The sequence below is a fragment of the Streptomyces sp. NPDC001985 genome, assembly GCF_040296845.1.
Classification (GTDB): domain Bacteria; phylum Actinomycetota; class Actinomycetes; order Streptomycetales; family Streptomycetaceae; genus Streptomyces.
On record NZ_JBEOYB010000005.1, the window covers coordinates 57186 to 114059 of the forward strand.

The following is a 56874-nucleotide window of genomic DNA, read 5'->3' on the forward strand; positions in this document are numbered from 1 at the left end:
CCGAATTCGGCCGCAGGGACGCCGACGACCTGCTGGTCGGCATGGTGTACGAGGCGATCGCGGCGCGCCGGCAGGCGTGAGCCGCGCGGCCCGGGGAAGCCCCCGGGCCCCAGCCGGAAGGAGACCGGAGCGTGGCCGGACCCACCACCGCCGAACGCGGTGCGCGCAGACCCTCACGTCGTCCCCGGGGGGCGTCCGGCCCGCCCCCCGGCGGCCCGGGACCGCGCCGCCGGCTGCGCCTGCCCGGCCGCAGGACCCTGCTCATCGCCCTGGCCGCCACCGCGCTCCTGGCCGGCGCCGGCTGGCTGCTGTACGGCTCCGAGTGGCTGCGCGTGGAGCGGGTGCGGCCCTCGGGCACCGAGGTGCTGACCCACCGCCAGGTGACCGGGGCCGCCGGGGTGCCGATGGGGTCCCCCCTGATCTCCGTGGACACGGACGGGATCGAGGACCGGCTGCGCGCCCGGCTGCCCCGGATCGACTCGGTGGAGGTCTCCCGGTCCTGGCCGAGCACCATCACCCTGGAGGTGACCGAGCGCCGGCCCGTTCTGCTCCTGCGCAAGGGCGGGCGCTTCGTCGAAGTCGACGCCGGCGGCTTCCGTTTCGCGACGGTCGACAAGGCCCCCCGGGGCGTACCCCTGCTCGAACTGAATGCCGGTGACGCGCCGAGTCTGCGCCGCTTCCCCGCGGCCCGGCTGACCGAGGAGGCGGTACGGGTCAGGGCCGAGCTGCCCGAGAAGGTGGCCGCCGACGCCCGTACCATCGCGGTGCGCTCATACGACTACTTCGCGGTCGAGTTGACCGGGGGCCGGACGGTCCTCTGGGGCAGCCCCGAGGACGGCGAGGCCAAGGCCCGGGCGCTCTCCGCGCTGATGAAAGCGGCCCCGAAGGCCCGTCACTTCGATGTCAGCGCCCCCACCGCCCCTGCCGCGTCCACCAGTTGACGCGCAAACGCACTGGCCAGGCCCCTGGCTGGTCAGCGCAATGGCTGATCACATAGGGTGAAAAGAAAAACGGGAGGTTCGGCGTGTTCATTGAACGCGCGCCACTTGTCGACTTAGTGTCCTGTTCGGAGAGTCCAACGAACAGACACACTGGTAACCCTAAACTTCAACGTTAGGGTTCGGGTCGGCGTTTCGGACCGTCCCATCGGCATCCGTCGTCGCAGCGCGTGAACCGCGCCGTGGACGACACGTATCTCGAGGCGAGAGGCCTTCGACGTGGCAGCACCGCAGAACTACCTCGCAGTCATCAAGGTCATCGGTGTCGGCGGCGGTGGTGTCAATGCCATCAACCGAATGATCGAGGTCGGCCTCAAGGGCGTCGAGTTCATCGCCATCAACACCGATGCCCAGGCACTGTTGATGAGCGACGCCGACGTCAAGCTCGACGTCGGCCGGGAACTCACCCGGGGCCTCGGCGCCGGCGCCAACCCGGCCGTGGGCCGGAAGGCGGCGGAGGACCACCGTGAGGAGATCGAGGAGGTCCTCAAGGGGGCCGACATGGTCTTCGTCACGGCGGGTGAAGGCGGCGGCACCGGCACCGGCGGCGCCCCCGTCGTGGCCAACATCGCACGCTCGCTCGGCGCCCTGACGATCGGTGTGGTCACCCGCCCGTTCACCTTCGAAGGGCGCCGCCGGGCCAATCAGGCGGAGGACGGCATCGCCGAACTCCGGGAAGAGGTCGACACCCTCATCGTCATCCCCAACGACCGGCTGCTGTCCATCTCGGACCGCCAGGTCAGCGTGCTCGACGCGTTCAAGTCCGCTGACCAGGTACTGCTCTCCGGCGTTCAGGGCATCACCGATCTGATCACCACACCGGGTCTGATCAACCTGGACTTCGCCGACGTCAAGTCGGTGATGTCCGAGGCCGGCTCGGCGCTCATGGGCATCGGCTCGGCCCGCGGCGACGACCGCGCGGTGGCCGCGGCCGAGATGGCGATCTCCTCGCCGCTGCTGGAGGCGTCGATCGACGGAGCGCGCGGAGTGCTGCTCTCCATCTCCGGCGGCTCCGACCTCGGTCTCTTCGAGATCAACGAGGCGGCCCAGCTGGTGAGCGAGGCCGCGCACCCCGAGGCCAACATCATCTTCGGCGCGGTCATCGACGACGCCCTCGGTGACGAGGTCCGGGTCACGGTCATCGCGGCCGGGTTCGACGGCGGCCAGCCGCCCGCCCGCCGGGACACCGTCCTCGGCTCGTCGGCCGGCAGCAAGCGCGAGGAGCCGCAGGCCCCTCCGGCCCGCACCGAGACCTCGCGCTCCACCGGCGGCCTCGGCACGGTCCCGCTCCGCGACGAGCCCGCCGCCGAGCCCGCGCCGCTCGCCACCGATCACCACACCTCCGCACCCCAGGTTCCCCCGGCCCGTCCCTACCCGGACACCTCGGTCGAAGAACTGGATGTTCCGGACTTCTTGAAGTGACCGTGGGGCACGACGCGATACACGCGAACGGCGCGCACTTCGCCTTCACCAGCCGGTGGGGCGGGGTGAGCGCCGTTCCGTACGAGGAGCTGAACCTCGGCGGCGCGGTCGGCGACGACCCCGGGGCCGTACGGGCCAACCGGTCCATCGCCGCCAAGGAGCTGGGGCTCGACCCGGACCGGGTGGTCTGGATGAACCAGGTCCACGGGCGGGATGTCGCCCGGGTCGACGGACCCTGGGGCGAGGGGCCGGTGCCCTGTGTGGACGGGGTGGTCACCGCCCGGCGCGGGCTGGCCCTCGCCGTGCTGACCGCCGACTGCACCCCCGTACTGCTGGCCGATCCGGTCGCCGGAGTGGTCGCCGCCGCCCACGCGGGCCGGCCGGGGCTGGTCGCCGGGATCGTGCCGGAGACCGTCCGGGCGATGGTCGCCGCCGGCGCGGCGACGGAGCGGATCGTCGCCCGCACCGGGCCCTCGGTCTGCGGTCGCTGCTACGAAGTGCCCGAGCGGATGCGGGACGAGGTGGCCGCGGTCGAACCGGCCGCCTGGTCCGAGACCAGCTGGGGAACCCCGGCCGTCGATGTCACCGCGGGGGTCCACGCCCAGCTGGCGGCGGCCGGAGTCCGGGACCGGGACGCGTCCCGGTTCTGCACCCTGGAATCGAACGACCATTATTCGTACCGACGGGACCGCGTCACCGGGCGGCTCGCCGGATATGTCTGGCTGGCACCGCTCTCCGGGGAGACGGACGCCGATTCCCCGGCAGGAGAGAGCGCATGATGACGGACCGCGACAGCACCACCGGCGCCGGGGGGCCGGAGGGCACGCCCCTGGGCGGCCGGCCCTCCGCCGGGGAGACCGGGACCACCGGGACCACCGAAGGCGCCGGGGCCCGGCGGGCCGAACTCGCCGCGAATCTGGCCCGCGTGGAGGAACGTATCGCCTCCGCCTGCGCCGCCGCCGGCCGGGAACGGTCGGATGTGACGCTCATCGTGGTCACCAAGACCTACCCCGCGAGCGATGTCCGGCTGCTCCATGAACTCGGTGTGAGGAATGTCGCCGAGAACCGCGACCAGGACGCCGCCCCGAAGGCCGCGGCCTGTGCGGATCTGGACCTCCGCTGGCACTTTGTCGGTCAACTCCAGACCAATAAAGTCCGCTCCGTCGCGAGTTATGCCGATGTGGTGCACTCGATCGACCGCATGAAACTGGTCACCTCTCTCTCCACCGCGGCCGGGAACGCCGGGCGGGAGCTGGGGTGCCTCCTCCAGGTGGCGCTGGACGCGGGCGCCGGCGCGCGCGGGGAGCGCGGTGGGGTCGCGCCGGAGGGAATCGAGGAGCTGGCCGCGGCGGTTGACGCCGCGTCAGGACTCCGTCTCGAAGGACTGATGACCGTCGCCCCGCTGACCGGTCCCTACGCGGGACGGCCGCGGGCGGCGTTCGAGCGGATGATGGAATTCTCATCCGGCCTGCGCGGGGGGCATCCTGCTGCGAACATGGTCTCGGCCGGGATGAGTGCGGACCTCGAAGAGGCCGTGGCGGCCGGGGCGACACATGTGCGCGTCGGCACTGCGGTACTCGGAGTCCGTCCTCGGCTCGGGTAACGTCGCCAAGAAGTCGGACCACAGCAGAAAATATGGTCATTCCCGTAACAAAGCGGGCAGACCTAGTGGATCGCGGGCACTTGGTGACACGAGGACATTCGTGGCGAGGGCGATCCACCACAGAGCGGAGGACTCAGAGCATGGCCGGCGCGATGCGCAAGATGGCGGTCTACCTCGGCCTCGTGGAGGACGATGGTTACGACGGCCGGGGCTTCGACCCCGACGACGACTTCGAACCCGAGCCGGAGCCCGAGCGGGACCACCGGCGGCACCAGCCCCCGCACCCCGTGGAACGCGAGGAGCCGGTACGGGCGGTGCAGCCCCCGGCGCAGCGCGAGCCGATGCCGATTCCCGTGTCGCTACCCGCAGAAAACGGGCGTCCGGCGCGAATCGCCCCCGTGGCGTCCATCACACCTGAACGTCCGAGCCTGGAGAAGAACGCACCGGTGATCATGCCCAAGGTCGTGTCCGAGCGGGAGCCGTACCGCATCACCACTCTGCACCCCCGGACCTACAACGAGGCCCGTACCATCGGGGAACACTTCCGCGAGGGGACTCCGGTGATCATGAATCTGACCGAGATGGACGACACCGATGCGAAGCGACTTGTCGACTTTGCCGCGGGACTTGTCTTCGGTCTCCATGGCAGCATTGAGCGGGTGACACAGAAGGTGTTCCTGTTGTCGCCTGCTAACGTCGATGTCACGGCGGAGGACAAGGCCCGTATCGCAGAGGGCGGTTTCTTCAACCAGAGCTGAGAAGCACCACACCGGGACGACCCGGCCGTACGGCCGGACCACGAGAGCACAGGGGAGAAGCGCGGGATGGGCGTCGCACTACAGGTGGTCTACATCGCGCTGTTGTGTTTCCTCGTCGTGCTGATTTTCCGGCTGGTCATGGACTACGTCTTCCAGTTCGCCCGTTCATGGCAACCCGGTAAGGCGATGGTGGTCGTCCTTGAGGCCACCTACACTGTCACCGATCCACCACTCAAGCTTCTTCGGCGGTTCATCCCGCCGTTGCGTCTCGGGGGCGTGGCACTCGACCTGTCCTTCTTCGTTCTGATGATCATCGTCTACATCCTGCTCAATATCGTGGGTCGCTTCGCGAGATGAGGGAGACAACCGTGGACGATACGGTCTTGCCGACTGCCGACGACTACGTAGAGGTGAAGAAGAGATGCCGCTGACCCCTGAGGACGTGCGGAACAAGCAGTTCACGACCGTCCGCCTCCGAGAAGGCTATGACGAGGACGAGGTCGATGCCTTCCTCGACGAGGTCGAGTCGGAACTGACCCGCCTGCTCCGTGAGAACGAGGACCTGCGGGCCAAGCTGGCCGCCGCGACTCGTGCGGCAGCGCAGAACCAGCAGCAGCAGGGAATGCGCAAGCCGCCGGAGCCGCAGGACGGCCGGCAGGGACCGGGTGCCCCGGTGCCCGCCGCCATATCCGGACCCCCCGTCCAGCAGCAGCAGCCCCCGCAGATGGGTCCCCCCCAGCTGCCCGGTGGAGCTCCTCAGCTGCCGGCCGGTCCCAGCCATGGCAACCCGATGCAGGGCGGCCCCGGCGGTCCCATGCAGGGCGGCCCGATGCAGGGCGGTCCCATGCAGGGCGGACCCATGCAGGGCTCGATGCAGGGGGGCCCGATGCAGGGCGGTCCCATGCAGGGCGGCCCGATGCAGGGTGGTCCCATGCAGGGCGGACCCATGGGCGGTCACGGCCAGCAGATGCAGCAGCCCGGTCAGGGCCCCGGCGGCGACAGCGCGGCACGGGTCCTCTCCCTGGCGCAGCAGACCGCCGACCAGGCGATCGCGGAGGCCCGTTCCGAGGCCAACAAGATTGTCGGCGAGGCGCGTTCGCGCGCCGAGGGCCTGGAGCGGGACGCCCGCGCCAAGGCCGACGCGCTGGAGCGGGACGCCCAGGAGAAGCACCGCGTCGCCATGGGCTCCCTGGAGTCGGCGCGCGCCACGCTGGAGCGGAAGGTCGAGGACCTCAGGGGCTTCGAGCGCGAGTACCGGACCCGGCTGAAGTCGTATCTGGAGAGCCAGCTGCGTCAGCTGGAGACCCAGGCCGACGACTCCCTGGCCCCGCCGCGCACCCCGTCGGCGGCCTCGCTGCCGCCGTCCCCGTCGATGGCGTCCGCGGGCGCCCCCTCGATGGGACACGCGATGGGTGGAGCCCCGTCGATGGGCCAGTCCATGGGCGGGAACCCGTCGATGGGCGGAGCCCCTTCGTACGGTGGCCAGCAGCAGATGTCGCCGGCGATGACCCAGCCGATGGCTCCGGTCCGGCCGCAGGCTCCGCAGCCGATGCAGCAGGCGCCGGCGCCGATGCGGGGATTCCTGATCGACGAGGACGACAACTGAGTGGCGGCAGCGCGCTGAGCGCGTAGCCGTCGGCAGATCATGGGGCCGGGCCCGGGACACTGTTCCGGGCCCGGCCCCATGTCGTGCCCGAATCCCCCCGGCCTCCGGGTCCCGAACCCCGGCTTCCGGCCCGCGAACCTCCGGCCCCCGAACCCCGGCTTCCGGCCCGCGAACCTCCGGCTTCCGGGTCCCGAGTCATGGGGGCCTTTCGGACCCACAGGACGCGGATACGCCCGAGGGCCGGGTCCTTGTCCAGGACCCGGCCCTCGGGGTGTGCCCGCCGGTGCGGCCGGCGCGGCTACACCTTGCGCAGATGGAAGGTGAGCGCCAGGGGCTCGTCCGTGAAGGCCGCGCCGAAGGAACCGTCCGGGTCCGACGCGGCGAAGCTCTCCGCCAGGACCTCATCGGCGATCAGCGGCGAGTGCGCGGTGAGCGCCTCCACCGTGGACGGGTCGGCGGACGACCAGACCACCGCGATCCGGTCGGCCACATCCAGCCCGCTGTTCTTCCGGGCCTCCTGGATCAGCCGGATCGCGTCCCGGGCCAGCCCCGCGAGCCGCAGCTCGGGGGTGATCTCCAGATCCAGCGCCACCGTCGCCCCGGAGTCCGACGCCACCGACCACCCCTCCCTCGGGGTCTCGGTGATGATCACCTCGTCGGGGGAGAGGATGACCGTCTCGCCGTCGGCCACCACGGAGGCCGTACCCTCGCGCAGCGCGAGCGACAGCGCGGCGGCGTCCGCCTCGGCGACGGCCTTCGCCACCGCCTGGACCCCCTTGCCGAACCGCTTGCCCAGCGCCCGGAAGTTCGCCTTCGCCGTGGTGTCGACCAGCGAGCCGCCGACCTCGGAGAGCGAGGCCAGCGAGGAGACATTCAGCTCCTCGGTGATCTGCGCCCGCAGCTCGGGCGGGAGCGCGTCGAAGCCGGCCGCCGCCACCAGCGCGCGGGAGAGCGGCTGACGGGTCTTCACTCCCGACTCGGCCCGGGTCGCCCGGCCCAGCTCCACCAGCCGGCGCACCAGCACCATCTGCCGGGACAGCTCGGGGTCGATCGCGTCCAGCTCCGCCACCGGCCAGGTGGAGAGGTGCACCGACTCCGGCGCGTCGGCGGTGACCGGGACCACCAGGTCCTGCCAGACCCGCTCGGTGATGAACGGGGTCAGCGGCGCCATCAGCCGGGTCACCGTCTCCAGCACGTCGTGCAGGGTCCGCAGCGCGGCCGGGTCGCCCTGCCAGAACCGGCGGCGCGACCGGCGCACGTACCAGTTCGACAGATCGTCCACGAAGGAGGAGAGCAGCTTGCCGGCACGCTGGGTGTCGAAGGTCTCCATCGCCTGGGTGACCTGGTCCACCAGCGCGTTCAGCTCGCTCAGCAGCCAGCGGTCCAGGACCGTGCGGCCGGCCGGGGCCGGGTCGGACGCGGAGGGCGCCCAGTTCGCCGTACGCGCGTACAGCGCCTGGAACGCCACGGTGTTCCAGTACGTCAGCAGGGTCTTGCGCACGACCTCCTGGATCGTGCTGTTGCCGACCCGGCGCGCGGACCACGGGGAGCCGCCGGCGGCCATGAACCAGCGCACCGCGTCCGCGCCGTGCTGGTCCATCAGCGGGATCGGCTGGAGGATGTTCCCCAGGTGCTTGGACATCTTGCGGCCGTCCTCGGCGAGGATGTGGCCGAGGCAGACGACGTTCTCGTACGAGGACTTGTCGAAGACCAGGGTGCCGACCGCCATCAGGGTGTAGAACCACCCGCGGGTCTGGTCGATCGCCTCCGAGATGAACTGCGCCGGATAGCGCTTCTCGAAGATGTCCTTGTTCTGGTAGGGGTAGCCCCACTGCGCGAAGGGCATCGACCCCGCGTCGTACCAGGCGTCGATCACCTCCGGCACCCGGGTCGCGGTCCCCTCGCACCGCGGGCAGGGGAAGGTGACCTCGTCGATGAAGGGCCGGTGCGGGTCCAGCTCCGTCTGGTCGGTGCCGGTCAGCCCGGTCAGCTCGGCGCGCGAGCCGACACAGGTGAGATGGTCCTCCTCGCAGCGCCAGATCGGCAGCGGGGTGCCCCAGTAGCGGTTGCGGGAGAGCGCCCAGTCGATGTTGTTGTTGAGCCAGTCGCCGAACCGGCCGTGCTTGACCGACTCCGGGAACCAGTTGGTGTTCTCGTTCTCCTCGATCAGCCGGTCCTTGACCGCGGTGGTACGGATGTACCAGGACGGCTGCGCGTAGTAGAGCAGCGCGGTGTGGCAGCGCCAGCAGTGCGGATAGCTGTGCTCGTACGGAGTGTGGCGGAAGAGCCGGCCGCGCTCCTGGAGGTCGGCGGTGAGCCGCTCGTCCGCCTTCTTGAAGAAGACCCCGCCGACCAGCGGTACGTCCTCCTCGAAGGTGCCGTCCGGGCGGACCGGGTTCACCACCGGCAGTCCGTAGGCGCGGCAGACCTTGAGGTCGTCCTCGCCGAACGCGGGGGACTGGTGGACCAGGCCCGTGCCGTCGGAGGTGGTGACGTACTCGGCGTTGACGACATAGTGCGCCTCGGCCGGGAAGTCGATCAGCTCGAAGGGACGCTCGTACGTCCAGCGCTCCATCTCGGCACCGGTGAACGACGCACCCGTGCGCTCCCAGCCCTCGCCGAGGGCCTTCTCCAGCAGCGGTTCGGCGACGACGAGCCGCTCCTCGCCGTCGGTCGCCACCACATAGGTGACCTCGGGGTGCGCGGCCACGGCGGTGTTCGACACCAGCGTCCACGGGGTGGTCGTCCAGACCAGCAGCGACGCCTCGCCCGCGAGCGGCCCCGAGGTCAGCGGGAAGCGGACGAAGACCGAGGGGTCCACGACCGTCTCGTACCCCTGGGCCAGCTCGTGGTCCGAGAGGCCGGTGCCGCAGCGGGGGCACCAGGGGGCGACCCGGTGGTCCTGGACCAGCAGTCCCTTGTTGAAGATCTCCTTCAGCGACCACCACACCGAGTCGATGTACTCGGGCTTCATGGTCCAGTAGGCGTCGTCGGTGTCGACCCAGTAGCCCATGCGCTCGGTCAGCTCGGCGAAGGCGTCCGTGTGCCGGGCGACCGACTCACGGCACTTGGCGTTGAACTCGGCGATGCCGTACGCCTCGATGTCCTTCTTGCCGGAGAAGCCCAGCTCCTTCTCCACGGCCAGCTCCACGGGCAGGCCGTGGCAGTCCCAGCCGGCCTTGCGGGCGACGTGGTAGCCGCTCATGGTGCGGAACCGGGGGAAGACGTCCTTGAAGACGCGGGCCTCGATGTGGTGGGCGCCGGGCATGCCGTTGGCGGTCGGCGGGCCCTCGTAGAAGACCCACTCGGGCCGGCCCTCGGACTGGGCCACACTCTTGGCGAAGACCTTGTTCTCGCGCCAGAAATCGAGCACGGCGTGCTCCAGCGCGGGCAGGTCGACCTGGGCGGGCACCTGACGGTACTGCGGGGGTGTCATCGAAACTCCTCCGGCGGACTGCGAACTCTTCCGTCGGAGGGACGAGAGCCGACAGCTCCCGCGGTACCACCCTCCTTGGCGGCGCGGACCCGCACCGCCCCCTCATTGGGGTCGCGACACCGGGTCTAGTCACCGGCGGGTCGTCCGACGGTTTTCTTCCGGTGGCTCCGGGGTGATCCTTCACCTCGCGCTCGCCCCCGGGCTCGCACCGTCCCCGGGTCGCTCATGGCTGCGTACGACGTTACTCGTCCCCATCCAAGCCTTTCGCTCCGCCCAGTGTAAGGGGCCGGGGGCCGGGCGTCGGACCGATTAATTCCGGGCCGGACACCGGGCTCGGCACCGGGCTGGATTCCGGGGCGGATTCCGGGGCGCGCTCCGGGTGGGGTGCGCCCCGGGCGGATGACCCGGATGGCGGGATGTGCGCCGGTGGGGACCGAGGCCCCGGCCCGGGGCGGATTACCGGGCGAGGGGCTGGGCACAACGGATGCAGGTCCGTTTCACCGAGGCCGGGGCGGGCCGCCGTGCGGTGTGCCCCGATTGCCGCGGAGCTGGGGTCGATTTATCGTCCCAGCACGATTCGCGAGCAATATCACAGTATGTGAAGGGGCCGCGGCCATGGTGGCGAAGAAGACCGCCGAGAGCGATCCGGCGTCCGTGAGTACCACCGCCGCCTCGGCTCCGGCCGAGGGCCGGGCGGGCCCGGCGTCTGCGAGAAGGACGGCGGGCACGACCCCGGCGGAGAAGGCCCCGGCCAAGAAGGCGGCGGCGAGGAAGGCGGTCGCCAAGAAGGCGGTCGCGAAGAAGGCCGTGGCCAAGAAGGCGGTCGCCAAGAAGGCGGCGGCGAGGAAGGCGGCGGCGAAGAAGAGTGCGGCGGGGACGGGCGCGGCCGGGAAGGCCGTGGCCGGGAGGACGGCGGCCGGTACGGCGCCCGACGGGAAGGCCGGGGCGCGGACCCCGGCCAGGACCGCGAAGAAGACCGCGCGGAAGACCGCGGCCCGGAAGGCGCCCACCGCAGCGGCGCCCGCGAGACAGACAGGAGCCCCTACGGTGCGAGCGAAGAAGACGGTGGCCGCCGGCACCGGCCCGGCGGCGGTGCCCACGGCCCGTGCGGCGGACGAGCCGGCTCCGGGAGAGCTGGCGGTCCGGCCGGGCGAGGAACCCTGGACCCCGGAGGAGGTCGCCGAGGCCAGGGCGCTCCTGGAGAGCGATGTCACCCGGCTGAACGCCGAGCTGACCGCGTCCGAGGCGGCCCTCGCCAATCTGATGCGCGACTCGGGCGGCGGCTCCGGCGGCGACGACGCCGACACCGGCACCAAGAACATCACCCGGGAGCACGAGCTGTCGCTCGCCGCCAACGCCCGCGAGGTGCTGGAGCAGACCGAGCGGGCGCTCCAGCGGCTGGAGGCGGGGACCTACGGCCTCTGCGAGAACTGCGGCAAACCCATCGGCAAGGCCCGTATGCAGGCGTTCCCGCGCGCCACGCTCTGTGTCGAGTGCAAGCAGAAGCAGGAACGCCGGGGCTGATCCCGTACGCGTGTGCCGTACCCTCGTGGTCAGTCAGGCACCTAGGTTGAGGGACTCACGTGGCAGAGGCGGAGCGCATCATCGGTACGCCGGATGTTGACGACGAGGCTGCGGCGCCCGCCGAGCAGCCCAAGGGCAGGCGCAGAGTCGCCGTACTGCTCTCGGTCGCGGTCGTCGCGTATCTGATCGATCTCACCACCAAGATGCTCGTGGTGGCGAAGCTGGAGCACCACGAGCCCATCGAGATCATCGGTGACTGGCTGCGGTTCGAGGCGGTACGGAACGCGGGTGCCGCCTTCGGCATCGGCGAGGCGTTCACGGTGATCTTCACCGCGATCGCCTCCATCGTGATCGTGGTGATCATCCGGCTGGCGCGCAAGCTCTACAGCCTGCCCTGGGCCATCGCGCTCGGTCTGCTGCTCGGCGGCGCGCTCGGCAACCTCACGGACCGGATCTTCCGGGCCCCCGGGGTCTTCAAGGGCGCGGTGGTCGACTTCATCGCCCCCGCGCACTTCGCCGTCTTCAATCTCGCGGACACCGCGATCGTCTGCGGCGGCGTTCTGATCGTGATCCTCTCCTTCCGCGGCCTGGACCCGGACGGGACTGTCCACAAGGACTGAGGACCCGGGGCCGGGGGTCCGGGCGGGGAAACCGGGACCGGGGGTCCGGGACCGGAAGCCGGACCGGGAGGCAGACCCGGGGCCGGACCGGGAGGCCGGGCTCTTCGGGGCCGGGCGGGCCCCGGGGCCCGCCCGCACCGGCCGCGGCTCCGGGCGTGTCCCCGGACAAGGCATACTCGACGGGTGAGTACCCTTCCCGAGATCCGCACCCTGCCCGTACCCGACGGCCTTGAGGGCGAGCGCGTCGACGCCGCCATCTCCCGTATGTTCGGGTTCTCCCGCACCAAGGCCGCCGAGCTGGCCGCCGCCGGGAAGGTGCTGGTCGACGGCGCTGCCGTGGGGAAGTCCGAGCGGGTGCACGGCGGTGCGTGGCTGGAGGTCGAGATGCCCCAGGCGCCCGCCCCGGTCCAGATCGTGGCCGAGCCGGTCGAGGGCATGGAGATCGTCCACGACGACGACGACATCGTCGTGATCATGAAGCCGGTGGGCGTGGCCGCGCACCCGAGCCCCGGATGGACCGGCACCACCGTGATCGGCGGCCTGGCCGCCGCCGGGTACCGCATCTCCACCTCCGGCGCCGCCGAGCGCCAGGGCATCGTGCACCGGCTGGACGTCGGCACCTCCGGTCTGATGGTGGTGGCCAAGTCGGAGCGCGCCTACACCCTGCTCAAGCAGCAGTTCCGCGAGCGCACGGTCGACAAGCGCTACCACGCGCTGGTGCAGGGCCACCCGGACCCGATGAGCGGGACGATCGACGCGCCGATCGGCCGTCACCCCACCCACGACTACAAGTGGGCCGTGACCGCCGAGGGCAAGCCGTCGGTGACCCACTACGACCTGATGGAGGCGTTCCGCGCCGCCTCGCTGCTGGACATCAAGCTGGAGACCGGGCGCACCCATCAGATCCGGGTGCACATGTCCGCCCACCGCCACCCGTGTGTCGGCGACCTCACCTACGGCGCCGATCCGACGATGGCCAAGCGGCTGGGTCTGACCCGGCAGTGGCTGCACGCGGTGCGCCTCGGCTTCGAGCACCCGGCGGACGGGCAGTGGGTCGAGTTCGAGAGCGGCTACCCGGACGATCTGCGCCAGGCGCTCGACCGCATCGCGGAGGAGAGTGCGTGACCGGGTCCGGCCGCTGGGAGGTCCGGGTCGCCGGGAGCGCCACCGACCGCGCGGCCTGCTTCGCCCTCCGTGAGGAGGTCTTCATCGCCGAGCAGCGGGTGCCCGCCGAGATCGAGTACGACACCTTCGACGAGGAGGGCGCCGACACGGTGCATGTGCTGGCGGTCCGCGCCGACGGCACCCCGCTCGGCACCGGGCGGCTGCTGCACGGCCCGGCCGCCGCCGGGCGGACCGGTGGTGACCCGGCGCTGGGTGTGCTGGGCCGGCTCGCGGTGACCGCGCGGGCGCGGGGTCTGGGCGTCGGGGTCGCGCTGGTCCGCGCGATCGAGGACGCGGCCCGTGCCCGGGGGCTCACGGCGGTGGATCTGCACGCCCAGACCGGGGCGCTCGGGTTCTACGAGCGGCTGGGGTACGTGGCGTACGGGGCGGAGTTCTCCGAGGGGAACATCGGCCACCGGGGGATGCGGCGGGAGCTGTAGCTCCCGGGAGCCGCCGGGCCGGGACCCGCCGGGCCGGGACCCGCCGGGCGGCACGGGCCCCGCGTGGCCGGAGCCGCGCACGGGGGCAGGGGCAGGGGCAGGGAGGCACAGGGCGCGGGCGCGCGGGTGCTGGATTCGCATTTCGGGCTTACCGGACCCTTCGCATGGCAGGCTGAGGCCCTGATCGTGGAGGTTCGCCACCCCGGAGGCCACCGACGTGGACCAAGTCGCCCTGCTGCTCGCGCTGCTGCTCGGCGCCGTGGTGACCGTACCGCTGGGGGAGCGGTTCGATCTGCCCCCGCCCGTGCTGATGACCCTCGCCGGCGCGGGCGTCGCCTTTCTGCCCTTCGCCCCGACCGTCGACATCCCGCCCGAGTTCATTCTCCCGCTGGTGCTGCCGCCCCTGCTCTACGCGGCGGTCCAGCGCACCTCCTGGCGGCAGTTCACCGCGCATCTGCGGCCCATTCTGCTGCTCGCCGTCGCCCTGGTCTTCGTCACCACCGCGGCCGTCGCCGCGGTCCTCCACTCCATCGTGCCCGGGCTGCCGCTGGCCGCCGCCGTCGCGCTCGGGGCGCTGATCGCGCCGCCCGACCCGGTCGCCGCCACGGCCGTGGCCGGCCGGCTGGGGCTGCCCCGGCGGCTGGTCTCCATCCTGGAGGGCGAGGGCCTCTTCAACGACGTCACCGCGATCGTGCTCTACCACGCGGCCATCGCCGCCGTCGTCAGCGGCACCTTCTCCTGGCCCGCCGCCGCCGGGCAGTTCGTCCTCTCCGCCGTGGTCGCCGTCGCCGTGGGGTTCGCCCTCGGCTGGGCCTGCAACAAGCTGATGGGCTTCCTCGGCGACGCCACCCTCCAGATCGGCCTCTCGCTGATGGTGCCGTTCGTCAGCTATGTCCTGGCCGAGGAACTGCACGGCTCCGGGGTCCTCGCGGTCCTCACCACCGCCCTCTACCTCGCCGAGCACACCGCCGACGCGGACGACGTGATGGGGCGGATCGCCGGAACCACCTTCTGGGAAGTGATCGACACCCTGGTCACCGGGGTCGCCTTCGGACTGATCGGCCTGGAGCTGCGCACGGTCTTCGGCACCGTGGACGGCCGGCTGCCGCTGCTGCTCGGCTGGGGTGCCCTGATCACCGCCGTGGTCGTCGGCGTACGGCTGCTGTGGCTGCTGCCCGCGACCTGGCTCGCCCAGCGGCTGCACACCCGCCGCGACATCGAGGAGGACATCCCCGTCAGCTGGCGCGAGACCGTCGTGGTGTGGTGGTCCGGGATGCGGGGCGTCGCCTCGGTCGCCCTGGCCCTCGCGATCCCGCTGACGACGGACGCCGGTGACCCCTTCCCGCACCGCGACGAGATCGTCTTCATCGCCTTCGTGGTGATCCTCGCCACCCTGCTGCTCCAGGGGCTCACCCTGCCCTGGCTGGTGCGCCGGCTCCATGTGCGGGCCGACGCGGGAGCCGAGCGCGAACTGGAGCACAGCCTCGCGCTCCGCGCGGCCCGCGCCGCCCGCCACCGGCTCCGGGAGATCGAGGAGGTCGAGGAGCTGCCCGAGGACATCAGCGAGCGGCTGCTGCGCGGCGCCTACGAGGTGGGGGCGAGGATCAGCCCCGACATCGTCGAGGAGGACCGGCGCGACTGGTATCTCCGGCGCACCGAGCGGGCCAGGACCGTCCGCCGCATCCAGCGGGAGATGATGTCGGCCGCCCGCCACGAGGTGCTCGCCGCCCGCAGCGAGCCGGGCGCCCACCCCGAGGTCGTGGACCGGGTGCTGCGGCATCTGGACGTCAGCGGACTGCACTGACCGCACGCCGGTCCGCCGTCCCCCGGTGGCGCCCGCCACCCGGGGAACGGCGGACCGGACCTGGACCGCTCCGGGCCGTTCCTTCCGGACCTTTCCGGTCCGGAAGGAACGGCCCGGAAAGGTCCGGAAGGAACTCCCTAGCCCCGGCCCGTCCGGGGGGTGTCCTCCTCCACCGGACGGTCCCCGTCGGCGGGCTTCTTCACCGAGACGCCCTCCACCTGCTGCGCCGGACGCTCCGCCGGCTCCACCGCGGGGCCGGTCGCGATCTTGGGCAGCGCGTACGGATGGTGCTCGTGCAGCCAGGCCACGAGCTGCTCGCGGACCGTGCACCGTACGGTCCAGATGTCGTCCGCGTCCTTCGCGGTGACCACCGCCCGTACCTGGATCGTGGTGGGAGTGGTGTCCGTGACGGCGAGCGACCAGTCCCGGCCGTCCCAGGCCGGGCACTCGCGCACGATGTCATGGAGCTTCTCCCGCATCAGGGTCACCGGAGTGGAGTGGTCCAGATGGAGGAAGACGGTCCCCGTCATCTGCACCCCGCCGCGCGACCAGTTCTCGAACGGCTTGCTGGTGAAGTACGAGACCGGCATGGTGATCCGGCGCTCGTCCCAGGTCCGTACGGCGAGGAAGGTGAGGGTGATCTCCTCGATCGTGCCCCACTCGCCGTCCACCACCACGGTGTCGCCGATGCGGACCATGTCGCCGAAGGCGATCTGGAGACCGGCGAAGAGATTCCCCAGCGTCGACTGGGCGGCCACACCGGCGACGATGCCCAGCACACCGGCGGAGGCCAGCATCGAGGTGCCCACCGTCCGCATGGCCGGGAAGGTCAGCAGCATCGCGGCGACCGCCACCACGCCGACCACCGCGATCACCACCCGCTGGATCAGGGTCACCTGGGTCCGCACCCGGCGCACCCGGGCCGGGTCGCGGGTCGCCGTCGCGTAGCGGGAGTAGACCGACTCCACCACGGCCGTGGCGATCTTGACGACCAGCCAGGCGGACGCGCCGATCAGCACCAGGCTCAGCAGCTGTCCGATGCCGCCGTGGTACTGCCGGATGGACTCGATCTGCGCCTGCCGGTAACTGCCTCTCAACAGCGCCGTCCCCAGCACCACCAGCAGCGGATTCCGGCAGTTGCGCAGCAGACCCCACAGCGGGGTCTCGGGGTGCCGGGCGTCGGCCCGGCGGAGCAGCAGGTCGACCAGCCATCCCACGAGAAGCGTGAGGACGGCCGACCCGCCGATGACGATCAAAGGGCGCAGCACGTTCTCCATGTCTTCGAACGTAACCTGAAGACATGCACATCATGCTTTTCCATTCCACTTACGGTCTCCGCCCCGCCGTGCACTCCGCCGCCGAGCGGCTGCGGGAAGCGGGCCACCAGGTGTGGACACCCGATCTCTTCGACGGTGCGACCTTCACCACGGTCGAGGAGGGGATGGCCTTCAAGGACGGCCTCGGCAAGGACGAGCTGCTGAAGCGCGCGGTCATGGCCGCCGCGCCCTACTCGGACCGGGGACTGGTGTACGCGGGGTTCTCGCTCGGCGCCTCCATCGCGCAGACCCTGGCGCTCGGCGACGAGAAGGCCCGGGGACTGCTGCTGATGCACGGCACATCGGACATCGCCCCCAGCGCCTCGGTGGACGAGCTGCCCGTACAGCTCCACATCGCCGACCCGGACCCCTTCGAGCCGCACGACTGGCTCACCGCGTGGTATCTCGGCATGGGCAGGGCGGGCGCCGACACGGAGGTCCACCACTATCCGGGCGCCGGGCATCTGTTCACCGACCCGGAGCTGCCGGACCACGACGCGGAGGCGGCGGAGGCGGCCTGGCGGGTGGCGCTCGACTTCCTCCGCTCGCTGGAGACCGACGGCGCCGGGGACGGCCCGAGGGTGTGAACCGCCTCCCCGGGAGCCCGGCCGGGCTCCCGGGGAGCGGCGGGGATCAGCCCTTCAGGGCCTTGTCCACCGACGCGCGGAACTGCTCGACCGTCATCGGCGGGTTCTGCGTGCCCTCGGCGGTGACCTTCTTGCCGTCCATCCGGAGCGTCGGAGTGCCCTTGACCCCGCTGTCGTCGAACGCCTTGGACATCTTCATCGCCCAGGCGTCGAAGGTGCCCTCCTCGACGTTCTTCTTGAAGGCGGCGTTGTTCTTGAGCGCCGGCACCGCCTCGGCGATCTCCAGCATGTAGGAGTCCTTGGCGAACGAGTCCGCGTTCTCCTCGGGGTGGAACTGCTTGGAGTAGAGCGCGGCCTTGTAGTCCATGAACGCGTCGGGGCTGACATCGAGCGCCGCGCCCAGGGCGCTCAGCGCGTTCCGGGAGCCCTCGCCCTGGGCCACGTCGTCGATGAAGGTGGCACCGACGTACTTGACCTTGTACTTGCCGGCGTCGACGTCCTTCTTCAGCGTCTCGCCCACCTCCTGCTCGAAGGCGGCGCACGACGGGCAGCGGGAGTCCTCGTACAGCTCCAGGGTCTTCTTCGCCGACTTCTCGCCGATCACCACGTCGGTGCCGTGGGTGCCCGAGGTGTTCTTCGGGGCGGTGACGGTCCTGGCGTCCTTCGCCTCGTCCCAGGCGGACGGCTGGTTGGCCTGCACCACGGCGTAGCCGATGCCGCCGGCGAGGGCGAGGACCGCGACCGTGGAGCCGATCACGACCAGCTGCCGGCGCGCCTTCGCCTTCTTCAGCTCGCGCTCGCGCTCCTGCCGGAGCCGCTCACGGGCGGCGGCCTTGTTGGCCTTGCTGTTACGTGCACTCATGCTGATGTCACTCCGGAAGATGACGTATCGGTGGGATACGGGACAAGTGGGGGAGCGGGGGCGCGCGGGTGGCGGGTCCCCGGGGCCGCGGAGGCGGTGGCCTCAGCCGCGGCGGGGTACGGCTCGGCTCAGCCGAGGGCCGGGGCCGGGCACGGGGGACCCCGCCGTCCGACGGAGTGCACCAGTGAACGGGTCCGCGAGACGGCGGGCCGGGCGAGGGCGCGCGCCCCGCGCCGTACCGGCGGGCGCACGGCCGTGACCACGGCGACGGCGATCAGCAGCGGGCGGAACGCGAGGGTGCCGACCGTCCGCAGCAGGGCGGCCAGCGCGGCCTCCCCGTGCCACAGCCAGGCGGCGGCGAGCAGCCCGACCGAGACATGCGCGGCGAGCAGCAGCCAGGGCAGCGCCGGGGCGGGGCTCTGCAGGAGAGCCGCCGTGCCGTGCTCGGCCGGGCTCACCCCGGCGAGCTGTCCGCCGACGCCGCCGCAGAGCACATCGAGCCCCAGCGCCCGCAGCGATCCGGTGACCGGGCCGCCCCCGGGGCCGTAACAGGCGTCCTGCCCGGCGGTGAAGACCGTGTCGGCGGCCAGTTCGAGCGGGACGAGCAGGCTCGCGATCCGCCAGTACCCCCGCTCACGGCCCGAGAGGGCGTAGGCGGCGGCGAAAACGCCCGCGGACAGCGCCGCCACCGTGGTCCACGGCAGCGGGGCCCGGGAGAGCAGCACATGGGACGCGGCGGACAGCGTCACGGCCAGTGCCGTGAAGATCGCCGCCCGCAGCGCTCTGAGCTGCACTCCCGATACGTCCATCGCCATCCGAGTGTGTCATGCCCGCCTGAGAGGAGCCTTAAGGGCTCCGGCCCAATCCGCCGGAGCCCCGGGCCCGGCCGGAGCCCCTGTCACCGCCCCGGCGCCCGCCCTGGTCACCGCTCGCTCACCCTCCGCTCACCGCCCCGCTCACAGTCCCGGGATGCGGCCGTTGCGGAAGAGATCGACGAAGATCTGGTGGTCGGCCCGCGCCCGCGCGCCGTACCCGTGCGCGAACTCCACCAGCAGCCGGGCGAAGCCCTCCTCGTCGGCCGCGATGGCCGCGTCGATGGCCCGCTCGGTCGAGAACGGGACCAGCGAGTGGCCGCTCTCGTCGTCGGCGGCGCCGTGCATGGTGGCCGCGGCCCGGCCCAGATCGGCGACGACCGCCGCGATCTCCCCGGCGTCGTCGATGTCCGACCAGTCCAGGTCCACCGCGTACGGGGAGACCTCGGCGACCAGCTGTCCCGCGCCGTCCAGCTCGGTCCAGCCCAGCCAGGGATCGGCGTGGTCCTGGAGCGCCCGCTGCGAGATCACCGTGCGGTGGCCCTCGTGGCGGAAGTACCCGCGCACGGCCGGATCGTCGATATGGCTGGAGACCGCCGGGGTCTGCGCCTGCTTCATATAGATCACGACATCGTTCTCCAGGGCGTCGCTGTTGCCCTCCAGGAGGATGTTGTACGAGGGCAGCCCGGCGGAGCCGATGCCGATGCCGCGCCTGCCGACCACGTCCTTCACGCGGTACGAGTCGGGGCGGGTGAGGCTGGACTCGGGCAGTGTCTCCAGATAGCCGTCGAAGGCCGCGAGGACCTTGTACCGGGTGGCGGCGTCGAGCTCGATCGCGCTGCCGCCGGGGGCGAAGCGCCGCTCGAAGTCCCGGATCTCGGTCATCGAGTCCAGCAGCGCGAACCGGGTCAGCGAGCGGGCGTCGCGGAGCGCGTCCAGCAGCGGGCCCTCGGCGGTGTCCAGGGTGAACGGCGGCAGCTCCTCCTCCTTGGCGCCGCTCGCCAGGGCGCGGATGCGTTCCCGGTAGGCGGTGGCGAAGGTGGACACCAGCGCGGTGATCTGGTCGTCGCTGAACGCCTTGGTGTAGCCGATCAGCGCCAGCGAGGCGGCCAGCCGCTTCAGATCCCAGGTGAAGGGGCCGACATAGGCCTCGTCGAAATCGTTGACATTGAAGATCAGCCGGCCGTTGGAGTCCATATAGGTGCCGAAGTTCTCCGCGTGGAGATCGCCGTGAATCCACACCCGGCTGGTGCGCTCGTCCAGATACGGACCGCTGTGGATGCCCTGGTCCCCGCGCGCCGCGTGCTCCCGCTCCAGATCGCTGTAGAACAGGCAGGCGGTGCCGCGGTAGAAGGCGAAGGCCGAGCCGGCCATCTTCCGGAACTTGACCCGGAAGGCGGCCGGGTCGGCGGCCAGGAGCTCGCCGAAGGCGCTCCCGATCACGGTGAGAATCTGCTCACCGCGCTCTTCGGCCGTGACCTCGGCGGGGTGCGGTACCGACATCGCTCTGTGCCTCCTGGGCAGGGACGAGAGGGCCCCGGCGCTGACCGGGGAGAAGGGTTCTTCCGACCTCTCCAACGCGCGGACCCGCACGGGAGTGCCCCCGCCCGGCTTCCTCCGGGCGAGCCTCGTCTGTCGGTCCCAAGTCGTAGACTTCCGAGCTGTCCCCCCAGACACTCCGCTGCCTGCCGTCGCCCGTTTCTCTGGAGGCCCCCGCCGTGACCAAACCGCCGTTCACGCATCTGCATGTGCACACCCAGTACTCGCTGCTGGACGGTGCGGCGCGGTTGAAGGACATGTTCGCGGCCTGCAATGAGATGGGCATGTCGCACATCGCGATGACGGACCACGGCAATCTCCACGGCGCCTACGACTTCTTCCACACGGCGAAGAAGGCCGGTGTGACACCGATCATCGGCATCGAGGCGTATGTGGCGCCCGAGTCGCGGCGGACGAAGCGGAAGATCCAGTGGGGACAGCCGCACCAGAAGCGGGACGATGTCTCCGGTTCCGGTGGTTATACGCATAAGACGATCTGGGCGGCGAACAAGACGGGGCTGCACAATCTCTTCCGGCTCTCCTCGGACGCGTACGCGGAGGGGTGGCTCCAGAAGTGGCCGCGGATGGACAAGGAGACGATCGCCCAGTGGTCGGAGGGCCTGATCGCCTCCACCGGGTGCCCCTCCGGTGAGCTCCAGACACGGCTGCGGCTGGGTCAGTTCGACGAGGCGCTGAAGGCGGCGTCGGAGTACCAGGACATCTTCGGGAAGGAGCGGTACTTCCTGGAGCTGATGGACCACGGGATCGAGATCGAGCGCCGGGTGCGGGACGGGCTGCTGGAGATCGGGCGGAAGCTGGACATCCCGCCCCTGGTGACCAATGACTCGCACTACACCTACGCGAGCGAGGCGACGGCGCACGACGCGCTGCTCTGCATCCAGACGGGCAAGAACCTCTCCGACCCGGACCGGTTCCGTTTCGACGGCACGGGCTACTACCTCAAGTCCACCGACGAGATGTACGCGGTGGACTCGTCGGACGCCTGGCAGGAGGGCTGCCGCAACACCCTGCTGGTGGCGCAGCAGATCGACACCGAGGGCATGTTCCAGGAGCGGAACCTGATGCCCAGGTTCGACATCCCCGAGGGATACACCGAGGTCTCCTGGTTCCGGGAGGAGGTCCGGGTCGGCATGGAGCGCCGCTTCCCCGGCGGCGTTCCGGAGGACCGCCAGAAGCAGGCGGAGTACGAGATGGACGTCATCATCAAGATGGGGTTCCCGGGGTACTTCCTGGTGGTCGCCGACTTCATCATGTGGGCGAAGAACCAGGGCATCGCGGTGGGCCCCGGCCGCGGCTCGGCCGCCGGCTCGATCGTCTCCTACGCGATGGGGATCACCGACCTCGACCCGATCGAGCACGGGCTGATCTTCGAGCGGTTCCTCAACCCCGAGCGTGTCTCCATGCCCGATGTCGACATCGACTTCGACGAGCGCCGGCGCGTGGAGGTCATCCGCTATGTGACCGAGAAGTACGGCGCCGACAAGGTCGCCATGATCGGCACCTACGGAAAGATCAAGGCGAAGAACGCGATCAAGGACTCGGCCCGGGTCCTCGGCTATCCGTACGCCATGGGCGACCGGCTCACCAAGGCCATGCCCGCCGATGTCCTCGGCAAGGGCATCGACCTCTCCGGCATCACCGACCCCTCGCACCCGCGCTACAGCGAGGCGGGCGAGATCCGCGCGATGTACGAGAACGAACCGGATGTGAAGAAGGTCATCGACACCGCCAAGGGCGTCGAGGGCCTGGTCCGGCAGATGGGTGTGCACGCGGCCGGCGTGATCATGTCCAGCGAGACCATCACGGACCACGCGCCGGTCTGGGTCCGCCACACCGACGGCGTCACCATCACCCAGTGGGACTATCCGCAGTGCGAGTCGCTCGGACTGCTGAAGATGGACTTCCTCGGTCTGCGCAACCTCACGATCATGGACGACGCCATCAAGATGGTGAAGGCCAACAAGGGCGTCGACCTGGAGATGCTCGCTCTCCCCCTCGACGACGCCCCCACCTTCGAACTGCTCTGCCGGGGCGACACCCTCGGCGTCTTCCAGTTCGACGGCGGGCCGATGCGCTCGCTGCTGCGGCTGATGAAACCCGACAACTTCGAGGACATCTCCGCCGTCTCGGCCCTCTACCGGCCGGGCCCGATGGGAATGAACTCCCACACCAACTACGCCCTGCGCAAGAACAAGCAGCAGGAGATCACCCCGATCCACCCGGAGCTGGAGGAGCCGCTCCGGGAGGTCCTGGACATCACCCACGGCCTGATCGTCTACCAGGAGCAGGTCCAGAAGGCCGCCCAGATCATCGCCGGGTACTCGCTCGGCGAGGCCGATATCCTCCGCCGCGTCATGGGCAAGAAGAAGCCCGAGGAGCTGGCGAAGAACTTCACGATCTTCCAGGCCGGCGCGCGCGAGAACAACTACTCCGACGAGGCGATCCAGGCCCTGTGGGACGTGCTGGTCCCCTTCGCCGGATACGCCTTCAACAAGGCCCACTCCTCGGCCTACGGCCTGGTCACCTACTGGACCGCCTATCTGAAGGCGAACTACCCGGCCGAGTACATGGCCGCGCTGCTGACCTCGGTGAAGGACGACAAGGACAAATCGGCGGTCTATCTCAATGAGTGCCGCCGCATGGGCATCAAGGTGCTGCCGCCCAATGTGAACGAATCCCAGTCGAACTTCGCCGCCCAGGGCGACGACGTGATCCTCTTCGGTCTCACAGCGGTACGGAATGTCGGCACGAATGTCGTCGATTCGATCATCCGCTGCCGCAAGGCCAAGGGGAAATACGCCTCGTTCCCCGACTTCCTGGACAAGGTGGAGGCCGTCGTCTGCAACAAGCGGACGGTGGAGTCGCTGATCAAGGCCGGCGCCTTCGACGAGATGGGCCACACCCGCAAGGGGCTGGTCGCCCACCACGAGCCGATGATCGACAACGTGGTGGCGGTGAAGCGCAAGGAGGCCGAGGGGCAGTTCGACCTCTTCGGCGGGATGGGCGACGCGGACGCGCCCGACGAGCCCGGTTTCGGCCTGGACATCGAATTCTCCGATGTGGAGTGGGACAAGTCCTATCTGCTGGCCCAGGAGCGGGAAATGCTCGGGCTGTATGTCTCCGACCACCCGCTCTTCGGCATCGAACACGTCCTCTCCGACAAGTCCGACGCCTCCATCTCCCAGCTCACCGGCGGTGAGCACGCGGACGGCGCGGTGGTGACCATCGGCGGGATCATCTCCGGCCTCCAGCGGAAGATGACCAAGCAGGGCAACGCCTGGGCGATCGCCACCGTGGAGGACCTCGCCGGGTCGCTGGAGTGCATGTTCTTCCCCGCGACCTACCAGCTCGTCTCCACCCAGCTCGTCGAGGACACCGTCGTCTTCGTCAAGGGGCGCCTCGACAAGCGCGAGGACGTGCCCCGTCTCGTCGCCATGGAGCTGATGGTCCCCGATCTCTCGTCGGCGGGCACCAACGCCCCGGTGGTCGTCACCATCCCCACCGTGAAGGTCACCCCGCCGATGGTGACCCGGCTCGGGGAGATCCTCAGCCACCACCGGGGCAACACCGAGGTGCGGATCAAGCTCCAGGGCCCCCGCTCCACCACGGTGCTCCGGCTCGACCGGCACCGGGTGCAGCCGGACCCGGCGCTCTTCGGCGATCTGAAGGTGCTGCTCGGCCCGGCCTGCCTGGCGGGCTGACCGGCAGACCGGCACACGGAAGGGGCGCGCCCGTCGGTACGGGCGCGCCCCTTCCGTGCGTCCACGGCTCCGCCGGGGCGGGCGTCAGGGATGGCGTCAGTTGTGGCCGAAGCGCCGCTGGTGCTTCCGGGCGACATCCGACGGGCTGCCCTGCGCCTGCGACTGGGGCTGGTTCTGGGTCTCGAACGCCGTCGACCTGGCCTCCTCCTTGCCGCGTTCCGCGGCGCTGGAGCGGTCCTGCTGATGACTGCCCTTGCGATTCTTGTTCTTGGCCATGGTGTGCCTCCATCGGGGGTTCTCGGGGCCAGGGCCGCGACCAGATTCACATACGGGACGATGAGTCGCATTTTGGATCATTGCGGTGGGTAAGGGCCCCTTGTCATCGACGTCTGGCGAGGTTTCGCCACGCCGATGATCGAGTTCCGGCCGTTAACCCTCATCCCGTCGGGCAGACTCGAAGGAAACCCGGAACAATCCCCGGTCCGGAACCGTACCCGGGGTGTGTACGTTCCTCGATTCCCCGGAACCGCCGGATCTCTCAGATTTCCCAAGATCGATTCTTCACTTTCTCAGATCTTCAGGCATTTCCCCGATTTCCCAGTCCCCAGGACCTCTGAGTACCCGAAAGAGGGTGGAGCGCGTGGACCGTTGCGTTGTGCTGGTGGACGCCGGCTATCTGCTCGGCGCCGCCGCGAGCCTGCTCGCCGGGGAACCGACACGTTCCCGGATCACCGTCGACCACGCCGCCCTCATCCTGGGCCTGCGTGAACTCGCGGAGGCCGACACGGAACGCCCCCTGCTGCGCATCTACTGGTTCGACGGCGCCCCCGACCGAGTGCCCCAGCCGGAGCACCGCCGACTGCGGGTGATGCCCCGGGTGACGGTCCGGCTGGGCGCGCTCACCCGCAGCGACGGCCGCTGGGCGCAGAAGGGGGTGGATGCGGCCATGCACGCCGAACTGACCGAGCTGGCCAGAAACCGCGCCTGCTCCGATGTGGTGCTCGTGACCGGGGACGGCGATCTGCTGCCCGGTCTGATGTCCGCGAAGGAGCACGGCGTCGCCGTCCACCTCTGGGCGGTGCAGGCCGCCGACGGCGACTACAACCAGTCGGAGGACCTGGTCGCCGAGGCGGATGAGCGCCGGGTGCTCGACCGGGCCTGGATCACCACCGCGGTCCGGGCCAAGGAGCTGAGCGGGGTCTGCGCGCCGCCGCCCGTGCCCCGGCCGGAGATCGCGGCCATCCTCTCCGCCCCGCTGCCCGAGTCGGCCCTCGCCGCCGCCCAGGCCGCCGGCGGCGATACCCCCCGCAACGGCTCGCGGCCCGCCCCGCCGGACGGGCCCCCGGCGGCTCCCGCCCCCGCGGCCGCCAAGGGGGTGCCCACCCCCAAGGACCTCGCGAGCCTGCGCGCCCCGGGCAGCCACACCCCGCACCACCCGGCGAGCGCCACCCTGCGCTGGTCCTCCGACAAGGGCTGGGTGGAGCGGCCGGGCGCCGGGCCGCTGGGGGAGCCGGCCGAGACCGCGTCCCTGCCCACCCTCGCCCAGCTCACCAGCGCCGAGCAGCGCTGGGCCGACCGCGAGGAGGACATCACCACCGTCGGCGGGGACCCTTTCGAGGTCGGCCAGGTCTTCGCCCGGCGCTGGATGGAACGGCTGACCGAGACCGGGCACGTCCAGAAGCTGTCCACGATGTACCCGCGCATTCCCCACCGCATCGACGGTGAACTGCTCCGGTACGCGGCACGGTTCGGCCTCCTCGCGCACAAGGACGACCAGATCGACGAGCACGACCGCTATGCGATCCGCGCCGGATTCTGGCGGGAGATCGATGTACGGGCCGCCGCCGAACACGCCCCCGCGGGGGAGTAGCGAGCGCGACCCCGTACTCTCGTACCTCGTGAGTACGGTGTGCGTAGTGCGGCGACTGGTGAAGACGTACCCTGCCGCGCGCGCCCGCAGAGGAGTCCCGGCGACGCCGGAGGTCCGGGCAACGGACGGCATCAGCCTGGAAGTCGAGGGCGGTGAGATCTTCGGACTGCTCGGCCCGAACGGAGCCGGGAAATCCACTCTCGTCCGCCAGCTCACCGGTCTGATGCGGCCCGACTCGGGCAGCGTCGAGGTGCTCGGCCACGATCTCGTGCGCCACCCCGAGCGGGCGGCGCGGCTCATCGGCTATCTCGGACAGGAGTCCACGGCACTCGACGAGCTGACCGTCGCCCTCGCCGCCGAGACCACCGGGCGGCTGCGCGGGCTGACCACCCGGGACGCCCGCGCCGAGCGGGACGCCGTACTGGAGGAACTGGGGCTGACCGAGCTGGCCGGGCGCCCGCTCAAGCGGCTCTCCGGCGGACAGCGCCGGCTGGCCTGCTTCGCCGCCACGCTGGTCGGCCGGCGCCCGCTGCTCGTCCTGGACGAGCCCACGGCCGGGATGGACCCCGTGGCCCGGCGCGCGGTCTGGGGCGCGGTGGACCGCAGACGGGAGCGGTACGGCACGACCGTCCTTCTCGTCACCCACAATGTGATCGAGGCGGAGACCGTGCTCGACCGGGTCGCCGTGCTCGAACGGGGCCGGGTGATCGCCTGTGACACCCCCAGTGGGCTCAAGGAACGAATCGCGGGTGAGGTACGGGTGGAACTGGTGTGGCGCGAGCGCGCACCGCTGGATGTGCCGGAGGTGGCCGCGCTCCGCGGCTCCGCGCAGGAGTCCGGGCGCCGCTGGGTGCTCAGGCTCGCGCCGGACGAGGCACGGGCCGCGGTCGCCGCGGTGACGGGCGGCGCGGCCTTCGCGGCGCTCGACGACTTCACGCTGGCGACGCCCAGCCTGGAGGACGTGTATCTGGCGCTCGGGGGGAACGCGACGAAGGGGCTGGTCAAGGCGTGAGCATCGTGCCCGTGGAGGCGGTGTCCGGGAGGACGAGGACCAGGGGGATCGAGGTGCCGGAGGCCATGGCCGCCGCGCCGCTCGCGCCCCGGGCCCGGCTGTTTCCCGCGATGGGCGCGGTCTACCGCGCCCAGTTGTCGCGGGCGCGGGTCGCCCGCATCCCGCTGCTCTTCGTGGCGACCTTCCAGTCGGTCGGGATCATGGTCCTGATGCGGGGGGTCGTCGACGGCGGGGACGAGGCGCGGGCCGTGGTGGCCGGCTCCTCCGTGCTGGTCGTCGCGTTTGTCGCACTCAACCTCCTCGCCCAGTACTTCGGGCAGCTGCGGGCGAGCGGCGGCCTGGACCACTACGCCACCCTGCCCGTGCCGCCCGCGGCCGTGGTGCTCGGCGCGGCGGGGGCGTACGCCTCCTTCACCGTGCCCGGCACCATCGTGACCGCGGTGGCCGGCAGTGTGCTCTTCTCGCTGCCGATGACGCATCTCTGGGTGCTGGTCGCGGTGATCCCGCTCGCCGGGGCGGCCCTCGCGGGCCTCGGCGCCGCGCTGGGGCTGCTGGCGCCGCGCCAGGAACTCGCCACACTGCTGGGCCAGTTGGGGATGTCGGCGGCGCTGCTGCTCGGGGTGCTGCCGGCCGACCGGATGCCCGCGGTCATCTCGTACGCGCGTGATCTGCTGCCCTCCACCTACGGTGTGGAGGCGCTGGCCAGGACGTTCGAGAGCAGCCCGGACTGGGCGGGCGTCGCGCTCGATCTGACGGTCTGCGCCGTGGTGGGTGTGGTGTCGCTGGCGGTCGCCACCTGGGCGTACCGGCGGGCGGCGGTCCGGTGAGGCGCGGACCGCGCCCGCCTGGCACGATGGCCGGGTGACCGCACCTCTGACTCCGCCGCCGCCGAACGACGACTCCTGGCAGGCTCCGCCCCCGCCCGGCCCGGCGGACGGGACCGCCGGCGACCCCGGGCTCCGGGCCGAGGCCCGGGACGGCGCGCTGGTCATGGTGGCCGTGGCCGCGCTCGGCGTGGCGCTGGGCCTGCTGTGGCTCTGGCTGGCACCGAGGGTGCCGCTGATCTCCGACGGCAAGGCCGTCTTCCTGAAGAACACCGAGGGCGAGGCGGCGGTGGGGGCGGACAGCGTCTTCGCGCTGCTGGGGATCGGCTTCGGGGTGGTGAGCGCGGCGGCGGTGTACTGGTACCGGCGGCGCGGCGGGATCGTCCTGGTCGTGGGGCTGGCGCTGGGCGGGGCGCTGGGGTCGCTGCTGGCGTGGCGGGTGGGGGTGTGGTGGGGGCCGACGGCGGATGTGGTGGCCCACGCGAAGGAGGTGGGGAAGGGGGTGACCTTTGACGCGCCGCTGAAGCTGGGGGCGAAGGGGATGCTGCTCGCGTGGCCGCTCGCGGCGATGCTCACCCATCTGACCCTCACGGCCTTCTTCACCCCGAAGGACCCGGACCCCGCTCCGGCGCTCCCGCCCTGGGATGCCCCTCCCACTTCCTGAGCCTCCCCTCGCACGGCGCGGGCGACGGTCGGGGGCCTGTCCCCGAGCCCCCGCGCCTCCGTCGCCGGCGGGGCTGTTTTCTGCCGCTGCGGTGATCTGCGGGGGGCCCGGGGATTTGGGTGGTCTGGGCTGACTGGGCCGGTTCGAGGGGTGTTCCTGGTGGGGGTGGGGTATTTCAGCCCGTCCGGCGTTTGAGGACGGACCCCGCACCTCGGGAGACCCGCACGGCGCGGCGGGCCGCGGTCGCGGGCCTGCCCCCGACCCTCCCCGCCTTCATCGCCGGCGGGGCTACGCCGGGCGGCGGCCGTGGTTGGCCTTGCGGGTGCGCCACTTGCGTTTGCGGGTGCGCTTGGACACGGAGGGCCTCCTCGGTGGGCGTCCCTACGGGAATACCGGAGGAACCCCTCCCCGTCGACCCCTACACCCGCCCGATCCTCGCCAGCACCGCCCCCGTCAACCCCACCAGATCCCCGGGCGCCACCTCCACCTCCAGCCCCCGCCTCCCCGCCGAGACACAGATCGTGGAGTGCTCCGAGGCCGACTCGTCCAGCACCGTCGGCAGCCGCTTCCGCTGGCCCAGCGGTGAGATCCCGCCCCGGACGTACCCGGTGACGCGCTCCGCCGCCGCCGGGTCCGCCATCGCCGCCCGCTTCCCGCCGACGGCCGCCGCCAGCGCCTTCAGATCCAGCCGCCCCGCCACCGGGACCACCGCGACCGTCAGCTCTCCGTCCACCTCGGCCACCAGCGTCTTGAACACCCGCTCCGGCGCCACCCCCATCGCCTCGGCCGCCTCATCGCCGTACGACGCGGCCGACGGGTCGTGCTCGTACGCGTGCACCGTGAACGGCGCGCCCGCCGCCGTCAGCGCCACCGTCGCCGGGGTGCCCCCCTGCTTTCCGGACTTCCTCGCCACTGGGCCGTCTCTTTCGGATCCTGCCGGGGCTCGCGAGCCCCGGCACCGTGCCTCGCCGTCTCGTCGTCCGTCGCCGACGCTCCGCGTGGGCTCCCTCCTCCGCCTCGCGATCCATGGCACCGGACCCCGCTCACCGATCCGGCCCGATCCGAAAGGAACTCCCCGGGCGGTCTCCTGGTTCAGTTGGGGTTGGTCGGTGCCTGGGTCAGATTCACCGCGGGCAGCGACGGCAGATGCCGGATCACCGCCGTCTCCGCGCGGAGCAGCTCCAGTTCCTCCCGCAGCCGCCCCGCCGTGTCCGGCGCCTCCAGCAGCCGCTGCTTGGCGGGCGTGTCCAGCACCGCCGCCGCCGCGACCAGATACGACACCACGGACGGGTCGTCCGGCAGCTCCGCGCCGGTCGACAGGGTCCGCTCGCGCGCCCCGGCCAGCCGTTTCTGGTAGCTCCGGAAGGCCCGCAGCACCCCTTCGGCCAGGGCGCCCGCGCCCTCGCCGGTCGCCTCGGGGATCTCCTCCACCTCGGCGGTGAGGAAGGGCCCGCTCGCGTCGACGGAGAGCAGCCGCACCCGGGTCGTACCGGTGGCGAGCACCTCGAAGGTGCCGTCCTCGCGCTCGCGGATCGTCGCCGCGTCCGCGACACACGCCACCGGGTGGAACACCTGGAGGGGATCGTCCCCGAAGCCCGCCGCGGGGCCGCGCTCGGGCAGCGCGGTCGGGTCGGGCAGGCCGGGCGCCGTCGCCGCGGTCTCGCGGCCGTCGCGGATGGCGACCACGGCGAACAGACGCGGTTCGGAATCATCCGTCTTGAGCAGTTCGCGCATCATGGCGCGGTAGCGCTCCTCGAAGACGTTCAGGGGCAGGACGAGCCCCGGGAACAGTACCGAGTTCAGCGGAAAGAGCGGGAGCCGTGCGGTGGTCACAACGGTCTAGCCTAATGGCCCGCGGGGCCGCTTCGTCCGGTACGGGACCGCAGAGGTGTCCGGGACGCCAGCTCGATCCGTACCCCGTCCCGCGCGTCCAGGAACTGTCCGAGCGGATCATCCGAGAACCGGTTCCACGGGAACGAGGTCGCGTACGGCCCGATCAGCCGGAACTGCTCCAGCGCCGCCTCCCACCGCCCCCGTCTGACCAGGATGTACGCGGTGAGATTGCGCACCTCGGCCGGCCAGGGGTCCGCCGCCGGGTATCCGGCGGAGAGCGCCGCCGCCAGATCGGCCGCGCGGTCGATCCGCTCGGCCTCCAGCGCCGATACCGGCTTCGCCGCGGTCCCGAACCCCTCGTTCTCGATCCTGGCGAAGGCCGCCCGCACCGGCAGCGCCTGCACCAGCGACCCCGGCAGCGCGTCCGCCGCCGCCTGCTCGGCGAAGTCGAAGCACTCCCGGTGCGAGCCGTGCCACTGCGCCGAGAGATAGCGCAGGGCCGCCACATGGCAGCCGTAGTGGTGCGGCGAACGGCGCACCGCCTGTTCCCACAGCCCCTCGAACGCGGTGTGCCCGGCATGGGTGCCGCGGGCGTGGTCCAGGGCGATCCGCCAGGGCACGGGATCGCCGGGGGCCGCCGCTGCCGCCGCGCCGATCAGCGGACCGATCTCGCGCAGCCGCTCCACCCGTGCGGGCGACTCCCACGCCCGCCGCACCGCCAGCTCCGCCTTGACGGTCAGCGCGTCCGGGTCGTGCGGCGCGGCGGCCAGCCAGGAGCCGAGCCACTCGCCCCGGGAGTACGCGAAGACCGCGAGCCGCATCACATACCGGTCGCGGTTCTCCCACTCCGCCGCCTCCCGGGTGGTCGCCAGCAGCTTGGCCGCCGGTTCGTACTCGCCCAGGGCCGCGGCCACCAGGGCCGGCCCGATCCGTTCATCGGGCGCGTCGAGCAGCACCTCCTCGCCGGGTGGCAGTCCCTCGGCCAGCCGCGGCGAATGGCGGATCATGCGCAGGGTGCGAAGCAGTGCTCTCGGCAATGACATGGTGCGGACCATTGAAAACCGCAGGTGGGGGCGGCGCCAGAGGGTGGCTGTGAAGCTTTGGTGGCGGCGGGATGGTTGTCCTGACGCAAGCCAAGAGACTGTAAAGAAAAGCGCCCCCGCCGTGAGGAAGGGCGCCCCCGCCGTCCGCCGGGGCACGCGCTCACCGCCCGGCCCGCCACTCCCGGCCGCCCGCCAGGCCCCGGCCGCACCTCACGGCCCCCGGCGCATCCCCGGCTCATCCCCGGTTCAGCAGCCTCGTCGCCCCCGCCGCCACCGTCGTCGCCAGAATCCACCCCAGCATCACCAGCACCGCGGCGGCCCACTGCCAGTGCCCCTCCAGCCGCCAGTACCCGTCCTGGCCGAGGTTGATCACCGGGATGAGCAGATCCAGCGCGTAGAGCGGGGCGTTCCACTCCGGGTGCTCCTCCTTCTTGATGGGGGCCGGGTCGACCCGGGAGAAGGCGAGCGCCCCCGCCGCCCACACCACCGCCATCCACAGCGCGGCCCGCCCCGGCCGGTAGCCGTACGCCACGGTCCAGTCCTGGAGGAAGCCCCACAGCTTCGCCGCCAGCGGCAGCGTCTCGCGGCGGCGGCGCTGCTTGGTCAGCAGCACCTCCCGCGCGTCCGCGTCCTCCCCGCTGTTGCGGAGCACGGTCGCCAGCCGCTCGTACGGCTCCGGGGAGTACTCCGGCGTCGCCGACGCCACCCACTCCAGCCGGCGGCTGAGCGGGAAGTCCTCGTACGGCACGAGGTTCTCGTAGACGAAGCCGCCCATCGCCAGGCCCCCGGGCCCCGGCCAGCTCGCCGCCAGATCGACCAGGGTCACCACCTTCGCCCCGTTCAGCACGACCCGGCCCTCCTCGGGGCGCTGGGCGTTGAACCGCAGTTCGGGGCTGACTATCCGGCGCAGCGACAGCTCCTCCCCGGGGCTGAGCACAAAGCGCGCCCGGTGCAGATCCACCGCGTCCCCGAACCGGCCATCGTCCAGACGCACCCCGCCGTAGCACTCGAAGGGCCGGAGCCGGGTGTTGCGCCGCCGCGCGTCGCCCAGCGGGATGCCGAACGGGGGAGTGGCGTTCTGGTCGCCGGTGGTCTCGCTCACCCAGGCACCGGTCATGTACAGCGTCCGCTCGACCGTCAGCTGGGGGGCGTTGAGCGCCCGGCGCTCGGCGGCGGCCCGCAGCCGGCTGCCGCGCAGGCTCAGGGAGACCCCGACCTTCGCGCCGCGCAGACTCACCTCCCCGTACGTCTCGATCAGCTCCGCCTGTAAGTCCTGCGCCACCGAGAGGCCGTCCGCCGTGATCGCCCGGCCCCGGCGGTCCGGCCGCACATGGATCTGGTTGATCAGCAGATCCGTGCCGATCTGCGCGTCGGTGAGCCGGATGCCGTGCTCCACCCGGCAGCGCGGCAGATGCAGATCGCCCTCGGTGCGCAGCCGGGCCGCCTCGATCCGCGGAATCGCGCAGCCCACCATGCGCACGGTCGTGAAGTGCGTCTCCGGCAGCCAGATCTCGTTCTCGAACCGGCAGCCGCTCAGCTCGACATAGGGGGAGACGCTGCCGCCGGCCAGCTTGAGCGTGCCGGTGATCTGCCCGCCGCGCAGCTTCAGCGCCGCGACCCGCCCGGGGTGCGGCTCCGGTCCGCTCAGCAGCAGCCGGGCCACGATCGAGGCCCGGACACTGCGCTCGGGGCCCCAGCGGCGGGGCGAGAAGGGGTCGTTCAGCAGGGGGTCGGGATCGCTCAGGTCGTAGGTGCTCCCATTCCGGAAGGCGTTCCACATGCGCTGTTCGGTCGGGCTGAGCCCGTCCGGGGGTCCCTCGTCCGGCGGCTCTGTCAAGGCCGCTCCTCCGCTTCCTCTGCGTGCACCGGCGCTCACTCAACGTGTCGTACAGTCGTTCTTCCCGCTGAGTGACCGGGTGAACGCTAGTGGTCATGGAATATGCGGGAGCACCCTGGGGTGTGTATCAGCCAGTGATACGGCGAACGGCAGTCGAATCGGGTCTGCGAGAATTGGCCGTGTGATTTCCCGAATCGATCTGCGCGGCGATGCCCTCCCCGAGGGGGCCGCCCTGCGCGCCCTGCTGCCCCGTGCCGAGTTCGACGTGGAAGCCGCCCTGGAGAAGGTGCGGCCCATCTGCGAGGACGTGCATCATCGCGGCACGGCGGCGCTGATCGAGTACGCGGAGAGGTTCGACGGCGTCACCCTGGAGCGGGTCAGGGTCCCCGCCACCGCGCTCGCCACCGCACTGGCGGGGCTGGACCCCGAGGTCAGGGCGGCGCTGGAGGAGTCCATCCGGCGCGCCAGGATCGTCCACCGCGCCCAGCGCCGCGGCGAGCACACCACCCAGGTCGTCCCCGGTGGCACCGTCACCGAGAAGTGGGTCCCGGTCGAGCGCGTGGGTCTCTACGCGCCGGGCGGCCGGTCCGTCTACCCCTCCTCCGTGATCATGAATGTGGTCCCGGCGCAGGAGGCCGGTGTCGAGTCCATCGCGCTCGCCTCCCCGCCGCAGAAGGACCACGGCGGTCTGCCCCACCCGACCATCCTCGCCGCCTGCGCCCTCCTCGGCGTCGACGAGGTGTACGCGGTGGGCGGCGCCCAGGCCGTCGCGATGTTCGCGTACGGCACCACCGGCCCCGACGGCTGCCCGCCCGCGAACATGGTCACCGGCCCCGGCAACATCTGGGTCGCCGCCGCCAAGCGCTACTTCACCGGCCGGATCGGCATCGACACCGAGGCCGGCCCCACCGAGATCGCCGTCCTCGCGGACGCCACGGCCGACCCGGTCCATGTCGCCGCCGATCTGATCAGCCAGGCCGAGCACGACCCGATGGCCGCCGCCGTGCTGGTCACCGACTCGCCCGCGCTGGCGGACGCGGTGGAGCGGGAGCTGGTCCCGCAGATCGCGGCCACCCGGCACGTCGAGGACCGCATCGTGCCCGCCCTCTCCGGCACACAGTCCGCGATCGTCCTGGTCGACGGAGTGGAGGAGGGGCTGCGCGTCGTCAACGCCTACGGCGCCGAGCACCTGGAGATCCAGACCGCCGGCGCCGCCGCGGTCGCCGCCCGGGTGCGCAACGCCGGCGCGGTCTTCATCGGCCCCTACGCGCCCGTCTCGCTCGGCGACTACTGCGCGGGCTCCAACCACGTCCTGCCGACCGGCGGCTGCGCCTGCCACTCCTCGGGGCTCTCCGTCCAGTCCTTCCTCCGCGGCATCCACCTCGTGGACTACACCCGCGACGCCCTCGCCGAGGTGACCCACCACGTCGTCACCCTCGCCGAGGCGGAGGATCTGCCCGCGCACGGAGCCGCCCTGAAGGCGCGCTTCGGATGGAAGGTACCGAGCAAGTGACCGAGCCGCCCGCCCGCGAGAAGTCTCCCGTCCGCGAGAAGTCCCCCGTCCGCGAGGAGCTTCCCGTCCGTGAGGAGCTGCGCGGCAAGTCCCCGTACGGCGCCCCCCAGCTGGACGTCCCCGTCCAGCTGAACACCAACGAGAACCCCTACCCCCTGCCCGAGCCGCTCGTCGAGCGCATCGCCGAGCGGGTGCGGGAGGCCGCGCGCGGCCTCAACCGCTACCCCGACCGGGACGCGATCGAGCTGCGCACCGGCCTCGCCGCGTATCTGACCCGCACCACCGGGCACTCCGTCGGGGTGCGGAACGTCTGGGCGGCCAACGGGTCCAACGAGGTCATCCAGCAGCTGCTCCAGACCTTCGGCGGCCCCGGCCGGACCGCCATCGGCTTCGAGCCCTCGTACTCGATGCACGCGCTGATCTCCCGGGGCACCGGCACCGGCTGGATCTCCGGCCCCCGCGATGACGACTTCACCGTCGATGTCGCGGCGGCCTGCCGTGCCATCGCCGAGCACCGGCCCGAGGTGGTCTTCATCACCTCGCCCAACAACCCCACCGGCACCGCCGTCGCGGCCGACACGGTGCTCGCGCTGTACGAGGCGGCCCAGGCGGCCCGCCCGTCGCTGGTGGTGGTGGACGAGGCGTATGTCGAGTTCAGCCACCGCCCCTCGCTGCTCCCGCTCATCGAGGGCCGTCCCCACCTGGTCGTCTCCCGGACGATGTCCAAGGCGTTCGGCGCCGCCGGGCTCCGGCTCGGCTATCTCGCGGCCCACCCGGCCGTGGTCGACGCCGTCCAGCTCGTCCGGCTGCCGTACCACCTCTCCGCCGTCACCCAGGCCACCGCGCTCGCCGCGCTGGAGCACACCGATACGCTGCTGGGGTACGTCGAGCAGCTGAAGACCGAGCGGGACCGCCTGGTCACCGAGTTGCGCGCCCTCGGATTCGAGGTCACCGACTCGGACGCGAACTTCGTCCAGTTCGGCCGGTTCGCCGACGCCCACGAGGCCTGGCAGCGGATTCTCGACCAGGGCGTCCTGGTCCGGGACAACGGTGTGCCCGGCCGGTTGCGGGTCACCGCGGGCACCCCTGCCGAAAACGACGCGTTCCTCGACGCGGTACGTCAGTTGAAGAAGGAGCAGAGCGCATGAACCGCGTGGGCAGGGTGGAGCGCACCACCAAGGAGACCTCCGTGCTCGTCGAGGTCGATCTCGACGGCACCGGGAAGACCGACATCTCGACCGGGGTCGGCTTCTACGACCACATGCTCGACCAGCTCGGCCGCCACGGGCTCTTCGATCTGACCGTGCGCACCGAGGGCGACCTCCACATCGACTCGCACCACACCATCGAGGACACCGCCCTCGCCCTGGGCGCCGCCTTCAAGCAGGCCCTCGGCGACAAGGTCGGCATCTACCGCTTCGGCAACTGCACCGTCCCCCTGGACGAGTCGCTCGCCCAGGTCACCGTGGACCTCTCCGGCCGCCCGTATCTGGTGCACACCGAGCCCGAGCGCATGGCGCCGATGATCGGCTCGTACGACACCACGATGACCCGGCACATCCTGGAGTCCTTCGTCGCCCAGGCGCAGATCGCGCTGCACGTCCACGTCCCGTACGGCCGCAACGCCCACCACATCGTCGAGTGCCAGTTCAAGGCGCTCGCCCGGGCGCTGCGGTACGCCTGCGAGCACGACCCGCGCGCCGCCGGAATCCTCCCCTCCACGAAGGGCGCGCTGTGACCGGCCTCTCCACCGTCCTGATCGTCGTGGGGCTCTTCCTCCTCGGCGGTGTGTACTCCTTCGCCAAGCAGGAGCAGCCCAAGGGCGTCATCGTCCTCCTCGCGATCGGAGCCGCGATGTGTCTCGTCGCAGGTGCGCTCCGGCTGACGGTGTGGGCATGAGCGCCCCCCGGAAGGTCGTCGTCCTCGACTACGGATTCGGCAACATCCGCTCCGCCGAGCGGGCGCTGGCCCGGGTCGGCGCCGAGGTCGAGATAACCCGCGACTTCGACACCGCGATGAACGCCGACGGCCTCGTCGTCCCCGGCGTCGGCGCCTTCTCCGCCTGCATGGACGGACTGCGCGCCGCCCGGGGCGAGTGGATCATCGGGCGCCGGCTCTCCGGCGGCCGGCCGGTGCTCGGGATCTGCGTCGGCATGCAGATCCTCTTCGCCCGGGGCATCGAGCACGGGGTGGAGACCGAGGGGCTCGACGAGTGGCCCGGCACGGTCGGCCCGCTCAAGGCCCCGGTCGTCCCCCACATGGGCTGGAACACCGTCGACACCCCCGCCGACAGCACTCTCTTCGCCGGGATCGACCCCGGCGACCGGTTCTACTTCGTGCACTCCTACGCGGTGCGCGACTGGGATCTGGAAGTCACCAACCCCGTCATCCGCGCCCCCCGGGTCACCTGGGCCACCCACGGCGAGCGCTTTGTCGCCGCCGTGGAGAACGGCGCGCTGTCGGCGACGCAGTTCCACCCCGAGAAGTCCGGCGACGCCGGCGCCCAGCTGCTGACCAACTGGATCGGAACACTGTGAGCAAGCTCGAACTCCTCCCCGCCGTCGATGTCCGCGACGGCCAGGCCGTCCGTCTCGTCCACGGAGAGTCCGGTACGGAGACCTCCTACGGCTCCCCGCTGGACGCGGCCCTCGCCTGGCAGCGCGCGGGCGCCGAGTGGCTGCACCTGGTCGACCTGGACGCCGCCTTCGGCACCGGCGACAACCGCTCGCTGATCGCCGAGGTCACCTCCGCCATGGACATCCGGGTGGAACTCTCCGGCGGCATCCGCGACGACGCCTCGCTCGCCGCAGCCCTCGCCACCGGCTGCACCCGGGTCAACCTGGGCACGGCCGCGCTGGAGAGCCCCGAGTGGGTCGCCAAGGTCATCGCCGAGCACGGCGACCGGATCGCGGTCGGCCTCGATGTCCGCGGCACCACTCTGCGGGGGCGCGGCTGGACCCGCGACGGCGGCGACCTCTACGAGACCCTCGCCCGGCTCGACTCCGAGGGCTGCGCCCGCTATGTCGTCACCGACATCGCCAAGGACGGCACCCTCCTCGGCCCCAACCTGGAGCTGCTGAAGAACGTCTGCGCCGCCACCGACAAGCCCGTCGTCGCCTCCGGCGGGGTCTCCTCGCTGGACGATCTGCGGGCCATCTCCGCCCTCGTCCCCACGGGTGTGGAGGGCGCGATCGTCGGCAAGGCGCTGTACGCGAAGGCGTTCACCCTGGAGGAAGCGCTCGCGGCGGTGGCGGAGTGACCCTCGCCGTCCGGGTCATCCCCTGTCTGGACGTCGACAACGGCCGGGTCGTCAAGGGCGTCAACTTCCAGAACCTGCGGGACGCCGGCGACCCCGTCGAGATGGCGAAGCTCTACGACGCCGAGGGCGCGGACGAGCTGACCTTCCTCGACATCACCGCCTCGTCCGGGAACCGGGAGACCACCTACGACGTGGTGCGCCGCACCGCCGAGCAGGTCTTCATCCCGCTCACCGTCGGCGGCGGGGTCCGCTCGGCCGACGACGTGGACCGGCTGCTGCGCGCGGGCGCCGACAAGGTGGGCGTCAACACCGCCGCCATCGACCGCCCCGAGCTGATCCGCGAGATCGCCGAGCGCTTCGGCCGCCAGGTGCTCGTGCTCTCCGTCGACGCCCGCCGCACCCCGTCGGGCTCCTTCGAGGTCACCACCCACGGCGGCCGCCGGGGCACCGGCATCGACGCGGTCGAGTGGGCGCACCGCGCCGCCGAACTGGGCGCCGGTGAGATCCTGCTCAACTCGATGGACGCCGACGGCACCAAGGACGGCTACGACACCGAGATGATCGCCGCGGTACGCGCCCTGGTGAGCGTCCCGGTGATCGCCAGCGGTGGCGCGGGACGGCTGGAGCACTTCCCGCCGGCGATCACCGCCGGCGCCGACGCGGTGCTGGCCGCCTCGGTGTTCCACTTCGGCGATCTGCGCATCGCGCAGGTCAAGGACGCACTGCGGGAAGCCGGTCACCCGGTCCGCTGAGCCGTGGCGGCGGTGCCGCGGGAGGCTTCGGCCAAACCCGTGGCACCCTACACGTACAGAAGTCCTAAAACCGTCGTACAGCCGCCCCGCGGGCCGGGTTAGCGTGCCGTTCAACCCGTCTATCCTCTGGGGGAACACCATGGCGGTCCGGCCCGTTGTCGATCTGCTGGAGCTCAGCCCGGATTTCCTGCGCGACCCGTACCCGGTCTACGCCAAACTGCGGGCCGAGGGCCCGCTCCACCGGGTGCGCAACCCCAGAGGTCTGGAGCTGTGGCTGATCGTCGGACACGACGCGTGCCGTGCCGCCTTCACCGACCCGAGGCTGAGCCGCGACTGGGTGGGGTCGGGGGACATCTCGCTGATCTCCGGCGCGGGACCCGACCACCCGGGCCACGCCCATATGCTGATGGCCGACCCGCCCGACCACACCCGGCTGCGCCGGCTGGTCGCCCGCGGCTTCACCGTCCGCCGGGTCGAGTCGATGGCCGCCCGGGTCCAGCAGGTCGCCGATGAACTGCTCGACGCGATGGAGGCGGACGGGCGGCGCGAGGCCGATCTGATCACCTCCTACGCCTTCCCGCTGCCGATGATCGTCATCTGCGAGCTGCTCGGCGTGCCGGAACTGGACCGGGACCGCTTCCGCGTCTGGTCCAACGAGATCATCGCCCCCACCAACCCCGCGAACGAGGGGCGGGCCTACACGGAGCTGCTGGAGTATCTGGTCGCGCTGATCGCCGCCAAGCGGGAGCGGCAGGGCGACGACATGCTCAGCGCCCTGATCCACGCCGTGGACGAGGGCGGCGACCGGCTCTCCCACAAAGAGCTGATCGGGATGTCCCTGCTGATCCTGGTCGCCGGGCACGAGACCACGGTCAATCTGATCGGCAACGGCATGCTCGGGCTCTTCGCCCACCCCGATCAGCTCGCCGACCTCCGCGCCGACACGGGTCTGCTCGACGGCGCGATCGAGGAGATGCTCCGCTACGACGGCCCGGTGGAGAACTCCACCTTCCGGCTCGCCCTGGAGGACATCGAGCTGGGCGGGGACACCATTCCCGCGGGCTCGCCCGTCGTCATCGCGATGGCCGACGCCGACCGCGACCCGGTGCGCTTCCCGGAGCCGGACCGCTTCGACATCCGCCGGGACGCCCGGGGCCATATCGCCTTCGGCCACGGCCTCCACTACTGCCTGGGCGCGCCCCTGGCCCGGATGGAGGGGAAGATCGCGATCCGCTCGCTGCTGGAGCGCTTCCCCGGTCTGGCCCTGGCCGTGGACGAGCGGGAGCTGAACTGGATGTCCGGGATGCTGATCCGGGGGGTGCGGTCGATCCCCGTGCGCTGGTGATCACCCCACGGCGCCGGCCCGGCACGGTCGGTTCCGGCACGGCGGGGCCCGGGCGGGGATGCCGCGCGCCCCCGGGGCCGGGCCGGAGCCCGGGCGCCTCGGTCAGGACGAGATGCCGAGGCGGGCGTCCCGGACCCGGGAGACCGCTTCCTTCTCGCCCGCCAGATCCACCTGGGCCGCGTCCTGCCGGCCGAAGGCGAAGACGGTCAGCTCACCCGGTTCCCCGGTCACCGTGACCACCGGGGTGCCCCGGTGCGCCACCGCCGTCTGCCCGTCCGGGCGGCGCAGCACCAGTCCGACGGGTGACTTCCGGCCAAGCAGCCGGGCACCCTTCTCCAGCCGGGCCCAGAGCGCGTCCTCGAACACCCGGTCCAGCGGGCGCGCCGTCCAGTCGGGCTGGGCCCGCCGCACATCCTCCGCGTGGACGAAGAACTCCACCGTGTTCGCGGCCTCGTCCACCTGCTTGACGCTGTACGGGGAGAAGCGCGGCGGACCCGTGCGGATCAGCTGGATCAGCTCCTCGTACGGCTTCGCGGCGAACTCCGACTGCACCCGCTCCAGCCTGCCGCGCAGGGCGCCGAACAGGATGCCGCCGGCCGCGTCGGCCCGGCGCTCGCGCACCACCACATGGGCCGCGAGGTCCCGGGTGCGCCAGCCCCCGCACAGGGTCGGCGCGTCCGGACCGGCCGATTCCAACAGATCCGCGAGCAGAAGCCGTTCACGCTTCGCATGGGTCGACATGCTGGCCAGGGTACGGCGACCGGGCCCGGTCCGCCCAGCGACCCGTCCGCGACCCGCCCGGGTGCGGCCCGGTGACCCGGCCGCGCCCCGCCGGGCGGCCCGCCCGTGCCCGTCCGGGTCCGGCCTGTGGACGGCGGCCCGGACCACCCCCGGGGCGCGGCACAATGGAGCGCATGACCAGCAGTGTCCCCGCCAGCTCCCTCGACCCCGCCGTCGCCGCCCGCCTCAAGCGCGACCCCGACGGGCTCGTCCCCGCCATCGCCCAGCAGTACGACACCGGGGAGGTGCTGATGCTGGGCTGGATGGACGACGAGGCCCTGCACCGCACCCTCACCACCGGCCGCTGCACCTACTGGTCCCGCAGCCGCCGGGAGTACTGGGTCAAGGGCGACACCTCCGGCCATGTCCAGCACGTCAGGTCCGTCGCCCTCGACTGCGACGCCGACACCCTGCTGGTCAAGGTCGACCAGGTGGGCGCGGCCTGTCACACCGGGGACCGCACCTGCTTCGACGCGGGCGCGCTCCCGCTCGGAAAGTAGGGTCGGGCGCCATGGACCTGGAGACCTTCCGCAAGCTCGCCGCCGACCGCCGTGTCATCCCCGTCAGCCGCCGCCTCCTCGCCGACGGAGACACCCCGGTCGCGCTCTACCGCAAACTGGCGGCCGAGCGCCCCGGCACCTTCCTGCTGGAGTCGGCCGAGAACGGGCGGTCCTGGTCCCGCTACTCCTTCGTGGGTGTGCGCTCCGCCGCCACCCTCACCGAGCGGGACGGCCGGGCGCACTGGCTCGGCACCCCGCCCGTGGGCGTCCCCGCCGACGGCGATCCGCTCGCCGCGCTGCGCGCCACCGTGGAGACCCTGCACACCCCGCGCGACCTGGTCTCCGGCATGCCGCCCTTCACCGGCGGCATGGTCGGCTATCTGGGGTACGACATCGTCCGCAGGCTGGAGCGGATCGGCCCCGGCGAGCGGGACGATCTGCGGCTGCCCGAGCTGACCATGCTCCTCACCTCCGATCTCGCGGTGCTCGACCACTGGGACGGCACCGTCGTGCTGATCGCCAACGCCATCAACCACAACGACCTCGACACCGGGGTCGACGAGGCCCACGCGGACGCCGTCGCCCGGCTCGACGCCATGGAGAGGGACCTCGCCCGCCCGCTGGCCTCCGTACCGGCCGTGCTGCCGCCCTCCGAGCTGCCCGCGTTCTCCGCGAAGTGGGGCGGCGAGCAGTACCAGGAGGCCGTCGAGGACATCAAGGAGCGCATCCGGGCCGGGGAGGCCTTCCAGGTCGTGCCCTCCCAGCGGTTCGAGACGGAGTGCGCGGCGAGCGCTCTCGACGTCTACCGGGTGCTGCGGGCCACCAACCCCAGCCCGTACATGTACCTCTTCCGCTTCGACGGCTTCGATGTCGTCGGCTCCAGCCCCGAGGCCCTGGTCAAGGTCGAGGACGGGCACGCCATGGTCCACCCCATCGCCGGCACCCGCCCGCGCGGCGCCACCCCGCAGGAGGACCAGGCCCTCGCCGACGAGCTGATGGCCGACCCCAAGGAGCGCGCCGAGCATCTGATGCTGGTCGACCTCGGCCGCAACGACCTGGGCCGGGTCTGCCGCCCCGGCAGCGTCGAGGTCGTCGACTTCATGTCCATCGAGCGGTACAGCCATGTGATGCACATCGTCTCGACGGTGACCGGCGAGGTCGCCGAGGGCCGTACCGCCTTCGACGTGCTCACCGCCTGCTTCCCGGCCGGCACCCTCTCCGGCGCGCCCAAGCCCCGCGCCATGCAGATCATCGACGAGCTGGAGCCCTCCCGGCGCGGGCTGTACGGCGGCTGTGTCGGCTATCTCGACTTCGCCGGCGACTCCGACACCGCGATCGCCATCCGCACCGCGCTGCTGCGCGACGGCACCGCGTACGTCCAGGCCGGAGCGGGTGTCGTCGCCGACTCCGACCCGGTCGCCGAGGACACCGAGTGCCGGAACAAGGCCGCCGCCGTGCTCCGCGCCGTCCACACCGCCAACCGTCTGAACGGCGGTACCGGCCGGTAGCCTCCGGCCGCCCCCCGGTTCCGGAACGGCGTAGGGGATAGTGGGTCGGGTGAGTGCTGTTCCCGTACCCCAGCCCCGTACCGCCTCCACAGCCGCCCCGGCCGCCCGGAGCGGCCGCCGGAGCCTCGCCGCCGCCCTGCTCCTCGGCGCCGCCGGCGCCGCCGTCGTCCTGCTCACCTCGGGACAGACCTGGGCCGAGGGCACCGCCGAGGCCGCAGGCACCCCGCTGCCGCTGGAGGCCGGCGGCAGCGAGGTCACCGGCGTCCCCACCGCTCTCGCCGTCGTCGGCCTGGCCGCGCTCGTCGCCGTCTTCGCGGTCCGCCGCTCCGGCCGGCTCCTCGTCTCGGCGCTGCTCGCCCTGAGCGGCGCCGGCGCCGCGCTCGCCGCCTTCCTCGGCGCCACCGACTCCACGGCCCTCGACGCCAAGGCGGCCGAGGCCGTCGGCGACTCCGCCGCCACCGCCGACGCCCTCACCCATACGGCCTGGCCCTGGGTGAGCATGGCCGGCGCGCTGCTGATCCTCGCCGCCGGGCTGCTCGCGCTCCGCTACGGCGCCCGGTGGCCCGCCATGTCGGGGCGGTACGAGCGCGAGGGAGCGCCCCGGGCCCGCACCGCGCCCGCTTCCGCCGACCCCGACCGCCCCGAGGACCTGTGGAAGGCCCTGGACCGCGGCGAGGACCCCACCCGCTGACACCCGGCCCGCCGGCACCCGGGCCCCCGCCGCCCGGCCCCCGGCCGTCCGGGCCATCCGGCCCCGCTCCCGGCCCCCGGACGCGTACGGACGCACCGCGTGCGGAACAATGAGTGACGAGCCCGGCGGATTCCCGTACCAGGGCTCACCGGCACGGCGCCGGGCTCACTCCCGAGCACCGGCACCGGGCTCACCACAGACATCAGCAACGAGGAGCAATTCATGTCGGCCTCCGCCCACGGACACACCCCGGCCGCCTGGACCGGTGTCGTCATCGCCTTCGTCGGCTTCTGCGTCGCCGGCGTCTTCATGGTCGCCGCCAACCCGCTCGGCTTCTGGGGCGGCATCGCGCTCGTCTTCGTCGGCGGTGCCGTCGGCCTGGCGATGAAGGCCGCCGGTCTCGGGAGCCCGAAGAAGTCCGCGGAGCAGCTGGAGGCCCGGGAGCGGGCCACCGAGGCGGCGCGCGCCCACGCCCGCCCCGCTCTCTGACGGCCCGGGACGACCCGCGGCGCGCGGCGCGGACCGGCACCGCCGGGCTGCGCCCGCCCGCGTCCCCGGCGACAATCACGGGGTGGACGCCATGACCTCCTCCGCCGCCCCCGGGCGGCAGCCCGGACCCGCCCCGCTCGCCCGCCGGCTCGTCGCGCCCCTGGCCACCCTCGCGGCGGTGGCCGGGGCCTTCGCGTACGTGGGCGCGGTCGACCCCAATGAACCCGGCCACTATCCGGTCTGTCCGCTGCTCGGCGTCACCGGTCTGTACTGCCCGGGCTGCGGCGGTCTGCGCAGCGCCCACGCCATGGTCAACGGCGACCTGGCCACGGCTCTCGGGTCCAACGCGGTCGCCGTGGCCGGCGCTCTCGCCTTCGCCGTCATCTGGCTGGCCTGGCTGATTCTCGCCGTCCGGTCCCGCCCTCTGAGACTCCGTGCCGCACCCGTGTGGTGGTGGTCGCTCGGCGGCGCCGTCCTGCTCTTCAGCGTGGTGCGGAATCTTCCGTTCGGCTCCGCGCTGGCCCCCTGAGGCCCCGCGCCGGGCCTCCCGGAGTCCCATCACGTGGGACGGCCGGCGGCCGGATGCGAGGCCGGAGCCCCGCTGCGGATACCATCGGCAGTGGCTGAACCTCAACCATCAACGTTCCGGAAGGGGGCCGCTCGGGTGAGTGTGCTCGACGAGATCATCGAAGGCGTACGCGCCGACCTCGCGGAACGGCAGGCGCGCGTCAGCCTCGACGAGCTCAAGGAGCGTGCCGCCAAGGCCCCCGCGGCCCGGGACGGCGCCGCCGCGCTGCGCGGCGAGGGTGTCCAGGTCATCTGCGAGGTGAAGCGCTCCAGCCCGTCGAAGGGCGCGCTCGCCGCCATCGCCGACCCGGCCGGACTCGCCGCGGACTACCAGGAGGGCGGCGCGGCCGTCATCTCCGTCCTGACCGAGCAGCGCCGCTTCGGCGGCTCGCTCGCCGACCTGGAGGCCGTCCGGGCCAAGGTCGACATCCCGGTCCTGCGCAAGGACTTCATCGTCACCGCCTACCAGCTCTGGGAGGCCCGTGCCCACGGCGCCGACCTGGTGCTGCTGATCGTCGCCGCGCTGGAGCAGGAGGCCCTGGTCTCGCTGATCGAGCGCGCCGAGTCGATCGGCCTCACCCCGCTGGTCGAGGTCCACGACGAGGAGGAGACCGAGCGCGCGGTGGCGGCCGGCGCCCGCATCATCGGCGTCAACGCCCGCGACCTCAAGACCCTCAAGGTCGACCGCTCCACCTTCGAGCGGGTCGCGGAGGACATCCCGGCCCACATCGTGAAGGTCGCCGAGTCCGGGGTGCGCGGCCCGCACGACCTGATCGCCTACGCCAACGCGGGCGCCGACGCCGTGCTCGTCGGGGAGTCCCTGGTCACCGGGCGCGACCCCAAGGCGGCCGTCGCCGACCTCGTCGCCGCCGGCGCCCACCCGGCCCTGCGCCACGGACGGAGCTGACGCTCCCCGTGCACCCGCCCCGCCGACCGCCGCCGGTCCCCGGCCACGCATACGCCCGCCTGGCGCGCGGCTGCCGCCCCCGCGGCTGCCGCGCCCCGGCCCGGCGCGTGCACGGCCGCCGGGTCCGGTATGTGATCGGCTCGGAGCCGGGGCAGGTCAACGGCATGCGATGGCGCGCCGAGCCCGCGCACCACTGACGCCCGCTCCGCCCGGGGAGTGCTCCCCGGCGGGCCCGCACCGGTGATCCCCCGGCTCTTCCACCCGCGTACGAGGACCAGCTCCGCCGCCGCCCCACGGCCGCGCCCGGAGCCGTTCCCCCGTGCCACGGGCCCGGCCGCGGGAACACGGGCCCCGGTGACCGCGCACACCGCCCGTCCCGAGCCACACCAGACTTCAGGGGCCCCGCGCCCCGACCGAGGAGTACGCCGGATGTCCTCCGACTTCTTCATTCCCGACCCCGACGGCCGCATCCCCAGCGCGACCGGCTACTTCGGCGACTTCGGGGGCAAGTTCATCCCCGAGGCGCTCGTCGCCGCCGTCGACGAGGTCGCCGTCGAGTACGACAAGGCCAAGGCGGACCCCGCCTTCACCGCCGAGCTGAACAGCCTGCTGGTCAACTACACCGGCAGGCCCAGCGCCCTCACCGAGGTGCCCCGGTTCGCCGAGCACGCGGGCGGCGCCCGGATCTTCCTCAAGCGGGAGGACCTCAACCACACCGGCTCGCACAAGATCAACAATGTGCTGGGCCAGGCGCTGCTCACCCGGCGCATGGGCAAGACCCGGGTCATCGCCGAGACCGGAGCCGGACAGCACGGCGTGGCCACCGCCACCGCCTGCGCCCTCTTCGGCCTGGACTGCACCATCTACATGGGCGAGATCGACACCGAGCGCCAGGCGCTCAACGTCGCCCGGATGCGCATCCTCGGCGCCGAGGTCATCGCGGTGAAGTCCGGCAGCAGGACCCTCAAGGACGCCATCAACGAGGCGTTCCGCGACTGGGTCGCCAATGTCGACCACACCCACTACCTCTTCGGCACGGTCGCCGGACCGCACCCCTTCCCGGCCATGGTGCGCGACTTCCACCGGGTGATCGGCGTCGAGGCCCGCCGCCAGATCCTGGAGCGCGCCGGCCGTCTGCCGGACGCCGCTCTCGCCTGCGTCGGCGGCGGCTCCAACGCCATCGGGCTCTTCCACGCCTTCATCCCCGACAGCGGGGTCCGGCTCATCGGCTTCGAGCCCGCCGGCCACGGCATCGAGACCGGCGAGCACGCCGCCACCCTCACCATGGGCGAGCCCGGCATCCTGCACGGTTCGCGGTCGTACGTCCTCCAGGACGAGGAGGGCCAGATCACCGAGCCCTACTCGATCTCCGCCGGACTCGACTACCCGGGCATCGGCCCCGAGCACTCCTACCTCAAGGACAGCGGCCGGGGCGAGTACCGTGCCGTCACCGACGACGAGGCGATGAGCGCGCTGCGGCTGCTCTCCCGCACCGAGGGCGTCATCCCGGCGATCGAGTCCGCGCACGCGCTGGCCGGCGCCCTGGAGGTCGGCCGCGAGCTGGGCCCGGAGGGGCTGCTCCTGGTCAACCTCTCCGGCCGCGGCGACAAGGACATGGACACCGCCGCCCGCTACTTCGGGCTGTACGACGGGGAGGAAGCGAAGTGAGCGGACAGGTACAGCTGCTGGGCGAGGCGCTCGCGGCGGCGAAGGCGGAGGACCGGGCCGCGCTCATCGCCTATCTGCCGGCCGGCTTCCCGACGGTCGACGGCGGCATCGAGGCGGTCAAGGCCGTACTGGCGGGCGGCGCCGACATCGTCGAGGTGGGGCTGCCGCACAGCGACCCCGTCCTGGACGGGCCGGTCATCCAGACCGCCGACGACATCGCCCTGCGCGGCGGAGTCAAGATCGCCGATGTGATGCGCACGGTCCGCGAGGCCCACGCCGCCACCGGCAAGCCGGTCCTGGTGATGACGTACTGGAACCCCATCGACCGCTACGGCGTCGAACGCTTCACCGCCGAGCTGGCCGAGGCGGGCGGCGCCGGCTGCATCCTGCCCGATCTGCCGGTCGAGGAGTCCGGGGTGTGGCGCGAGCACGCCGAGAAGCACTCCCTGGCCACCGTCTTCGTCGTCGCGCCGAGCAGCAGGAACGAGCGGATCGCCACGATCGCGGCGGCCGGCTCCGGCTTCGTCTACGCGGCCTCGCTGATGGGGGTCACCGGCACCCGCGCCTCGGTGGGGGCCCAGGCGCAGGACCTGACCGAGCGCACCCGCGCCGCCACCGATCTCCCGGTCTGCGTGGGCCTCGGCGTCTCCAACGCCCGGCAGGCGGCCGAGGTCGCCGCCTTCGCCGACGGAGTGATCGTCGGCTCCGCCTTCGTCCAGCGGCTGCTGGACGCCCCGGACGAGGCCACGGGACTGGCGGCCGTACGGCAGCTGGCCGCCGAACTCGCCGACGGCGTGCGGCAGGGGCGCACCGGCGCGTAGGACGGCGCGCTCGTACGTGATCCCTCGTACGGGTGGTTCCGGACCGGGGAGGCGCGTTGGCGCCTCCCCGGTTCGTTTGCGGGATGTGAGCGACAACAATCAGGTACGGAAAGGGTCCGCGCGCGAGCGGCTCCAGCAGGAACGCGAGCGGGAGAAGGCCCGGGACAGACGGCGGCGGACACTGATCGTCTCCGCCGCGGTGGTGGCCGTCCTCGGTCTCGCGGCCGTGATCGGGGTGATCGCCGCCAACACCGACAGCGGCAAGGACAGCGGCACCGGGAGCGGTCCGCTGCTGGCCCCCGCCGGCGCGGAGGGCAAGGACCAACTGGCCATCCCGGTCGGCGCGAGCGACGCCCCGTCCACGCTCACGGTGTGGGAGGACTTCCGCTGCCCGGTCTGCGCCCAGTTCGAGAACGTCTTCCGGGACACCATCCACGACCTGGAGAAGTCCGGTCAGCTGAAGGTCGAGTACAACCTCGCCACGATCATCGACGGGAACATGGGCGGCAGCGGCTCCCTGCGCGCGGCCAACGCGGCGGCCTGCGCCCAGGACGCCGGCAAGTTCGCCCCGTACCACGATGTCCTCTTCCAGAACCAGCCGCCGGAGCCGGACGACGCCTTCGGGAAGAACAGCCGGCTGATCGAGCTGGCGGGCAAGGTCGACGGCCTGGACACCCCCGCCTTCCGCGGCTGTGTGGAGGACGGCGCGCACGACTCCTGGGTCCGGAAGTCGAACACGGCCTTCTCGGAGGGCGGCTTCCAGGGCACGCCGACCGTGCTGCTCAACGGCGAGTCGGTCTTCCCGGACAAGGCGGGGGAGCAGATCTCCGTGGCCAATCTCCGCAGGTGGGTCACCGAGGCCAACAAGGGCAAGCGGCCGGGGAGCCGGACGCCCGCCCCGCCGGCCTCCTCGGCGCCCGCCTCCGCGTCGCCGGCCCCCGCGTCGCCCGCCATGGCGCCGCCGCCCGCCGCGCCGGCACCGGGCGCGACCGCTCCCTGAGCCCGCCGGGGCCCGGCGGCGGGCGGCCCGGACACCCGCCCGCCGCCGGGCCCCGTTATGCAGACGTTGCCCGGGCGGGTTGTCCCGGTCGCGGTGCGGCAGGGTAGCGTCGGACCTGCCATGGAACTTGCCTACATTCCCAGCCCGTCGAGCGGGGCGATCCATCTCGGACCGCTTCCGCTCCGCGGCTACGCGCTCTGCATCATCATCGGCGTCTTCGTCGCCGTCTGGTACGGCAACAAGCGGTGGATCGCCCGGGGCGGCAAGGCCGGCACCGTGGCCGACATCGCCGTCTGGGCGGTGCCCTTCGGACTTGTCGGCGGCCGGCTCTACCACGTGATCACCGACTACCAGCTGTACTTCAGCGAGGGTGAGAACTGGGTTGACGCCTTCAAGATCTGGGAGGGCGGCCTCGGGATCTGGGGAGCGATCTCCTTCGGCGCCGTCGGCGCCTGGATCGGCTGTCGCCGCCGGGGCATCCCCCTGCCCGCCTGGGCCGACGCCCTCGCGCCCGCCATCGCCTTCGCCCAGGCGATCGGCCGCTGGGGGAACTGGTTCAACCAGGAGCTCTACGGGAAGCCGACGGATCTGCCCTGGGCTCTGAAGATCAGCGAGGGGCCGAACCGCGAGGCGGGGCTCTACCACCCGACCTTCCTGTACGAGTCCCTGTGGTGCGTCGGGGTCGCGGTCCTGGTGATCTGGGCGGACCGCCGTTTCCGGCTGGGCCACGGCAGGGCGTTCGCCCTCTATGTCGCCGGTTACTGCGCGGGGCGCGGCTGGATCGAGTACATGCGGGTCGACGAGGCGCACGAGGTGCTGGGGCTGCGGCTCAATGTGTGGACCTCGATCGTCGTCTTCGTCCTGGCGGTGGTGTACATGGTCATCTCGGCGCGGCTGCGGCCGGGCCGGGAGGAGATCGTGGAGCCCGAGGGCACGGGCGCTGTCTCCGCCGACGGTTCTGACCTTTCCGACGGTTCTGACGTTTCCGATGGTTCCGACGGTTCCGACGAGGACGCGTCGGACGGTTCCGGGGGGACGAAGGCCGCGGACGGCTCCTCCGCCTCTCCCGGCTCTTCCGGCTCCTCCGGCGCGGGCAGTGGCAGTGGCAGTGGTTCCGGCTCCGGCTCCGGCTCCGGCTCCGGTGGTCCGGCCGCGGCCAAGAAGGTCTGACACCGGCCGGCACGTCCGCGCCGTGCCGTGGGCCGCCGGGTATCCCTGGATACCCGGCGGCCCACGGCCGTTTCCGGGACTCCGCACAGGGTCCCGTGGCGGGGCCGCCCGGCCCCCGTTCCGTGCGCATCGCCCCTGTGGAGGCGGCAGTTGAACGATCCCGCTCCGCCCAGCGGCGCCCGGCAGGCCGCCCATGTCGCCGTCTCCGCCGCCCTCGCCCGGTACGGTGACACGGCCCTGGCCGAACTGCTCGACACGGCGGAGCCGATCGGCTCCGGCATCGGCGGGACATCGGCGCTGCTGGAGATCGCCGGCACACCGGTCTTCGTGAAGCGCGTCCCCCTGACCGATGTGGAGCGCGGACCGGAACACCTCCGGTCCACGGCGAACCTCTTCGGACTGCCCGTCTTCTGCCACTACGGCATCGGCGCCATCGGCGGACCCGGCTTCGGGGTCTGGCGTGAACTCGCCGCGCACATCATGACGACGGAGTGGGTGCTCGCGGGGGAGTACGAGGGTTTCCCCCTGATGTACCACTGGCGGGTGGTCCCCGGCGCGGCGCCCCTGCCCGACGAGCTGGCCGATATCGAGCGGGCCGTCGCCTACTGGGGCGGCGGCCCGCGGGTGCGCCACCGGATCGAGGCGCTCCGGGAGGCGTCGGCGAGCGTCGCGCTGTTCCTGGAGTACATTCCCCGGGATCTGCACCAGTGGCTGGGGGACCGCGTCGAAGCGGGCGGCGGCACCGCCGCGGCGGCCTGCGCCATGGTGGAGCGGGAGCTGCGGGCCGGTACCTCGTTCATGAACAGCCGCGGACTGCTGCACTTCGACGCGCACTTCCAGAACATCCTGACCGACGGCCGGCGCCTCTTCTTCACGGACTACGGCCTGGCGCTCTCCTCCCGCTTCGCGCTGTCCCCCGATGAGCGGGACTTCTTCGGGCGCCATGAGAGCTACGACCGCGACTACACGGCGAACCACCTGGTGAACTGGCTGGCGACCGCCGTGTACGGGGACGGACGGGAGGAGCGCGAGGCGCGGATACGCCGCTGTGCCGGAGGCGAGCGGCCCACCGGGGTCCCCGAGGAGGTGGGGGCGATCCTCACCCGCCACGCGCCGCGCGCCGCCGTGCTGTCCGGCTTCTTCCGCGGATTCCGCGAGGAGAGCAGATCGACCCCGTACCCGCTGGAGCGGCTCCGCCGCGTCGGCGACCCGTGGACCGGGGCGCCGGGCCGGCCGGACACCTCCCGGCGGGCGGCGGACTAGGCCGTCTCTTTCGGATCGTGCCGGGCTCGCGAGCCCCGGCACCGCGCGCCGCCGCGGTGTCGGTTGCCGTCCGTCGCCGGTGCTCCGCGTGGGCTCCCTCCTCCGCCTCGCGGTCCACGGCACCGGACCCCGCTCACCGATCCGGCCCGATCCGAAAGAAACTCCCTAGCCGGGCGCCTCCCCGAGGGAGCCCGGCCGGCCGGGCGACTCCCGGCGGGCGGCGGAGAGGGTGCGCCGGGCCGCCGCCACGATCGCCGCGTCCACGAAACGGCCGTCCGGGAGGGCGAACGCCGCCCCGCCCGTCGCGGCGGCCCCGATGATCTCCTCGGCGGCCTCGATCTCCTCCGGCGCGGGCCGGAAGACCCGCTCGATGACCGGGAGCTGGCGCGGATGGATCGCGGCCCGGCCCACGAAGCCCAGCGACCGGCCGCGGACGCAGGACGTGCGCAGCGCCTCCATGTCCCGGATGTCGGGGAAGACGGACTGGACCGGTGGCGCGAGCCCGGCCGCGCGGGCGGCGACCACGACCCGGGCGCGCGGCCAGTCGAGCGCGGAGTCCTCCCGTACGCCCAGGTCGGCGCGGAGGTCCGCCTCCCCGATGGAGATGGCGTGGACGGCGGGGTGCGCGCCGGCGATGGCGTAGGCGTGCTCGATGGCGAGGGCGGACTCCAGCAGCGGGTGGAGCGGGACGCCGGGGGCCAGCTCCGCGATCCGGTGGATGTCAGTGGCGTGTGCGACCTTGGGAACACGGAGCGCGCCGAGGCCGGGAAGTCCGGTCAGTGTCGCGATGTCCTGGGGGGAGTTGATGCGGACATGGACGGGCCGTGGCTGGGGGGCCGTGAGGAGTTCGGCCGTGGCGGCGAGGGCGTATTTCCTCCGGTCGGGGGCGACCGCGTCCTCCAGGTCGACGATCACCACATCGGCGCCGGAGGCGAGCGCCTTGAGCACGGTCCGGGGGCGGTCGCCCGGGGCGTAGAGATAGGTGAGGGGGAGGGTCACAGGGCGCCCTGGCCGCGGAGTTCGGCGATATCGGCCCCGGTGAGGCCGAGTTCGGTGAGGACCGTCTCGGTGTCGGCGCCGTGCGGGCGCCCGGCCCAGCGGATGGCCCCCGGCGTCTCGGAGAGCCGGAAGAGGACGTTCTGCATACGGATGGTGCCCAGTTCCGGGTCGGGCACCTCGGTGATGGTCCCCAGCGCCTGGTACTGCGGATCGTCCATGACATCGCGGATGTCGTAGACGGGGGCGACGGCCGCCTCCGCCTTCTCGAAGGCGGCGAGGACCTCGCTCCGGCCGCGCCGGGCGATCCAGCCGCCGACCGCCTCGTCCAGCTCGTCCGCGTGGCCGGCCCGCCCGGCGCCGGTGGCGAACCAGGGCTCCTCGGTGAGTTCGGGGCGGCCCACCAGCCGCATCAGCCGTTCGGCGACGGACTGGGCCGAGGTGGAGACGGCCAGCCACTGTCCGTCCCGGGTGCGGTAGGTGTTGCGGGGCGCGTTGTTGCGGGAGCGGTTGCCGGTACGGGGCTGTACGTAACCCAACTGGTCGTACCAGAGCGGCTGGGGGCCCAGCACGGTCAGGATCGGTTCGATGATCGCCATGTCCACCACTTGGCCCCGCCCGGTGACCGCCCGGGCGGCCAGCGCGGTCATCACGGCGTAGGAGGTGGCGAGGGCGGCGATCGAGTCGGCGAGTCCGAAGGGAGGGAGGGTCGGCGGGCCGTCGGGCTCGCCCGTGACGGCGGCGAAGCCGCTCATGGCCTCGGCGAGGGTGCCGAAGCCGGGGCGGTGGGAGTAGGGGCCGAACTGGCCGAAGCCGGTGACCCGGGTCAGCACCAGACCGGGGGCGGCGGCGCTCAGCTCCGGCCAGCCGAGCCCCCATTTCTCCAGGGTGCCCGGGCGGAAGTTCTCGATGACCACATCGGCGGTGGCGGCCAGGCGCAGCAGGGTGTCCCGGCCGCCGGGACAGGAGAGATCGAGGGTGATGGCGCGCTTGTTGCGGCCCAGCAGCTTCCACCAGAGGCCCACCCCGTCCCGGGCGGGGCCGTGGCCCCGGGACGGGTCGGGGCGGCCGGGGTGCTCGACCTTGATGACCTCGGCGCCGAAGTCGCCGAGCATCGTGGCGGCGAGCGGCCCCGCGAAGAGGGTGGCCAGATCCAGGACCCGCAGGCCCTGAAGGGGGGTGGTGGTCATGTGCGGTGTGCCTCCTGGTGGGTGAGGTGGGCGAGGGTGTCGAAGCCGATGCCGTCGAAGCCGGGGACGGAGGTGGCGAGCCGGTTCTTGAGCGGGGTGGTCCAGCGCTCGGGCAGGGCGTTCGGGTCTCCGGCGAGCAGCCCCGCGACGGACCCGGCGGTGGCGCCGTTGGAGTCGGTGTCCCAGCCGCCGGAGACGGCCCGGCAGATGGAGCCGGAGAAGTCGCCATCGGCATGGGTGAGGGCGGCGGCGAGCAGGGCCGCGTTGGGCACGGCGTGCACCCAGTGGTGGTGGCCCCAGCGGGAGTGCAACCGGTCCACGACCGTGTCGAAGGAGGGTTCGGCGCGGGCCTGTTCGATACCGGAGCGGACCGCCCGCGCGAGACGGGAGCGGGGCGGTACGACGGTGAGACCGGTGGCCAGGGCGCCGTGCACATCGTGGGTGCCGTCCGCCGCGGCGGCGATCGTGGCGGCGATGAACATCGCGCTGTGGACACCGCTCGCGGTGTGGGTGAGGGCCGCGTCGCGGTGGGCCTGCTCGGCGGCGCCGCCGGGGTCGCCGGGACGGGTCCAGCCGTGGACATCGGCCCGGATGGCGGCGCCGATCCACTCCCGGAAGGGGTTGTGGTGGAGGGCGGTGAGCGGGGGCTCGACGCCGGAGAGGAGATTGCGGTAGGCGACGCGCTCGGCGGTGAAGGTGCGGCCCGCGGGGAGTTCGTCCAGCCAGAGGCGGGCCACGTCGGTGGTGCGGAAGCCGCGTCCGTACCGCTGGAGCAGAAGGAGGTTGAGCAGGGGGTAGTTGAGGTCGTCGTCCTCGGGCATGCCGTCGATGTTCTCGGCGAGGGAGGTGGGGGCGGAGCGCCGGTTCCAGGGGTGGGCGCGGGCGAGGTCGCCGGGGAGGCCCTTGGCGGTGAACCAGGTGGTGAGCGGCCAGTTCCCGGTGGCGCGGGCGAGGGCGCGGATGGCGCCCAGCGGGAGCTTCTCCACCGGCTTGCCGAGCAGGCACCCCGCGGCCCGGCCGAGCCAGGCGGCGTGCAGGGCGTCGGGGGAGGGGCCGTCCTGCGCGGTCCCGCGCGGCGCGGGGGCGGCCGGCCAGTCGGGGCAGACGGCACGGATGGCGGGGAGGGCGGTCGGCTCGTCCCCGGTCAGCGGGGAGGGGAGGGCGGCCAGTTCGTCCAGCAGCCGGAGGGCGAGGGCCCGCAGGGCGGGAGGGGCGGGGGCGGGGGAGGCGCCCGCCGCGCCGGGCGGGCGATGCCCGCCCGCCCGGCGCCAGACGGCGGCGATCCCGGCGGCGTCCCGGCCGTCCTCCGCCGCCTGCCGCAACTCGTGCCCGAGCAGGTCCTCGGGCTGCACCCAGGTCAGCCTGAGCGCGTCGTCCGTCACCGGGGGCCGTCCGCCGTCAGCAGGCCGAAGGCGGCCTCGTGGGCGCGGTGGCGCTCCCGGTCGCGCGCGAAGACCTCCCGGGCCACCGATGCCAGCTCGCGCGCGGGGGCGTGCAGATCGAGCCGGCTGGCCCCGGCGACCTCCCCGGCCCACTCCGGGGGCACCGCCGCCTCCCCGTGGAGCGCGCCCGCGATGGCCCCCGCCATGGTGGCGATGGAGTCGCAGTCGCGGCCGTAGTTGACCGCGCCCAGCACGGTCCCGCGGTAGTCGCCCCCGGCGATCAGCAGCATGCCCAGGGCGATGGGCAGCTCCTCGATGGAGTGCACCCGGGAGGGGCGGCGGGCGGCCAGCGAGGGGTTGCGGTAGTCGGGTCCCACGGTGTCGAAGGGGGCGACGGCCGCCCGCAGCGGGGCGAGCGCGGCTTCGGGGTCGGTGTGGCGGGCCGCGACCCCGGCGACGGCCTCGATGGCGGCGCGCGTGCCGTCCTTGGCGAGGGAGAGGGCCGTGTCCAGGACGGTCGCGGGCGTGGCGCCCGGCGCGCAGGCCGCCGCGACCGACGCCGCGAGGACCCCGGCCGCCTCCCGTCCGTACGAGGACTGGTGGGCGCCCGCGATGTCGAGGGCCTCGGCGTAGGCGGCCCGGGGGTTGGCCGCGTTGACCAGCCCGACCGGGGCCGTGTACATCGCGGCACCGCAGTTGACGATGTTGCCGGAGCCCGCCTCGCGCGGGTCGTGGTGGCCGTAGTGGAGCCGGGCCACCAGCCACTTCTCGGCGAGGAAGATCCGCTGGAGGGGGAGTGCCTCGGCCTCCAGCTCGGGAATCCAGCGCGGGCGGGTCATCAGGTCCGGCACCAGGTGGTCGGCGACCGCGTAGGCGTCGAGATGGTCGCGGACCGTGGCGTACACCCTGATCAGCGCGTGGGTCATCAGGGTGTCGTCGGTGACGTGCCCGTCTCCCTTGTGGTAGGGGGCGATGGGGCGGGCGGTGCGCCACTCGTCGCCGTACCAGGGGCCGACGATGCCCTGGACACGGCCGCCGTGGCGTTCGGTGATCTGCTCCGGGGTCCAGCCCTCGACCGGGCCGCCGAGCGCGTCGCCGACGGCGGCGCCGATCAGACTGCCGGTGATCCGGTCATCGAGTGCCGTGGTGGGGAGTGCTGTCAGCATCATGCCGGAATTGTCCACCCATGACGGCCAGTTCCGAGTCTGCCAGCATCTCGGCGAGTTTCACCAGATCCGTCCCCGCGAGTCGGGGCAGTGCGCACCCCGCGAGGGTGCGGCAGGCCGCACGCCAGCCGGCCGGGATGGTGTCGCCGCCGCCGAGCGCCCCCGTCAGCGCCCCGGCCAGCGCGGGGGCCGAGTCGGCGACCCGGGAGAGACAGGCCGCGGTGGGCACCGCCTCCGACACCCGTCCGCGCGCGGCCGTCGCGACGGCGAGGGCGACCGGGACCGTCTCGGCCGCGGCGATGCCATAGCTGTAGACATGGTCCACGATCTGATGCTCCAGCAGCGGTACGAGATCGAAGGCCGCGGCGGCCTCCCGGGCGAGCCTGACGGCGTGCCGGCCGTTGCGGCCGATCTCCGTGGTGTCGGGGAGCTGGGCGAGCGCGGCGTCCACGGCGTCGTCGACGGCCGCGCCCCCGAGGGCCGCCGAGACGGCGGCGGCCATGGCGCGGGCGCCGTGCACCCCGTCGCCGTCCTGGGTGTAGCGGGCGTCGAACTCCGCCAGGGCGGCGGCCGATTCGGGGTCGCCCGGGTGGACGGTGGCCAGGACCACC

55 protein-coding genes (2 of these 55 running past the window's edge) are annotated in these 56874 nt (G+C 72.3%); 39 read left to right on the plus strand and 16 right to left on the minus strand.

All coding sequences use genetic code 11. The annotated features are described in order from the left end of the window. The 8 genes from murG to ABT122_RS03420 form a co-directional block, all read left to right on the plus strand. On the plus strand, window positions 1-80 hold the 3' portion of the coding sequence (murG, locus tag ABT122_RS03385) for an undecaprenyldiphospho-muramoylpentapeptide beta-N-acetylglucosaminyltransferase (protein WP_351544578.1). The gene continues 1015 nt to the left of window position 1, outside the view; only the last 80 of its 1095 coding nucleotides appear in the window; its start codon lies beyond the left edge, outside the window; it ends in the stop codon at window positions 78-80. Window positions 81-131: 51 nt separating this feature from the next. Then, window positions 132-941 carry a cell division protein FtsQ/DivIB gene (locus ABT122_RS03390; RefSeq protein WP_351544580.1) on the plus strand — a complete coding sequence of 270 codons (810 nt, stop codon included), beginning with the start codon at window positions 132-134 and terminating at the stop codon, window positions 939-941. A 276-nt stretch (window positions 942-1217) separates the two neighbouring features. Then, complete coding sequence (gene ftsZ / locus ABT122_RS03395) at window positions 1218-2420, plus strand: cell division protein FtsZ (protein ID WP_351544582.1); 1203 nt, start codon at window positions 1218-1220, stop codon at window positions 2418-2420. Beyond that, the gene (gene pgeF, locus ABT122_RS03400; protein ID WP_351544584.1) at window positions 2417-3199 is read left to right on the plus strand and encodes a peptidoglycan editing factor PgeF; all 783 of its coding nucleotides are present in this window, start codon (window positions 2417-2419) and stop codon (window positions 3197-3199) included. Before ftsZ ends, pgeF begins: the two co-directional genes overlap by 4 nt. Next, window positions 3196-4023: a YggS family pyridoxal phosphate-dependent enzyme gene (locus tag ABT122_RS03405; RefSeq protein ID WP_351544587.1), complete on the plus strand. Its 828-nt coding sequence runs from the start codon at window positions 3196-3198 to the stop codon at window positions 4021-4023. Before pgeF ends, ABT122_RS03405 begins: the two co-directional genes overlap by 4 nt. A 140-nt stretch (window positions 4024-4163) precedes the next feature. Next, a complete protein-coding gene (gene sepF, locus ABT122_RS03410; RefSeq protein WP_351544590.1) occupies window positions 4164-4781 on the plus strand; it encodes a cell division protein SepF in 618 nt (205 codons plus the stop codon). Window positions 4782-4847: 66 nt separating this feature from the next. Next, window positions 4848-5138, plus strand: coding sequence for a YggT family protein (locus tag ABT122_RS03415; RefSeq protein WP_190125990.1), 291 nt, complete (start codon window positions 4848-4850; stop codon window positions 5136-5138). Between the two features lie 64 nt (window positions 5139-5202). Continuing rightward, the gene (locus ABT122_RS03420) at window positions 5203-6387 is read left to right on the plus strand and encodes a DivIVA domain-containing protein (RefSeq protein ID WP_351544594.1); all 1185 of its coding nucleotides are present in this window, start codon (window positions 5203-5205) and stop codon (window positions 6385-6387) included. Window positions 6388-6685: 298 nt separating this feature from the next. On the opposite strand, the gene ileS is transcribed toward ABT122_RS03420, so the two are convergent. Then, entirely contained in the window at window positions 6686-9823 is a 3138-nt protein-coding gene (gene ileS, locus ABT122_RS03425) for an isoleucine--tRNA ligase (RefSeq protein ID WP_351544597.1), read from the minus strand. Between the two features lie 615 nt (window positions 9824-10438). Between ileS and ABT122_RS03430 the strand changes: the two genes are divergently transcribed. The 5 genes from ABT122_RS03430 (at window position 10439) to ABT122_RS03450 (ending at window position 15375) form a co-directional block, all read left to right on the plus strand. Beyond that, on the plus strand, window positions 10439-11347 hold the full coding sequence (locus tag ABT122_RS03430) for a TraR/DksA family transcriptional regulator (protein WP_351544599.1): 909 nt from the start codon (window positions 10439-10441) through the stop codon (window positions 11345-11347). 59 nt (window positions 11348-11406) lie between these two features. Then, window positions 11407-11967, plus strand: coding sequence for a signal peptidase II (lspA, locus tag ABT122_RS03435; RefSeq protein ID WP_351544602.1), 561 nt, complete (start codon window positions 11407-11409; stop codon window positions 11965-11967). 183 nt (window positions 11968-12150) lie between these two features. Further along, entirely contained in the window at window positions 12151-13092 is a 942-nt protein-coding gene (locus ABT122_RS03440) for an RluA family pseudouridine synthase (protein WP_351544605.1), read from the plus strand. Further along, entirely contained in the window at window positions 13089-13571 is a 483-nt protein-coding gene (locus ABT122_RS03445) for a GNAT family N-acetyltransferase (RefSeq protein ID WP_351544608.1), read from the plus strand. Before ABT122_RS03440 ends, ABT122_RS03445 begins: the two co-directional genes overlap by 4 nt. Before the next feature lie 217 nt (window positions 13572-13788). Next, window positions 13789-15375: a Na+/H+ antiporter gene (locus ABT122_RS03450; protein WP_351544611.1), complete on the plus strand. Its 1587-nt coding sequence runs from the start codon at window positions 13789-13791 to the stop codon at window positions 15373-15375. A 137-nt stretch (window positions 15376-15512) separates the two neighbouring features. Here the strand turns inward: ABT122_RS03450 and ABT122_RS03455 are convergent, their stop codons facing one another. Then, entirely contained in the window at window positions 15513-16652 is a 1140-nt protein-coding gene (locus ABT122_RS03455; RefSeq protein WP_351544614.1) for a mechanosensitive ion channel family protein, read from the minus strand. A 23-nt stretch (window positions 16653-16675) separates the two neighbouring features. On the opposite strand from ABT122_RS03455, the gene ABT122_RS03460 reads away from it, so the two are divergent. Then, a complete protein-coding gene (locus ABT122_RS03460) occupies window positions 16676-17278 on the plus strand; it encodes a dienelactone hydrolase family protein (protein WP_351544617.1) in 603 nt (200 codons plus the stop codon). 46 nt (window positions 17279-17324) lie between these two features. Here the strand turns inward: ABT122_RS03460 and ABT122_RS03465 are convergent, their stop codons facing one another. The 3 genes from ABT122_RS03465 to ABT122_RS03475 form a co-directional block, all read right to left on the minus strand. After that, complete coding sequence (locus ABT122_RS03465; protein ID WP_351544620.1) at window positions 17325-18140, minus strand: DsbA family protein; 816 nt, start codon at window positions 18138-18140, stop codon at window positions 17325-17327. A gap of 128 nt (window positions 18141-18268) precedes the next feature. Further along, window positions 18269-18949, minus strand: a complete 681-nt coding sequence (locus ABT122_RS03470) for a hypothetical protein (RefSeq protein ID WP_351544623.1) — start codon at window positions 18947-18949, stop codon at window positions 18269-18271. 147 nt (window positions 18950-19096) lie between these two features. Then, complete coding sequence (locus ABT122_RS03475) at window positions 19097-20455, minus strand: DUF2252 domain-containing protein (RefSeq protein WP_351544626.1); 1359 nt, start codon at window positions 20453-20455, stop codon at window positions 19097-19099. A 215-nt stretch (window positions 20456-20670) separates the two neighbouring features. Here ABT122_RS03475 and dnaE point away from each other — a divergent pair, with 215 nt between their 5' ends. Beyond that, on the plus strand, window positions 20671-24213 hold the full coding sequence (gene dnaE, locus ABT122_RS03480) for a DNA polymerase III subunit alpha (protein WP_351544629.1): 3543 nt from the start codon (window positions 20671-20673) through the stop codon (window positions 24211-24213). Window positions 24214-24309: 96 nt separating this feature from the next. On the opposite strand, the gene ABT122_RS03485 is transcribed toward dnaE, so the two are convergent. After that, window positions 24310-24489, minus strand: a complete 180-nt coding sequence (locus ABT122_RS03485; RefSeq protein ID WP_351544632.1) for a hypothetical protein — start codon at window positions 24487-24489, stop codon at window positions 24310-24312. A gap of 355 nt (window positions 24490-24844) precedes the next feature. Here ABT122_RS03485 and ABT122_RS03490 point away from each other — a divergent pair, with 355 nt between their 5' ends. Genes ABT122_RS03490 through ABT122_RS03505 form a run of 4 tightly spaced genes read left to right on the plus strand, consistent with a single transcriptional unit; the run spans window position 24845 to window position 28583 of the window. Beyond that, window positions 24845-26083 (plus strand): NYN domain-containing protein, encoded by a 1239-nt coding sequence (locus ABT122_RS03490; protein ID WP_351544635.1) that lies wholly within the window; start codon window positions 24845-24847, stop codon window positions 26081-26083. A 37-nt stretch (window positions 26084-26120) separates the two neighbouring features. Next, on the plus strand, window positions 26121-27095 hold the full coding sequence (locus ABT122_RS03495) for an ABC transporter ATP-binding protein (protein ID WP_351544834.1): 975 nt from the start codon (window positions 26121-26123) through the stop codon (window positions 27093-27095). Then, a complete protein-coding gene (locus ABT122_RS03500; RefSeq protein WP_351544638.1) occupies window positions 27092-27922 on the plus strand; it encodes an ABC transporter permease in 831 nt (276 codons plus the stop codon). Before ABT122_RS03495 ends, ABT122_RS03500 begins: the two co-directional genes overlap by 4 nt. A gap of 34 nt (window positions 27923-27956) precedes the next feature. Then, the gene (locus ABT122_RS03505; RefSeq protein WP_351544641.1) at window positions 27957-28583 is read left to right on the plus strand and encodes a DUF2567 domain-containing protein; all 627 of its coding nucleotides are present in this window, start codon (window positions 27957-27959) and stop codon (window positions 28581-28583) included. Window positions 28584-29001: 418 nt separating this feature from the next. Here ABT122_RS03505 and ybaK read toward each other — a convergent pair whose 3' ends face one another. The 4 genes from ybaK to ABT122_RS03525 form a co-directional block, all read right to left on the minus strand. Beyond that, window positions 29002-29496 carry a Cys-tRNA(Pro) deacylase gene (ybaK, locus tag ABT122_RS03510; protein WP_351544644.1) on the minus strand — a complete coding sequence of 165 codons (495 nt, stop codon included), beginning with the start codon at window positions 29494-29496 and terminating at the stop codon, window positions 29002-29004. A gap of 179 nt (window positions 29497-29675) precedes the next feature. Continuing rightward, window positions 29676-30416, minus strand: coding sequence for an LON peptidase substrate-binding domain-containing protein (locus ABT122_RS03515; RefSeq protein WP_351544647.1), 741 nt, complete (start codon window positions 30414-30416; stop codon window positions 29676-29678). A gap of 11 nt (window positions 30417-30427) precedes the next feature. Then, a complete protein-coding gene (locus ABT122_RS03520; RefSeq protein ID WP_351544650.1) occupies window positions 30428-31471 on the minus strand; it encodes a hypothetical protein in 1044 nt (347 codons plus the stop codon). A gap of 223 nt (window positions 31472-31694) precedes the next feature. Further along, window positions 31695-33296: an oxidoreductase gene (locus tag ABT122_RS03525; RefSeq protein ID WP_351544653.1), complete on the minus strand. Its 1602-nt coding sequence runs from the start codon at window positions 33294-33296 to the stop codon at window positions 31695-31697. A 181-nt stretch (window positions 33297-33477) separates the two neighbouring features. On the opposite strand from ABT122_RS03525, the gene hisD reads away from it, so the two are divergent. From hisD to ABT122_RS03565, 8 genes are all read left to right on the plus strand, one after another. Beyond that, window positions 33478-34809 carry a histidinol dehydrogenase gene (gene hisD, locus ABT122_RS03530; protein WP_351544656.1) on the plus strand — a complete coding sequence of 444 codons (1332 nt, stop codon included), beginning with the start codon at window positions 33478-33480 and terminating at the stop codon, window positions 34807-34809. Then, entirely contained in the window at window positions 34806-35957 is a 1152-nt protein-coding gene (locus ABT122_RS03535; protein ID WP_351544659.1) for a histidinol-phosphate transaminase, read from the plus strand. Before hisD ends, ABT122_RS03535 begins: the two co-directional genes overlap by 4 nt. Beyond that, window positions 35954-36547 carry an imidazoleglycerol-phosphate dehydratase HisB gene (gene hisB, locus ABT122_RS03540; RefSeq protein ID WP_351544662.1) on the plus strand — a complete coding sequence of 198 codons (594 nt, stop codon included), beginning with the start codon at window positions 35954-35956 and terminating at the stop codon, window positions 36545-36547. Before ABT122_RS03535 ends, hisB begins: the two co-directional genes overlap by 4 nt. After that, entirely contained in the window at window positions 36544-36708 is a 165-nt protein-coding gene (locus ABT122_RS03545; protein ID WP_351544665.1) for a CG2302 family histidine operon protein, read from the plus strand. The genes hisB and ABT122_RS03545 overlap by 4 nt, the downstream gene beginning before the upstream one ends. Beyond that, a complete protein-coding gene (hisH, locus tag ABT122_RS03550; RefSeq protein WP_351544668.1) occupies window positions 36705-37346 on the plus strand; it encodes an imidazole glycerol phosphate synthase subunit HisH in 642 nt (213 codons plus the stop codon). Before ABT122_RS03545 ends, hisH begins: the two co-directional genes overlap by 4 nt. Continuing rightward, window positions 37343-38068, plus strand: coding sequence for a bifunctional 1-(5-phosphoribosyl)-5-((5-phosphoribosylamino)methylideneamino)imidazole-4-carboxamide isomerase/phosphoribosylanthranilate isomerase PriA (priA, locus tag ABT122_RS03555; RefSeq protein WP_351544670.1), 726 nt, complete (start codon window positions 37343-37345; stop codon window positions 38066-38068). The genes hisH and priA overlap by 4 nt, the downstream gene beginning before the upstream one ends. Continuing rightward, window positions 38065-38820, plus strand: a complete 756-nt coding sequence (gene hisF, locus ABT122_RS03560; protein WP_351544673.1) for an imidazole glycerol phosphate synthase subunit HisF — start codon at window positions 38065-38067, stop codon at window positions 38818-38820. Before priA ends, hisF begins: the two co-directional genes overlap by 4 nt. A gap of 139 nt (window positions 38821-38959) precedes the next feature. Then, window positions 38960-40165, plus strand: a complete 1206-nt coding sequence (locus ABT122_RS03565) for a cytochrome P450 family protein (RefSeq protein ID WP_351544675.1) — start codon at window positions 38960-38962, stop codon at window positions 40163-40165. Window positions 40166-40267: 102 nt separating this feature from the next. On the opposite strand, the gene ABT122_RS03570 is transcribed toward ABT122_RS03565, so the two are convergent. Continuing rightward, complete coding sequence (locus tag ABT122_RS03570; RefSeq protein WP_351544677.1) at window positions 40268-40906, minus strand: TIGR03085 family metal-binding protein; 639 nt, start codon at window positions 40904-40906, stop codon at window positions 40268-40270. A 164-nt stretch (window positions 40907-41070) separates the two neighbouring features. Here ABT122_RS03570 and hisI point away from each other — a divergent pair, with 164 nt between their 5' ends. From hisI to ABT122_RS03630, 12 genes are all read left to right on the plus strand, one after another. Next, window positions 41071-41445, plus strand: a complete 375-nt coding sequence (gene hisI, locus ABT122_RS03575) for a phosphoribosyl-AMP cyclohydrolase (RefSeq protein ID WP_451068200.1) — start codon at window positions 41071-41073, stop codon at window positions 41443-41445. An 11-nt stretch (window positions 41446-41456) separates the two neighbouring features. Continuing rightward, a complete protein-coding gene (locus tag ABT122_RS03580; RefSeq protein ID WP_351544681.1) occupies window positions 41457-42953 on the plus strand; it encodes an anthranilate synthase component I in 1497 nt (498 codons plus the stop codon). Between the two features lie 40 nt (window positions 42954-42993). Then, window positions 42994-43644: a TIGR02234 family membrane protein gene (locus ABT122_RS03585; RefSeq protein ID WP_351544683.1), complete on the plus strand. Its 651-nt coding sequence runs from the start codon at window positions 42994-42996 to the stop codon at window positions 43642-43644. A gap of 222 nt (window positions 43645-43866) precedes the next feature. Next, window positions 43867-44133 carry an HGxxPAAW family protein gene (locus ABT122_RS03590; protein WP_351544686.1) on the plus strand — a complete coding sequence of 89 codons (267 nt, stop codon included), beginning with the start codon at window positions 43867-43869 and terminating at the stop codon, window positions 44131-44133. 91 nt (window positions 44134-44224) lie between these two features. Continuing rightward, window positions 44225-44662: a DUF2752 domain-containing protein gene (locus tag ABT122_RS03595; protein ID WP_351544837.1), complete on the plus strand. Its 438-nt coding sequence runs from the start codon at window positions 44225-44227 to the stop codon at window positions 44660-44662. Window positions 44663-44797: 135 nt separating this feature from the next. Then, complete coding sequence (gene trpC / locus ABT122_RS03600) at window positions 44798-45607, plus strand: indole-3-glycerol phosphate synthase TrpC (protein WP_351544689.1); 810 nt, start codon at window positions 44798-44800, stop codon at window positions 45605-45607. Next, entirely contained in the window at window positions 45604-45804 is a 201-nt protein-coding gene (gene trpM, locus ABT122_RS03605) for a tryptophan biosynthesis modulator TrpM (RefSeq protein ID WP_451068226.1), read from the plus strand. The genes trpC and trpM overlap by 4 nt, the downstream gene beginning before the upstream one ends. Before the next feature lie 232 nt (window positions 45805-46036). Further along, the gene (gene trpB, locus ABT122_RS03610) at window positions 46037-47275 is read left to right on the plus strand and encodes a tryptophan synthase subunit beta (RefSeq protein WP_351544695.1); all 1239 of its coding nucleotides are present in this window, start codon (window positions 46037-46039) and stop codon (window positions 47273-47275) included. Next, entirely contained in the window at window positions 47272-48096 is an 825-nt protein-coding gene (gene trpA, locus ABT122_RS03615) for a tryptophan synthase subunit alpha (RefSeq protein WP_351544698.1), read from the plus strand. The genes trpB and trpA overlap by 4 nt, the downstream gene beginning before the upstream one ends. Before the next feature lie 85 nt (window positions 48097-48181). Further along, window positions 48182-49096 carry a DsbA family protein gene (locus tag ABT122_RS03620; protein ID WP_351544701.1) on the plus strand — a complete coding sequence of 305 codons (915 nt, stop codon included), beginning with the start codon at window positions 48182-48184 and terminating at the stop codon, window positions 49094-49096. 120 nt (window positions 49097-49216) lie between these two features. Further along, a complete protein-coding gene (gene lgt / locus ABT122_RS03625) occupies window positions 49217-50266 on the plus strand; it encodes a prolipoprotein diacylglyceryl transferase (protein WP_351544704.1) in 1050 nt (349 codons plus the stop codon). 150 nt (window positions 50267-50416) lie between these two features. Then, window positions 50417-51529, plus strand: coding sequence for a protein kinase family protein (locus ABT122_RS03630; protein WP_351544707.1), 1113 nt, complete (start codon window positions 50417-50419; stop codon window positions 51527-51529). A gap of 165 nt (window positions 51530-51694) precedes the next feature. Here ABT122_RS03630 and ABT122_RS03635 read toward each other — a convergent pair whose 3' ends face one another. The 5 genes in view from ABT122_RS03635 to ABT122_RS03655 are tightly spaced (each overlapping or abutting the next) and all read right to left on the minus strand, a layout consistent with a single transcriptional unit that may run on beyond the window. Further along, on the minus strand, window positions 51695-52528 hold the full coding sequence (locus ABT122_RS03635) for an HpcH/HpaI aldolase/citrate lyase family protein (protein ID WP_351544710.1): 834 nt from the start codon (window positions 52526-52528) through the stop codon (window positions 51695-51697). Next, on the minus strand, window positions 52525-53715 hold the full coding sequence (locus ABT122_RS03640; protein ID WP_351544713.1) for a CaiB/BaiF CoA transferase family protein: 1191 nt from the start codon (window positions 53713-53715) through the stop codon (window positions 52525-52527). The genes ABT122_RS03635 and ABT122_RS03640 overlap by 4 nt, the downstream gene beginning before the upstream one ends. Continuing rightward, the gene (locus tag ABT122_RS03645; RefSeq protein ID WP_351544716.1) at window positions 53712-55097 is read right to left on the minus strand and encodes an ADP-ribosylglycohydrolase family protein; all 1386 of its coding nucleotides are present in this window, start codon (window positions 55095-55097) and stop codon (window positions 53712-53714) included. The genes ABT122_RS03640 and ABT122_RS03645 overlap by 4 nt, the downstream gene beginning before the upstream one ends. Beyond that, a complete protein-coding gene (locus ABT122_RS03650; RefSeq protein WP_351544718.1) occupies window positions 55094-56266 on the minus strand; it encodes an ADP-ribosylglycohydrolase family protein in 1173 nt (390 codons plus the stop codon). The genes ABT122_RS03645 and ABT122_RS03650 overlap by 4 nt, the downstream gene beginning before the upstream one ends. Further along, window positions 56229-56874 carry the 3' portion of an ADP-ribosylglycohydrolase family protein gene (locus ABT122_RS03655; protein WP_351544721.1) on the minus strand. The gene runs 791 nt beyond the window's last position, so the window shows 646 of its 1437 coding nt (coding positions 792-1437); its start codon lies beyond the right edge, outside the window; it ends in the stop codon at window positions 56229-56231. The genes ABT122_RS03650 and ABT122_RS03655 overlap by 38 nt, the downstream gene beginning before the upstream one ends.

Bases quoted from the DNA above. Each gene is read 5' to 3' on its own strand.
- ABT122_RS03460 (WP_351544617.1), top strand. From the start codon at position 16,676: ATGCACATCATGCTTTTCCATTCCACTTACGGTCTCCGCCCCGCCGTG.
- ABT122_RS03595 (WP_351544837.1), top strand. From the start codon at position 44,225: ATGACCTCCTCCGCCGCCCCCGGGCGGCAGCCCGGACCCGCCCCGCTC.
- trpB (WP_351544695.1), top strand. From the start codon at position 46,037: ATGTCCTCCGACTTCTTCATTCCCGACCCCGACGGCCGCATCCCCAGC.
- hisB (WP_351544662.1), top strand. From the start codon at position 35,954: ATGAACCGCGTGGGCAGGGTGGAGCGCACCACCAAGGAGACCTCCGTG.
- ABT122_RS03475 (WP_351544626.1), bottom strand. From the start codon at position 20,455: ATGTCGGTACCGCACCCCGCCGAGGTCACGGCCGAAGAGCGCGGTGAG.
- sepF (WP_351544590.1), top strand. From the start codon at position 4,164: ATGGCCGGCGCGATGCGCAAGATGGCGGTCTACCTCGGCCTCGTGGAG.
- ABT122_RS03570 (WP_351544677.1), bottom strand. From the start codon at position 40,906: ATGTCGACCCATGCGAAGCGTGAACGGCTTCTGCTCGCGGATCTGTTG.
- hisH (WP_351544668.1), top strand. From the start codon at position 36,705: ATGAGCGCCCCCCGGAAGGTCGTCGTCCTCGACTACGGATTCGGCAAC.
- ABT122_RS03470 (WP_351544623.1), bottom strand. From the start codon at position 18,949: ATGGACGTATCGGGAGTGCAGCTCAGAGCGCTGCGGGCGGCGATCTTC.
- hisI (WP_451068200.1), top strand. From the start codon at position 41,071: ATGGAGCGCATGACCAGCAGTGTCCCCGCCAGCTCCCTCGACCCCGCC.
- ABT122_RS03465 (WP_351544620.1), bottom strand. From the start codon at position 18,140: ATGAGTGCACGTAACAGCAAGGCCAACAAGGCCGCCGCCCGTGAGCGG.
- ABT122_RS03520 (WP_351544650.1), bottom strand. From the start codon at position 31,471: ATGGTCCGCACCATGTCATTGCCGAGAGCACTGCTTCGCACCCTGCGC.
- ABT122_RS03405 (WP_351544587.1), top strand. From the start codon at position 3,196: ATGATGACGGACCGCGACAGCACCACCGGCGCCGGGGGGCCGGAGGGC.
- ABT122_RS03420 (WP_351544594.1), top strand. From the start codon at position 5,203: ATGCCGCTGACCCCTGAGGACGTGCGGAACAAGCAGTTCACGACCGTC.
- ABT122_RS03590 (WP_351544686.1), top strand. From the start codon at position 43,867: ATGTCGGCCTCCGCCCACGGACACACCCCGGCCGCCTGGACCGGTGTC.
- ABT122_RS03640 (WP_351544713.1), bottom strand. From the start codon at position 53,715: ATGACCACCACCCCCCTTCAGGGCCTGCGGGTCCTGGATCTGGCCACC.
- lgt (WP_351544704.1), top strand. From the start codon at position 49,217: ATGGAACTTGCCTACATTCCCAGCCCGTCGAGCGGGGCGATCCATCTC.
- ABT122_RS03650 (WP_351544718.1), bottom strand. From the start codon at position 56,266: ATGATGCTGACAGCACTCCCCACCACGGCACTCGATGACCGGATCACC.
- ABT122_RS03580 (WP_351544681.1), top strand. From the start codon at position 41,457: ATGGACCTGGAGACCTTCCGCAAGCTCGCCGCCGACCGCCGTGTCATC.
- ABT122_RS03415 (WP_190125990.1), top strand. From the start codon at position 4,848: ATGGGCGTCGCACTACAGGTGGTCTACATCGCGCTGTTGTGTTTCCTC.
- ABT122_RS03485 (WP_351544632.1), bottom strand. From the start codon at position 24,489: ATGGCCAAGAACAAGAATCGCAAGGGCAGTCATCAGCAGGACCGCTCC.
- ileS (WP_351544597.1), bottom strand. From the start codon at position 9,823: ATGACACCCCCGCAGTACCGTCAGGTGCCCGCCCAGGTCGACCTGCCC.
- ABT122_RS03455 (WP_351544614.1), bottom strand. From the start codon at position 16,652: ATGGAGAACGTGCTGCGCCCTTTGATCGTCATCGGCGGGTCGGCCGTC.
- ABT122_RS03565 (WP_351544675.1), top strand. From the start codon at position 38,960: ATGGCGGTCCGGCCCGTTGTCGATCTGCTGGAGCTCAGCCCGGATTTC.
- ABT122_RS03430 (WP_351544599.1), top strand. From the start codon at position 10,439: ATGGTGGCGAAGAAGACCGCCGAGAGCGATCCGGCGTCCGTGAGTACC.